At 43.6% G+C, this 57,671-nt stretch carries 50 protein-coding genes, 2 tRNA genes, 1 pseudogene and 1 riboswitch (1 of these 54 running past the window's edge); of the genes and pseudogenes, 37 read left to right on the forward strand and 16 right to left on the reverse strand.

The window, feature by feature from the left end; translation table 11 throughout:
• The 5 genes and pseudogenes from BR06_RS0104310 to BR06_RS0104330 form a co-directional block, all read right to left on the reverse strand.
• Positions 1-662 (reverse strand): annotated as a pseudogene (locus BR06_RS0104310) (hypothetical protein); the annotation flags it as partial.
• A 9-nt stretch (positions 663-671) separates the two neighbouring features.
• Complete coding sequence (locus BR06_RS0104315; RefSeq protein WP_031480498.1) at positions 672-911, reverse strand: helix-turn-helix transcriptional regulator; 240 nt, start codon at positions 909-911, stop codon at positions 672-674.
• Between the two features lie 102 nt (positions 912-1,013).
• Entirely contained in the window at positions 1,014-1,814 is an 801-nt protein-coding gene (locus BR06_RS0104320) for a hypothetical protein (protein ID WP_031480500.1), read from the reverse strand.
• Positions 1,815-1,998: 184 nt separating this feature from the next.
• Positions 1,999-2,946, reverse strand: coding sequence for a DUF4238 domain-containing protein (locus BR06_RS0104325; protein ID WP_031480502.1), 948 nt, complete (start codon positions 2,944-2,946; stop codon positions 1,999-2,001).
• A gap of 210 nt (positions 2,947-3,156) precedes the next feature.
• A tRNA-Ala gene (locus BR06_RS0104330) sits at positions 3,157-3,232 on the reverse strand.
• A gap of 197 nt (positions 3,233-3,429) precedes the next feature.
• On the opposite strand from BR06_RS0104330, the gene BR06_RS0104335 reads away from it, so the two are divergent.
• The 15 genes from BR06_RS0104335 to proB all read left to right on the forward strand — a co-directional run bounded on the left by BR06_RS0104335 (position 3,430) and on the right by proB (position 17,820).
• Positions 3,430-4,422: an ABC transporter permease gene (locus BR06_RS0104335; protein ID WP_031480504.1), complete on the forward strand. Its 993-nt coding sequence runs from the start codon at positions 3,430-3,432 to the stop codon at positions 4,420-4,422.
• A complete protein-coding gene (locus tag BR06_RS0104340) occupies positions 4,422-5,267 on the forward strand; it encodes an ABC transporter permease (RefSeq protein ID WP_031480506.1) in 846 nt (281 codons plus the stop codon). The genes BR06_RS0104335 and BR06_RS0104340 overlap by 1 nt, the downstream gene beginning before the upstream one ends.
• Positions 5,268-5,279: 12 nt before the next feature.
• A complete protein-coding gene (locus BR06_RS0104345; protein WP_031480507.1) occupies positions 5,280-6,839 on the forward strand; it encodes a DNA repair protein RecN in 1,560 nt (519 codons plus the stop codon).
• 131 nt (positions 6,840-6,970) lie between these two features.
• Positions 6,971-7,068, forward strand: a riboswitch (SAM riboswitch).
• Between the two features lie 232 nt (positions 7,069-7,300).
• Positions 7,301-7,573 (forward strand): hypothetical protein, encoded by a 273-nt coding sequence (locus BR06_RS0104355; protein WP_031480509.1) that lies wholly within the window; start codon positions 7,301-7,303, stop codon positions 7,571-7,573.
• 179 nt (positions 7,574-7,752) lie between these two features.
• The gene (locus BR06_RS0104360) at positions 7,753-8,343 is read left to right on the forward strand and encodes a hypothetical protein (RefSeq protein ID WP_031480510.1); all 591 of its coding nucleotides are present in this window, start codon (positions 7,753-7,755) and stop codon (positions 8,341-8,343) included.
• Between the two features lie 15 nt (positions 8,344-8,358).
• The gene (locus BR06_RS0104365; RefSeq protein ID WP_031480511.1) at positions 8,359-8,877 is read left to right on the forward strand and encodes a nitroreductase family protein; all 519 of its coding nucleotides are present in this window, start codon (positions 8,359-8,361) and stop codon (positions 8,875-8,877) included.
• Positions 8,877-9,500 carry an MBL fold metallo-hydrolase gene (locus tag BR06_RS0104370; protein WP_031480513.1) on the forward strand — a complete coding sequence of 208 codons (624 nt, stop codon included), beginning with the start codon at positions 8,877-8,879 and terminating at the stop codon, positions 9,498-9,500. Before BR06_RS0104365 ends, BR06_RS0104370 begins: the two co-directional genes overlap by 1 nt.
• Before the next feature lie 284 nt (positions 9,501-9,784).
• On the forward strand, positions 9,785-10,387 hold the full coding sequence (locus BR06_RS0104375) for a flavodoxin family protein (RefSeq protein WP_031480515.1): 603 nt from the start codon (positions 9,785-9,787) through the stop codon (positions 10,385-10,387).
• A complete protein-coding gene (locus BR06_RS0104380; RefSeq protein ID WP_031480517.1) occupies positions 10,384-10,767 on the forward strand; it encodes a response regulator in 384 nt (127 codons plus the stop codon). Before BR06_RS0104375 ends, BR06_RS0104380 begins: the two co-directional genes overlap by 4 nt.
• Before the next feature lie 3 nt (positions 10,768-10,770).
• Entirely contained in the window at positions 10,771-11,517 is a 747-nt protein-coding gene (locus BR06_RS0104385) for a ComF family protein (RefSeq protein ID WP_031480519.1), read from the forward strand.
• Between the two features lie 81 nt (positions 11,518-11,598).
• On the forward strand, positions 11,599-14,682 hold the full coding sequence (locus BR06_RS0104390) for a DUF5714 domain-containing protein (protein ID WP_031480521.1): 3,084 nt from the start codon (positions 11,599-11,601) through the stop codon (positions 14,680-14,682).
• A 104-nt stretch (positions 14,683-14,786) separates the two neighbouring features.
• Positions 14,787-15,098, forward strand: coding sequence for a 50S ribosomal protein L21 (rplU, locus tag BR06_RS0104395; protein WP_031480523.1), 312 nt, complete (start codon positions 14,787-14,789; stop codon positions 15,096-15,098).
• 32 nt (positions 15,099-15,130) lie between these two features.
• Complete coding sequence (rpmA, locus tag BR06_RS0104400; protein WP_031480525.1) at positions 15,131-15,400, forward strand: 50S ribosomal protein L27; 270 nt, start codon at positions 15,131-15,133, stop codon at positions 15,398-15,400.
• A 244-nt stretch (positions 15,401-15,644) separates the two neighbouring features.
• Positions 15,645-16,703: a GTPase ObgE gene (obgE, locus tag BR06_RS0104405; RefSeq protein ID WP_034602855.1), complete on the forward strand. Its 1,059-nt coding sequence runs from the start codon at positions 15,645-15,647 to the stop codon at positions 16,701-16,703.
• Positions 16,669-17,820: a glutamate 5-kinase gene (proB, locus tag BR06_RS0104410; protein WP_031480529.1), complete on the forward strand. Its 1,152-nt coding sequence runs from the start codon at positions 16,669-16,671 to the stop codon at positions 17,818-17,820. Before obgE ends, proB begins: the two co-directional genes overlap by 35 nt.
• A gap of 124 nt (positions 17,821-17,944) precedes the next feature.
• On the opposite strand, the gene BR06_RS0104415 is transcribed toward proB, so the two are convergent.
• Complete coding sequence (locus BR06_RS0104415; RefSeq protein WP_051676922.1) at positions 17,945-18,691, reverse strand: potassium channel family protein; 747 nt, start codon at positions 18,689-18,691, stop codon at positions 17,945-17,947.
• A gap of 145 nt (positions 18,692-18,836) precedes the next feature.
• Here BR06_RS0104415 and BR06_RS0104420 point away from each other — a divergent pair, with 145 nt between their 5' ends.
• Positions 18,837-20,003, forward strand: coding sequence for an MFS transporter (locus tag BR06_RS0104420; RefSeq protein WP_031480533.1), 1,167 nt, complete (start codon positions 18,837-18,839; stop codon positions 20,001-20,003).
• 283 nt (positions 20,004-20,286) lie between these two features.
• On the opposite strand, the gene BR06_RS0104425 is transcribed toward BR06_RS0104420, so the two are convergent.
• Both BR06_RS0104425 and BR06_RS0104430 read right to left on the reverse strand, forming a co-directional pair.
• Positions 20,287-20,643, reverse strand: coding sequence for a PilZ domain-containing protein (locus BR06_RS0104425; protein WP_031480535.1), 357 nt, complete (start codon positions 20,641-20,643; stop codon positions 20,287-20,289).
• Between the two features lie 145 nt (positions 20,644-20,788).
• The gene (locus BR06_RS0104430; protein WP_031480537.1) at positions 20,789-21,973 is read right to left on the reverse strand and encodes a cation:proton antiporter; all 1,185 of its coding nucleotides are present in this window, start codon (positions 21,971-21,973) and stop codon (positions 20,789-20,791) included.
• Between the two features lie 240 nt (positions 21,974-22,213).
• Between BR06_RS0104430 and argB the strand changes: the two genes are divergently transcribed.
• From argB to BR06_RS0104450, 4 genes are read left to right on the forward strand one after another with little or no spacing between them, the layout of a single operon-like run.
• Entirely contained in the window at positions 22,214-23,092 is an 879-nt protein-coding gene (gene argB / locus BR06_RS0104435) for an acetylglutamate kinase (RefSeq protein ID WP_031480539.1), read from the forward strand.
• An 18-nt stretch (positions 23,093-23,110) separates the two neighbouring features.
• On the forward strand, positions 23,111-23,821 hold the full coding sequence (locus tag BR06_RS0104440; protein WP_031480541.1) for a molybdopterin-guanine dinucleotide biosynthesis protein MobB: 711 nt from the start codon (positions 23,111-23,113) through the stop codon (positions 23,819-23,821).
• A 4-nt stretch (positions 23,822-23,825) separates the two neighbouring features.
• Entirely contained in the window at positions 23,826-25,067 is a 1,242-nt protein-coding gene (locus tag BR06_RS0104445) for a molybdopterin molybdotransferase MoeA (protein ID WP_031480543.1), read from the forward strand.
• 25 nt (positions 25,068-25,092) lie between these two features.
• A complete protein-coding gene (locus BR06_RS0104450) occupies positions 25,093-27,030 on the forward strand; it encodes a molybdopterin biosynthesis protein (protein WP_031480545.1) in 1,938 nt (645 codons plus the stop codon).
• Positions 27,031-27,139: 109 nt separating this feature from the next.
• Here BR06_RS0104450 and BR06_RS0104455 read toward each other — a convergent pair whose 3' ends face one another.
• Entirely contained in the window at positions 27,140-27,616 is a 477-nt protein-coding gene (locus BR06_RS0104455; protein ID WP_031480547.1) for a hypothetical protein, read from the reverse strand.
• A complete protein-coding gene (locus BR06_RS0104460; RefSeq protein WP_031480549.1) occupies positions 27,609-28,601 on the reverse strand; it encodes a 4Fe-4S dicluster domain-containing protein in 993 nt (330 codons plus the stop codon). Before BR06_RS0104460 ends, BR06_RS0104455 begins: the two co-directional genes overlap by 8 nt.
• Positions 28,602-29,270: 669 nt before the next feature.
• Between BR06_RS0104460 and BR06_RS0104465 the strand changes: the two genes are divergently transcribed.
• Complete coding sequence (locus BR06_RS0104465) at positions 29,271-30,557, forward strand: citrate synthase (protein WP_031480551.1); 1,287 nt, start codon at positions 29,271-29,273, stop codon at positions 30,555-30,557.
• A gap of 125 nt (positions 30,558-30,682) precedes the next feature.
• Here BR06_RS0104465 and BR06_RS20480 read toward each other — a convergent pair whose 3' ends face one another.
• Positions 30,683-31,132 (reverse strand): hypothetical protein, encoded by a 450-nt coding sequence (locus BR06_RS20480; protein WP_031480553.1) that lies wholly within the window; start codon positions 31,130-31,132, stop codon positions 30,683-30,685.
• A 136-nt stretch (positions 31,133-31,268) separates the two neighbouring features.
• On the reverse strand, positions 31,269-33,467 hold the full coding sequence (locus BR06_RS19610) for a methyl-accepting chemotaxis protein (protein ID WP_051676923.1): 2,199 nt from the start codon (positions 33,465-33,467) through the stop codon (positions 31,269-31,271).
• A gap of 504 nt (positions 33,468-33,971) precedes the next feature.
• Between BR06_RS19610 and BR06_RS0104480 the strand changes: the two genes are divergently transcribed.
• The 3 genes from BR06_RS0104480 to BR06_RS0104490 all read left to right on the forward strand — a co-directional run bounded on the left by BR06_RS0104480 (position 33,972) and on the right by BR06_RS0104490 (position 38,941).
• Positions 33,972-36,077 (forward strand): CHASE3 domain-containing protein, encoded by a 2,106-nt coding sequence (locus BR06_RS0104480; protein ID WP_051676924.1) that lies wholly within the window; start codon positions 33,972-33,974, stop codon positions 36,075-36,077.
• A gap of 53 nt (positions 36,078-36,130) precedes the next feature.
• Entirely contained in the window at positions 36,131-36,652 is a 522-nt protein-coding gene (locus tag BR06_RS0104485; RefSeq protein WP_031480559.1) for a chemotaxis protein CheW, read from the forward strand.
• Between the two features lie 726 nt (positions 36,653-37,378).
• A complete protein-coding gene (locus BR06_RS0104490) occupies positions 37,379-38,941 on the forward strand; it encodes a DEAD/DEAH box helicase (RefSeq protein WP_031480561.1) in 1,563 nt (520 codons plus the stop codon).
• 101 nt (positions 38,942-39,042) lie between these two features.
• Here BR06_RS0104490 and BR06_RS0104495 read toward each other — a convergent pair whose 3' ends face one another.
• Both BR06_RS0104495 and BR06_RS0104500 read right to left on the reverse strand, forming a co-directional pair.
• Positions 39,043-41,511 (reverse strand): cytochrome ubiquinol oxidase subunit I, encoded by a 2,469-nt coding sequence (locus tag BR06_RS0104495; protein ID WP_031480563.1) that lies wholly within the window; start codon positions 41,509-41,511, stop codon positions 39,043-39,045.
• Between the two features lie 2 nt (positions 41,512-41,513).
• Positions 41,514-42,554 carry a hypothetical protein gene (locus tag BR06_RS0104500; protein ID WP_031480565.1) on the reverse strand — a complete coding sequence of 347 codons (1,041 nt, stop codon included), beginning with the start codon at positions 42,552-42,554 and terminating at the stop codon, positions 41,514-41,516.
• Between the two features lie 155 nt (positions 42,555-42,709).
• Between BR06_RS0104500 and BR06_RS0104505 the strand changes: the two genes are divergently transcribed.
• Positions 42,710-42,796: transfer RNA gene (locus BR06_RS0104505), tRNA-Leu, on the forward strand.
• A 111-nt stretch (positions 42,797-42,907) separates the two neighbouring features.
• On the opposite strand, the gene BR06_RS0104510 is transcribed toward BR06_RS0104505, so the two are convergent.
• Positions 42,908-44,095 carry an anaerobic nitric oxide reductase flavorubredoxin gene (locus BR06_RS0104510; RefSeq protein WP_031480567.1) on the reverse strand — a complete coding sequence of 396 codons (1,188 nt, stop codon included), beginning with the start codon at positions 44,093-44,095 and terminating at the stop codon, positions 42,908-42,910.
• 444 nt (positions 44,096-44,539) lie between these two features.
• Between BR06_RS0104510 and BR06_RS0104515 the strand changes: the two genes are divergently transcribed.
• From BR06_RS0104515 to BR06_RS0104565, 10 genes are all read left to right on the forward strand, one after another.
• Positions 44,540-45,562: an ABC transporter substrate-binding protein gene (locus BR06_RS0104515; RefSeq protein ID WP_031480569.1), complete on the forward strand. Its 1,023-nt coding sequence runs from the start codon at positions 44,540-44,542 to the stop codon at positions 45,560-45,562.
• Positions 45,563-45,572: 10 nt separating this feature from the next.
• Positions 45,573-46,595 carry an ABC transporter substrate-binding protein gene (locus tag BR06_RS0104520; RefSeq protein ID WP_031480571.1) on the forward strand — a complete coding sequence of 341 codons (1,023 nt, stop codon included), beginning with the start codon at positions 45,573-45,575 and terminating at the stop codon, positions 46,593-46,595.
• A 7-nt stretch (positions 46,596-46,602) separates the two neighbouring features.
• On the forward strand, positions 46,603-48,531 hold the full coding sequence (locus BR06_RS19615; RefSeq protein WP_051676925.1) for an ATP-binding protein: 1,929 nt from the start codon (positions 46,603-46,605) through the stop codon (positions 48,529-48,531).
• Between the two features lie 269 nt (positions 48,532-48,800).
• The gene (locus BR06_RS0104535; RefSeq protein WP_031480575.1) at positions 48,801-49,685 is read left to right on the forward strand and encodes a DMT family transporter; all 885 of its coding nucleotides are present in this window, start codon (positions 48,801-48,803) and stop codon (positions 49,683-49,685) included.
• A gap of 165 nt (positions 49,686-49,850) precedes the next feature.
• Positions 49,851-50,924 (forward strand): TRAP transporter substrate-binding protein, encoded by a 1,074-nt coding sequence (locus BR06_RS0104540; protein WP_031480577.1) that lies wholly within the window; start codon positions 49,851-49,853, stop codon positions 50,922-50,924.
• A gap of 91 nt (positions 50,925-51,015) precedes the next feature.
• Positions 51,016-51,519: a TRAP transporter small permease subunit gene (locus BR06_RS0104545; RefSeq protein WP_031480579.1), complete on the forward strand. Its 504-nt coding sequence runs from the start codon at positions 51,016-51,018 to the stop codon at positions 51,517-51,519.
• Positions 51,516-52,847, forward strand: a complete 1,332-nt coding sequence (locus BR06_RS0104550) for a TRAP transporter large permease (protein WP_031480581.1) — start codon at positions 51,516-51,518, stop codon at positions 52,845-52,847. Before BR06_RS0104545 ends, BR06_RS0104550 begins: the two co-directional genes overlap by 4 nt.
• Positions 52,848-52,964: 117 nt before the next feature.
• Positions 52,965-54,677, forward strand: a complete 1,713-nt coding sequence (locus BR06_RS0104555) for a sensor histidine kinase (RefSeq protein WP_031480583.1) — start codon at positions 52,965-52,967, stop codon at positions 54,675-54,677.
• Complete coding sequence (btsR, locus tag BR06_RS0104560) at positions 54,655-55,365, forward strand: two-component system response regulator BtsR (protein ID WP_031480585.1); 711 nt, start codon at positions 54,655-54,657, stop codon at positions 55,363-55,365. The genes BR06_RS0104555 and btsR overlap by 23 nt, the downstream gene beginning before the upstream one ends.
• Before the next feature lie 119 nt (positions 55,366-55,484).
• Positions 55,485-56,165 (forward strand): hypothetical protein, encoded by a 681-nt coding sequence (locus BR06_RS0104565; protein ID WP_031480587.1) that lies wholly within the window; start codon positions 55,485-55,487, stop codon positions 56,163-56,165.
• Between the two features lie 107 nt (positions 56,166-56,272).
• Here the strand turns inward: BR06_RS0104565 and BR06_RS0104570 are convergent, their stop codons facing one another.
• On the reverse strand, positions 56,273-56,845 hold the full coding sequence (locus tag BR06_RS0104570; protein ID WP_031480589.1) for a DUF4136 domain-containing protein: 573 nt from the start codon (positions 56,843-56,845) through the stop codon (positions 56,273-56,275).
• A 209-nt stretch (positions 56,846-57,054) separates the two neighbouring features.
• Here BR06_RS0104570 and BR06_RS0104575 point away from each other — a divergent pair, with 209 nt between their 5' ends.
• Both BR06_RS0104575 and BR06_RS0104580 read left to right on the forward strand, forming a co-directional pair.
• Positions 57,055-57,408: a PilZ domain-containing protein gene (locus tag BR06_RS0104575; RefSeq protein WP_031480591.1), complete on the forward strand. Its 354-nt coding sequence runs from the start codon at positions 57,055-57,057 to the stop codon at positions 57,406-57,408.
• A 44-nt stretch (positions 57,409-57,452) separates the two neighbouring features.
• A protein-coding gene (locus BR06_RS0104580; protein ID WP_235727666.1) for a glycosyltransferase family protein crosses the window boundary here: on the forward strand, positions 57,453-57,671 show its start. The gene runs 777 nt beyond the window's last position; 219 of the gene's 996 nt are visible here — the first part of the coding sequence; the start codon lies at positions 57,453-57,455; its stop codon lies off the right edge, out of view.

Consider the following 57,671-nt stretch of genomic DNA (forward strand, 5'->3'; position numbering starts at 1 on the left):
TGTTGCTGGATGAATGCTTCGGGGAAATGATTACAGCTAAAAGCTGCGACCGCTTTATATTTGCGATGATACAATGCTATGGCATGAAAGATTCCTTCCACAATAAATATTTTATCACCCGCATTGATGGGCATATCTGGCGGTGACCAGACATCCCCTTTATAAATAGAACCGTCAGCTTTTCGTTTTCCTCCAAAATTTGCTTTTTGTCCGTCTTTCGTAGTTTTACCTATGAGCCTTTCCCAATATCTAGTGCGATTTTTATCCAGATAAAATCGCACAGTGCTACAGAATTTATTTGTGTCAGGAAACAGGTAGGCTTTCTGCTCATACCATCCTTTGATGATGGACAGATCAAAGCCTCGATCCTTGGTCAAAAAGGCATCAGCGGTTCTGTTTGGATTTTGGTCTGTTGCAGGATATCTTTTTGAAAAACAGCCAAAAAGATCAGGATAAATGTTTTTGACACTTTCTTCGAATCCGCAATGGTGGAGCCTGTTGCATTTCAACTGCCACGGCTTTTCTTTTGAGATGAACAGCTCTTTCTTACCACATTGAGGACAAATTCCTTTAATCAAATTGGCTGCGCTTTCTTGAAAGGCAAATTGCTCATCATTACACAGTCTATGGACTATTTTAGATGTGTTCGTTTCTTTATTCATTTAAGTCTCTTACCCCTGCAACCAGCTTTCTAGCCATGTGATAAGATCGCCCCGAAGGTATGCGACCCGTCTTCCACTTTTAATACTTTTTGGGCCACGTCCCTGAGAATCAAGGTTCGCAAGATACCCGCTAGAAATGAGGCCACCAAGGTAAAGCTGAACATCCTTGCGGGCAATGATAGGGGGAAGGGTTTGGTGCAGAATTTTGAGATCTGCACCGGAAGAGTCATTGGATCGTTTATTAGGCATGTGTGATAACCTCCGTACACGTGTTAAGATGTATGAAGATTAACAACTGATTATCGGCTATGCACAAAAGTGGAATGGTTTATTTCATAGCGTTATTCGCCACTAATTAACGCTATTCTCTCTAGTGGAATTATTTGGAAGATTCTTTTTGTACCTCGATAAGTATTTTTCAAATGTCTTGTACACTATTCTATTAGCCTCTTCATGATCCAAATATGCTATCCATTGTTTCGGAGTCATAGGTAGGGTGGAGTAAAAGAGCTTATCTTCGTGGAGGACGACTTGAAATTCGTCAAAACAGATCGGCTTTTCGGGAGCAGATTGAGTTTTGATCATATTCCAGAAGTTGCGAGCAGAAATCTTTTCACCTGATTTAAGATGATCACAAAGAAGAGCAAACCACTCTATGTTTTCTTCAACAGCTTTTTTAGAAGCAACTTCCTCAGTACTGAATTCTTCTCGTGGATAAGTCTCAAAAGCCCAATCATAAAAATTACAGACAACTTCAGACAACTCATACAAGGACAATCTCGAAATCCTTTTGTCTTCATTGAGATCGTCCAGCAGATCATTTGAGATTGCTATAATTTTGAATAATTGCTGAATTGACTGATAAAAAGGAAACGTTTTAAGGATTGATGGAGCGGGCAAAACAATATGCCTTAAATCAATATTTGCAAAATTAGTATAAGCAACGATTGGGGAAGCCTTAAGCATCTGCTCGACAATCATCACAGGAAATAGAAAAAGGCTTCCGTGTGCTCTGTCTTCAAGCAAGGAGAGAGACCGTTTGAAACGCTGTTTATCACGTGAGAATGATCTTACGTGATTGAGCATATCTTCTGCATATATGGTTAGGTGAGTTGGTCTTTTGTGCCAATTGCGTTCTAATTCAAAAGTCATGTTAATTACCTTAATTTAGATTTTATCTACACGAATGCTATGGCATTCAGCTGTAGTGCAAAATTTGGAAAAACAAAAAGAAATAAGTGGTAGAAAAGTGGTTGAAGGAATATTTAACCAAACTATCAATTTTGAATCATCATAGGATAAAGTAAAAGGTTATATTGATATTAATTATTACAAACTAAACAAATAGTTTCTCAGCCTTGGCACAAGACTCAACATATGGAAGCTTAAATATCATTCTTGAAAGTTTCTCATTCTGTGAACTGTTATAAACAAACCGCTGAGCATACTTAGCGGTTTCCCTATTAAAATATTTTGTCTGATTTTTATTTAAATAACAAACATTAAGATGTTCCGTTATTCGTTGATTTTCCACATTATTTACAGAAAGAGATTGCGGAGAAATCGCTAACGCTAAATCTTTCCTAAGTGGCATATAAATAGAAGCAAAAGGATCGGCAGGACCAACAACAGAGATTTCTGGAGTCGCAGAAATAAACCGAGCAGGGTTATCTGAAACTACATAGTTAAAATCAGCATGTGGAACATACAAAAACCATCTTTTACAAAGCAATGACTCGATTATCATTGGAGCTATTTCCCCCATTGATGGCAAAGAAAAAAAGTCTTCTATCTTAACATTAAGCCCTCCGCTTCCATTAATCTTTTCTGCAACTTCCGGAGAGGGATGTGGGATTTCGCCACTATCTAGTAAGATCGAAATTGCTCTAACAACAGAATCTCTAGCCATTCCGTGAACATTATCGCGAAACATTGGAACTCGAACAAGTTGAAAACTGATATACTCAGCCAACGACATTAATTCAGAATGGCTTACTTTGATCTTTTCACCATCTTTTTTCGGCCCCAACGTCCTCAAAACTCTTATAAAAGGATCTTCAATAAGGTTAAATGCATTTTCAAGTAGCTCATGATCAATTTCATCTTCACTGACTGGAACCGCATAGTAGTGATGACTACAACATATTAACCTAACAGATTTTATCCTATTAGAAAGCACTTTCTCCTTCTTGTCATATTCCCACAACTCAGAGGGATTTGACTTAGAACAAAAACCCTTCAAGTACGCCTGTTGAACATAATGGTGCTTGTCTTTTGCACACACACCCACCTCCTCTCTTTATCTTCTGAAAACCACAAAAATTATTAAAACTCTCAGCGAGTTAATACTTAAGTTGAAAAACACCGACATTTCAAGTCACTATGTTTACGGTAATTCAAAATATGTAAAAACAAAATGGTGGAAAAGTGGTGTACAAAAATACAACGCACAAAAAAAGGGTTTACAGTTTTACCCGTAAACCCTTGAAATATATGGTGGAGCTGGAGGGAATCGAACCCACGGCCTATTGAATGCCATTCAATCGCTCTCCCAACTGAGCTACAGCCCCACGCTGTGGAGAATTAACTACAGAGTACTCGGTAAACTGTCAATACAATATGACACTTATTTTCGACTTTGTTCTGATATTCCCACCCCAAACGAATTCTATTCGCATTTAGATTCATCTGTTGATTCGTCAGCGGACTTAGACTATCTTAGCAAAGCTCTTACAGGAGCCTAAATCTCTATTTTTCACGAGGTATCATGCTGGATATTGGATTAAAGATCTTGGCAAAAATCGCATGGGTCGGTGTTGTATTCATCGGCATTACTGTTATCAGCTTCTGGGTCATTCATCTTGCTCCCGGCTCACCTACTGATATGCAAACAACCATGAACCCTACTGCCACAATAGAAACACGCCACAAGCTTGAAAAACTTTACGGGCTGGATAAACCTTTGCATGTTCAATACGGCAAATGGGTTTCCCGCATGGTCCGCTTCGATTTCGGTCGCTCCATGTCCGGCGATAGCCGCCCTGTATGGGAGCGCATTAAAGAGCGTTTACCACTGACTTTCGGCATGAACATAGCGTCGCTGTTTCTAACTCTACTCATCGCTATACCTATAGGTATGTACTCGGCATGGAAACAGGACGGCTGGTTCGATAGGGGGATGACGGTCTTTGTGTTCATTGGATTTGCAGTTCCGGGCTTCTGGCTTGCGCTTCTGCTCATGCTCTGGCTGGGCATATACTACCCTGTTTTCCCCATATCTGGTCTTACTTCGCTGGATTATGCCCTACTATCACCCATGGGTAAATTTCTCGATATAGCTCACCATCTCGCGCTCCCCATATTCATTTATACATTCGGAAGTCTGGCGGGAATGTCGCGTTTTATGCGCTCATCCATGCTGGAAGTTCTGCGACAGGATTACATCGTCACTGCAAAAGCTAAAGGACTTCCCATGCACAAGGTGCTGTTTAAACACGCCTTTCGCAATGGCCTTTTGCCCGTCATTACTCTGCTGGGTCTTTCTATTCCCGGCCTTATCGGCGGCAGTGTTATCATTGAATCAATTTTCGCTCTCCCCGGACTAGGGCAGCTTTTTTATAATGCGGTCATGTCTCGCGACTATTCATTAATAATGGGAAGTCTTGTTCTTGGCGCACTGCTGACCTTGGCTGGCAACTTGCTGGCTGATGTTGCATATGGCTTTGCCGATCCCCGCATTCGGGCCGGAGGTAAGGACTGATGCGTAATAAAAAACCACTGACACCCCCTACTCGTTTTCAAAGGTACGGATTGCTGATTATGGGCCTTACTCTTGTAGGAACGATTTCTATAGCGGCAATTTTTGCGCCACTTCTAACTCCTTACGATCCATTTGCTTTGAATGTGGATAATCTTTTACAGGCTCCGAACTCGACTCATCTGTTCGGCACAGATGCTTTAGGGCGTGATGTTTTTTCACGTATTCTCTATGGCGGACGAGTTTCGCTATGGGTCGGATTTGTGGCAGTTGGAATTTCAACAGCAATAGGCCTTGTGTTAGGTCTGACCGCAGGGTACTTCGGAGGTCTCGTTGATGAAATCATCATGCGCGGCGTTGACGTGATGCTCTGCTTCCCTTCATTTTTCCTAATTCTGGCAGTTATTGCGTTCCTTGAACCGGGTCTTATGAACATTATGATCGTGATCGGATTCACTTCATGGATGGGCGTAGCTAGGCTAGTTCGCGCGGAGACGTTATCACTTCGAAAGCGTGATTTTGTGCAAGCTTCGAAGCTTGCCGGAGCGGGACCGATCCGCATCATGGCTACACATATTCTGCCCAATGCGATTACACCTGTGCTTGTTTCGGCAACACTTGGCGTAGCGGGCGCAATACTTGTAGAATCATCGCTCAGCTTTCTAGGGCTCGGAGTTCAACCGCCTGATCCGTCTTGGGGCAATCTGCTTATGGACGGAAAAGAGGTGCTCGAAATTGCTCCATGGCTATCAATTTTCCCAGGAATGGCAATACTGCTTACAGTTCTCGGCTACAATCTACTTGGTGAAGCTTTGCGTGACATTCTTGATCCCCGACTCAAACAGTAAACAGGATACTAAATGCTGGAACTGCTTAGAATACGTGACCTTGCTCTAATCGAAGACGCTGAAATAGAATTCGCACCGGGAATGAACACTCTGACGGGTGAAACCGGTGCGGGTAAATCTTTCATTTTGCGCGCCATAGATTTCTTAACGGGTCAGCGCATGGCTCCCGACATGGTCCGTCCCGGGAAAGAGCAGGCTCTTGTTGAAGCTATATTTGTCCATCCAGACGGGCATGAATCTATCGTACGCAGGGTTCTTTCCGCTGAAACGGGCCGCAGCAGAGTTTATGTAAACGACAAGCTCAGCTCACAGGGAATCATCCGAGATTTAGGCGCAACCATGATCCTGCATACCAGTCAGCACGCTCAGCAAAAACTAATGCAACCCGCCTATCAATGTGCTGTGCTCGATACTTTTCTTAAAGATAAATCCCTGCCGCGAGTAAAAGACTCCATTTTGACTTCATTGCGGGAACTTTTAGCTAAAAAAGAAGATCTCAAGAACAAATCCGCTACGTTACTTGAAAAAAAAGATTTCCTCGAATTTCAACGTGCGGCAATAGATAAAGTAGCTCCTTACCCCGGTGAGGAAGACGAGCTTCTCAAAAAGAAAAACGCGCTCCGCAAGCAGGATGATGCAGGAAAATGCATCGAGAATGCTATGGATATTATGCGCGGAAAAGCCGATTTAGTAGGAGGTCTTGCGGACCTGTCTGCTGAAATGGAACGAGTCTGTGAGCTTTTCCCAGATTATGAAAAAGACAGGGAATCCGTAGTCGAGTTCAAACATTTCCTTGATGAACTGGCCGGAAGGTTGCGCGCTCAGCCAATGGACTTCGAGGTCGAAGATTCTATTGACGATATCGAAAGTAGGCTTTTTGATCTTTCGAAACTTAAGCGCAAACTGGGCCGTACGCTTGATCAAATCGTCGATATGCAGAAAGAAATCGAGGACAATCTGAACTTTCTTGATTCCTGCGCAATTGAAATAGCTCAGCTTGAACGTAAAGAAAAAGAGCTTGTAGAAAAGCTCACCACTGCTCTTGAAGCTCTTTATGAAGCGAGAAAGGTCGCGGATAAGAAGCTTACTTCGCGCATTGAATCCGAGCTAAAACAACTTGGATTCTCAGACCATGTACGAGTAGAATTTGAATTTCAACCACATGAGCTTTATCCGGGCCTAAATGAGATGCGCGGCAGGCTAATGTGGATTCCAAACCCTGGCCAGTCCGCACAGCCGCTCGATAAAATTGCGTCCGGCGGAGAGCTTTCCCGCTTCCTGCTGGCCATTGCAGGCCTTCAAGGTGAAGCAGACAAACCTAGTCTCATATTCGATGAAATTGATTCTGGCATTGGCGGAGCCACACTGAACCGAGTTGGCGAAAAGATGCAGGAACTGGCAGATCGTCAACAATTGATTGTCATCACTCATTGGCCTCAGCTTGCGAAACTCGCGGACAGGCACTTTCTGATTCATAAAGGTGTGGTTAACAAAGAAACTTTCACCACTTGCCGTCAGCTTGATGCGCCAGAAGTTGAAGCTGAACTTTCACGAATGGAAGGCAAGGAATAAGCCTTTTAAGCCTCAATTTTAGCCTATTAAGTAACATGTTCAATGTTTTTCACGCTTTTCTTAAAAAAAGTATTGACGACAAAGCAAAGCAGGAATAATTTGGTTTCTCGTTCTTTGAATTACAAATAAACAACTCATGAAGAGGATGCGAGGGATCTGGCCCGTCGACCATCCGGCAACCTGCTATTTTATAGCAAGGTGCCAAACCTCCCGTTCGGGACCATGAGTGAAGATTCAACACAGATTTTTCAAAAAGCACTTCCAGACATGGAGGTGCTTTTTTTGTTTCTGATACTTTTAGAACAACCTAAGTCACTGCCCGCAGTGATGAATAAAGTGGGAAGATTTATGATAATTGCGCGCCCACTAAAAAAACAGATGCCGCTAAAATGCCCACGCTGACAGGAATAACTACTCCAGGGCATTCAAGGGAGTAGGACGCAAACACGGAGATTTTTAACATGACAAACATTGTCAAAAAAGCATCATGCAACAGGCCTTCCGGAGTCATTAAGTTTTTATGTAAAGACAGTCATAGCGAGGTGCAGCCAAAGGATTATAGTGATCCGCTAGCCCTGCTCGGTGACATAAAAATATTAAAGCTTAATGAACAGCAAGAAGAAGAACTCCGCGAAATACTTAGCAAGGAAGTAGCCGAATGCGGTCCTTGCGAAATATGGAAAAATCGCACATTCCGCAAAAACTTGATTCTATCCTTCGGCAAGGTTGTATAACAACCTGTTTCACTTGCTTTGCCGTATATATTTTTTCGATAAATAAGTTTAAATTAGGCTCTTCTTGTTTGCGTTTATTCGCAGCCAAGAAGAGCTTTCTTATATTTTAGCAATAGCGCATTGCTTTTGCGAGCTGGTATGGTTAAAACCTGTACAACGTTTATTCACAGGGAGATCACATGACTTTAAAAAACATTTCTATATTTTTCATCCTTACTGCTGCTTTATTGATTTGCACAGCACCTTCCGCCATGGCTCAGGAAAAAAGTTTTACAATAATCAACCACACAAAAGGAACCATCCGAGTGTGGGGCAAAAGCAACGAATTTGAATTTGGTAGAGTCAAAGCTCGCACCTTGGCAGCATGTTCATGCAATGCTCTTTATAATAAGGATTGCTTTGATAAAAAAGGTGGTAAAGCTAAAATAAAATTAGCTCTTGAAGACAAAAACGGCATCGACATGTGGTCCGGAGATTCATGTATAAAACTCTACATCGCTCCGGGCACAAACATTGATGTGACCATGGCCCCAGATGGTCGTCACATCAAATGTGAATTCGTTTCAGACTTTGAAGTCAGAGAGCCGCTCCCTTCGTTCGAAGATGCCGACTCCAATAATGATGGTAAAATTGATGAAAAGGAAGCTGAGGCAATTCAACTCAAAGAAAAATTCGGCGACTTTGATAAAGACCTCAACAATGAACTGAATCCTAAAGAATTCGATGATGCGGCCAGCAAATTCAATATTTTCCGTGGCGTACCCTTCTAAAAAGGAAGATCTAAAATGAGTAATGACAATCCGATTCTCGAAGCTTTAGTAAACAGACGATCCATTCGTAAATATACTGACGAAGCTATTTCCCGCGAAGATATCACCAGCATACTCGAAGCTGGAAGATGGGCGCCGAGCGGCCTGAACAATCAGCCTTGGCGTTTTTTGGTAGTGCATAAAAATGACCACCGCGCAGCCCAAGTCGCAAAATGTACAAAATATTCAAAAATAGCGGACGCTGCGCAACTCCAGATATGTGTATTCCTTGAGCGCGAGAACATCTATAATGAGATGAAGGATCATCAAGCCATCGGGGCATGTCTCCAGAACATGATGCTTGCCGCTCATTCACTCGGCCTAGGTTCTGTATGGCTGGGAGAAATTCTCAATCAAGAAGCACAGGTTCTCGAAGTTTTAAATGTCCCGCTTGATAAATACGAACTGCAGGCTGTCATAGCTGTAGGTCACCCCGCCCAGAAAGGCGGATCCAGTCGAAAAGATCTTTCTGAAATAATGTTGGAGGACTACTAATGGATATTAAAGTTTTTGGCCTCGGGCCTCTGGAAACGAACTGCTACGTAATCGTAAACGACAATAAAGCTGTTGTGATTGATCCGGGCGGAGACCCTGCTCAGGTGCTCGAATTTTTGAAAAAAACAGGTGTTAAACTGGATCGCATTCTAAATACACACCTTCATTTTGATCATATACATGGCAACTCCGAACTTGCGACAGCAACTGGAACGACCATCTACGCATCAGATTTAGGACTCCCTGTGCTCGATACTCCCGTAGGCAATGGGAGTATGATTGGCGTACAGGTTCCCGCCTTCGAATCAGAAGACATCGCGACCGGTACAACGGAAATAATCGGCCTAGAATGCACTGTTTTAGCTACGCCCGGACACGCTCCCGGAAGTTTGACCTTCTATTTTCCGGCCCTTGAAACAGCTTTTGTCGGTGACCTTATTTTCCGCCGTTCCATTGGCAGAACAGACTTTCCCGGCGGCGATACCGCTCTGCTGCAAAGGTCCGTGCAGGAACAGATTTTCACTCTGCCGGGGAACACAGCTCTTCTCTCGGGCCATGGGCCGGCAACTTCTGTTAGCGAAGAAAAGATTCACAATCCATTTTTCAGCAATGTACAATTCTAGAGGTGTATAATGGACGATAATCCACGTATTGTTGATGCTCGCAATCAGTGTTGAGGAGTAGGACAGGAGGTAGGTTGGTATCTCCGTTTTGCCAAGACGCGGATTATTATAGCTCTTGTAGATAAAGGAACCGAACCACAGCTAAATCATTTATTAGCTATCCTTCCTGAGTGGTCGGTTGAGTTTCAAGAGGAAGAAAATCATGTGAAAGCGACTTTCACATGTACGCATCCACGCGGAAAAAGAATGGGCTAAACAGCCATTAAGCATAAAAGCAATAAAGTATGACACAACTTCCGGTAATATTTGCGTGCAGCCATCATAGAAAAGGTAACAGCGACTATGCTGCGTCCCTTTTCCTTGATGGAATTCGCAAGGCCGGAGGGGATGCAGAAATTGTTTATCTTGGCGATCTTGATTTCCACCACTGCATAGGTTGTTTGAAATGCCGCACGTCCAAAAACAATATCTGCATATTTGCTAAAAAAGATGAAGCGCAAGGGCTTTACCAAAAGATCATAAATGCGCCCTTCACCTTTTTTACCGCGCCCATATATTTCTACCACCTACCCTCACGGCTAAAGACCTTTATCGACCGTGGGCAATGGGGTTTCGAAGCTATGAATCAGCCCGAATCGCAAATAGCTAAACTTGAAGAAAGGATCTCATATGCATGCTTTGTTGCGGGCAGACCAAGGGGCGAGAAACTCTTTGAGGGCGCAGAGCTTACCTTGAAATTTTTCCTTAAATTTTTCAAAGTAACTCTCGAGTCGACCATTACATTCAGGGGAATTGACTCTCCGCATGATTTAAAAAATGATCCAGAAAAGTGCGATTTGTTGGTTCAAGCCGGAATTCAGGCATGGGAAAGGAGTCTTAATCCGTGAGTAGCAACGACAATTCAAATTTTAAAATATTGGTAGCTGAAGACTCTAAGCCAGTGCGCCTTGTTCTTAAAACATATCTAGCACAACTGGGCATTGAACCTGTTTTCGCAGAGAACGGCAAAGAAGCTCTAGAGAAGCTCGTAAGTACAGATTTCGATTTGGCATTAATGGATGTTCACATGCCGGAAATGAATGGGACCGAAGTAGTAGCCAAGGTCCGGGAACAAGGAATAACTCTGCCCATATTTGCCATGACTACTGGAGACAAGCCTGAGCTGCTCACCAAGTGTTTAGACTGCGGTTACAATAGTTTCTTGATCAAACCCATCGCAAAGACTGAGCTTGCTAAAATAATTTCAAGACTTCACAACTCTCAATAAATCATGATCTCCGGCCTACTCGCAAATTTTTCACCTTCTGCAGCATTTGATCTATTCCGCTCAATTTTCGCTGAAAAAAGATGCCCTGTCTGCCGCGCGCCTCATGCCGCAGCAAGCCTCATCTGTGAGGAGTGCTCAGGAGATATCCTTGAAAAAGCAGACAATTCCTGCATCTTGTGTGGCATAAATATATTCACTACTGAAAACAAGAAACGACTCTGCGCAGATTGTATAGAAGACAGCCCGCTCCATAAGAGGCTATACTATTACGGACCATATGACGGGTTGCTGCGCCGATTAATTCTAGACTGGAAATTCGGGAACAGCTTTGGATACGGGTCAGTTTTATCACAACTCGCAGTCGTTACAGCGCAGGAAATACCAAAAGAATCACACCCTGATATCATTATCCCTGTGCCGCTCCATCCCTCGAGACTGCGCAAGCGTGGGTTCAATCAGTCCATAGTTCTCGGAAAGAGCATTGCCAAAGCATTAGGGACAAAATTTTCTGACCGTGCACTGGTGAGAGTACGAAAAACTACTCCTCAAACGGAGCTCTCAAAAAATGAACGTGCTGAAAATATGGCAAAGGCTTTCATTGCCGACAGCTCAATAATTGCGGACAAAAAGATTCTGCTTATTGACGACGTGTACACAACGGGAGCAACATCCAGAGAGTGCACACGAACTCTTTACAAGGCCGGGGCACAAAGAATTGAAGTCCTAGTTCTGGCAAAGCCCTTGATTTAACTTATAGATATGGGGTAACTTCGCTCCTCTGTCTTTCACAAATTTTATTCATTCAGCAACAATTAATACGGAGACTCAGCTTTGTCCTTTAAACTCAACGAGTGGACCAGAATATCTCACGACAATACTCCTGTTTATATCCGAGCAGACTCTCCTGACTGGTTTGTCCCAACGCCTTCAGGTGACGCCTTGCTACAAAAGATTAAAAGCGACAACAATACATTCCTATCTATTACCGATGAACGCTTTTTGTTGCGGCTTCCTGACGAATCTACAGCGAACTATCCGGGACGAAATGATCTCCTACAGCTGAACAAACTACGTGAGCTATGGTTTCACCTGACCAATAATTGCAACATGAGTTGTAATCACTGCCTGTTCTGTTCCTCACCTGAGGATAAACAGGAACTTCCGACAGAAACAGTTCTAGAGCTGACTGGACAAGCTGAAAAACTTGGCTGTAAACTTTTTGCGCTAACAGGCGGAGAGCCGCTGACCCACCCCGGCGCGGGCAAAATTATCAGCAGAATGCTTGAAGCTGAATCCAACCATGTTGCGATTCTTACCAACGGCCTTAATGCTAAAAAGTTCTTTTCTAAAAACCGCTATGACTTTAACCGCTGTCATCTACAAATCAGTGTTGACGGTATCGAAGATACGCATGATGAAATAAGAGGACCCGGCGCATTTATCGCCCTCAATAAATCCCTTGAATGGCTGTCATCAGAGTCAATTCCATTTACCATATCCATGTGCGTTACTAAATCAAATGTAACAGAAATGAAGGACGTTGTGCAGTTCGCGGCGGACACAGGAGCATCAAACGTTCACTTTATGTGGTATTTTGTGCGTGGGAGAGGCGAGTCTGAGCGTCTTGTAGAGCCTAACGACATCTATTCCCATTTGCTTGACGCAATGGATGTCAGTGAGCGCACAGGAGTCACAATAGATAATATTGAAGCTATCAAAAGCATGATCTTTGCACCCTGCGGAACAATTCATGACGGATCAACGGCAGGATGGGAATCATTCGCGGTAGGTCCAGACAACTGCATATACCCCTCCCCCGCTACCATAGGCATTGCTGAGCTGGCGACACCGATTGAAACGAGCCTAGAAGCGAGCTGGAAAGACAGCGCTGTTCTAAGCAAGCTACGTGAGAGCAGCAGTAAAGATCTATCCACTCCATTTAAGTTGATACTAGGCGGAGGCGACACTGACCACAGCTGGATGCATGACGAGAATTTTACCGGCAGTGATCCATATTCCCCCCTGTATGAAAAAACCGCGCTTAAACTAATCACCGACAAGGCGGCTCAGAGTCAGACTCATGAATCACCTAAACTTCTATTAAAGATGGGTGACAAGCTTGATAAGTGTTCGGGACACGGCAAAGTAGCACTGACACATACGAACTGTCTTCTAGCGGTAGCAGGCAACGATAGCCTTGCAATAGTGAAAGACTTTTATACTGCGGCGGCAGATACAGCTAAAGAAGATATTTTGAATCCAGCATGCTACGCACCAGAACTAATGAATCATATTCCCGAAGAATTCAGATTCAGAGGATATGGCTGTGGATCGCCTGTAATGGACGCTGAAATAGAGAAAGGTGAACATGTAGTTGATCTTGGTAGCGGACGCGGAATTGAATGCTTTATTGCAGCTAAAATGGTTGGTAGTTCCGGCAGAGTTACAGGCATAGACATGCTTGACCCCATGCTTGCCCACTCGCGAAAGGGGCAAGAGCAAGTCGCACGAAGCCTTGGCTACGACAATATGGATTTCCGTAAAGGATATCTAGAGTCTCTGCCACTTGAAGATAACTGCGCTAACCTGCTACTTTCAAACTGCGTGCTCAACTTATCGTCTGATAAGCGCAAAACATTTTCAGAAATGATCAGAATTCTCGCCCCGGGCGGCAGACTAACCATCTCAGATGTCGTCTGCGAAACTGAACCCGGACCTGATATTCGAAATGATGACACTCTACATGGAGAGTGCATAGCCGGAGCACAAACTATTAAAAATCTTGTCGGGCTGTTAGAAGAAGCTGGTTTTGAATCTATTTCCATGATCAAAAGATTCCCCTACAGAATTGTGGGCGATCATGATTTTTACTCACTGACATTTTCTGCGTATAAACCGACCAGCGAGAAAATGACCAAAATAATGTTCAGAGGGCCTTTCGCAACTGCCCAGACAGCACAGGGCGAACTGCTTGTACCGGGAAGCATCACTGAAGTTCCTGCAAAGGAAGCAGCTAGCCTTGGAGAGCAGGTATTTGTACTGAACAATGACGGACTCATATCCAATATGATGGTCGGCAGCTCATGTTGTTGTCCTACGCCTGACGATTTCGACAAGCCCGGCAAGCCGCAACTTGAAAAGTTATCACTCTCTGCGATGGAACTCCCTTCTCCTGCGAAATCAACCCCTAAAAACAAATCAGGGTGTATGGTCTGCGGTACTGAGCTGGATTATTTTTCGGAATATAAAGAATTAACCTGTGAATACTGCGGTGAAACGGGGGAAGCCAACGCTCACTGTAAAAACAACCATTTCGTGTGTGACAATTGCCACAGGGAAGACAGCGTGGGAATTCTACCCCGTTTACTCATAAGCAGCACTGAAACGGACATGATAGCACTTCTAAAAAAAATTAGAAGTCATCCTTCAATTCCTGTCCACGGGCCGGAACACCATGCCATTGTCCCCGGCATAATTACAACAGTGTATCGCAATAGCGGCGGAGCTATCGAGGACAAGGTAATTGAGACTGCGATTGCACGCGGATCTAAAATTTCTGGAGGATTTTGCGGCTTCATGGGTGCTTGCGGGGCTGCAATTGGCGTTGGAGTGGCCATAAGTGCAATTAATGAAGCCACTCCGATAACAGGTCAATCCAGATCGTCCGCACAGCGCGGAACCCTTGCGGCTCTTGAGCTAATCGCAAATATTCAGGCTGCAAGATGTTGCCAGAGAGACTCATGGTTGGCACTAAAATCGGCCGCACAGATATCAGATGAAATTCTTGGCTTGCGTATTCTGGCAGACGAGCATATGGTGTGCTCCCAAATGACCACAAATCTGGAGTGCATGGGCAAAAGCTGCCCTGTAATCCGCAACAATAAAGGGAAGACAATCCGCACTGGCTCGGAATAAGATTTAGGTGGAAGTTCTGTTGAATTAAATTAAAACAGAGCTTGACTTTTATACCGACTTACGGATACCTTCCCCTCTCTTACGTGACGGAGGTAAGTTACAAAATGTATGCAATAATAGAGACTGGCGGCAAGCAGATCCGCGTTGAAGAAGGCCTCGAACTCAACATCCAGAAAATGGACGTTGAAACAGGCACTAAAGTTGATCTTGATAAAATTCTTCTCATCGGCCAGGGCGAAGATATCAAAATCGGCGCACCTTATGTTGATGGCGCAAAAGTAGCCTGTACGATTCTTGAGCACGGACGTGATAAAAAAATCATCGTTTTCAAGAAAAGACGCAGGAAAGACTCACAGACTAAGCAGGGTCATCGTCAGGATTTCACAAGAATCAAAATCGACGCCATCCAGGCTTAGGTTGACGACAATTCCTCTTAAGGAGACTTAAAATGGCACATAAAAAAGCAGGCGGAAGTACCAGGAATGGTCGCGATAGTAATGCTAAACGCCGCGGCGTGAAGCGTTATGGTGGGCAGGAAGTTCTTGCTGGTAGCATTCTGGTTCGTCAGGTTGGAACTAAAATCCACCCCGGCACGAATGTTGGCACAGGTAGAGACTGGACATTGTTTGCACTGGTTGACGGCGTTGTGAAATACGAAAAGTATATCCGCAACAACCGTAGTAAAACCAGAGTTTCCATAGTTCCTCACGAAGCCTAGTAATTTCAGGCCGAAAGTTTTTCGGGCAGGGGTCGCACTAATAATGCGTTCCCTGCCTTTTGTCGTCTATAATCCATAATGGATTTCCCTTATTCCGCTGCGATAAGCCGCTAAAATGCTTCACTGTTTATTTCAGTAAGCATTCGAAAGGTTAACTTGCAGCTTTGTCTATTTAAATCCGAGAATATTACTGGCTGAGATAAGGCTAGCCCCTTCTCCGGTCATTTTAAGGAAGGATTTTTAAATGAAGTTTATTGATGAAGCTAGAATTACAGTGGGATCAGGAAAAGGCGGCAATGGTTGTGTTGCTTTCAGACGAGAAAGTAACATGCCGAAAGGCGGACCCAGCGGCGGAGATGGCGGCAAAGGCGGAGACTTAATTCTTCGCGGAAGCTCGCAGCTCCTTACACTTTACGATTTCAGACTCAAAAGAGTTTATGAAGCTAGAAGTGGTGAGCAGGGAATGGGCCGTGATAAATACGGTAAAGCTGCAGAAGATCTAATTCTTGATCTACCTATGGGAACAATGATTTTCGAAGTAGATAGAGAAGACGAATCTGAAAAACTCATTGCTGACCTTACTAAAGAAGGCAAAAAAGTTGTCGTCTGTAAGGGCGGTGACGGCGGACGTGGAAACATCCACTTCAAATCCTCTGTCAACCAAGCTCCGCGTCAGGCTGAAGACGGCTTCCCCGGCGAAGAAAAACGCATTCGCCTACAGCTCAAGATTATTGCAGACGTAGGCTTGCTTGGGCTTCCGAACGCAGGAAAATCAACTTTCATTTCCAAAATTTCTGCTGCAAAGCCAAAAATTGCAGCATACCCATTCACCACTCTTGTTCCGAATCTAGGTGTTATCGAAGACTATGAAGGGAACAAGATGGTCATTGCTGATATCCCCGGATTGATTGAAGGGGCAAGCACAGGCATGGGTCTCGGCCACAGATATTTGAAACATGTTGAGCGTACAAGGTTTCTTGTACATATTCTAAGCGCATCTGATCTCAGCTTAGATGATCCATTTTCCGGATTTGATCTACTCGATGAAGAGTTGCGCATTTATGACGATGAGCTTGCAGCTAAAACACAGATACGAGTCATCAACAAAATTGATTTGCTTTCCGAAGAAGACCTTGCAGCTTTAAAAGAAAAAGCTAAAGAGGCTAATGATAACATCTATTTCATGTCTGCACTTCACGAAGACGGAGTTGAAGAACTCCTCAGTGACATGTGGACTCGATTCAGTAAAATGAATCAAGAGGAAGCTGATGAGCAAAGCAGGAAAACTGAAGAACAGGCTTAAAACTCTTCGCGAAGCAAAGCGAATTGTTGTAAAAATAGGCAGTGCTGTTCTGACAACATCAGAAGGCATTAACCTCGGGCTGATTTGCAGACTTGCGGACCAGCTTGCGACACTCCACGAACGTGGGGTAGATATTGTTTTAGTCTCATCCGGCGCAGTTGCCGCCGGACGTGAAACTATTCCTGCGGGCCATAAGCTGAATGATCTTCCTGCAAGGCAGGCGGCATCATCTATTGGTCAGAGCCGCCTTATGCATGAGTATGATGAAACATTCCGTAGATTCGGACTCGTTTCATCACAAATTCTGCTTACTCGTGATGACCTCAAACATCGCGACAGATTTCTGAATGTCCGCAACACTCTTTCACGCCTTCTTGAGTGGAGAGTAATCCCAATCATTAATGAAAACGACACCGTCGCAGTTCAGGAACTTGAATTCGGAGATAATGACACTCTGGCAAGTTTAATCCTAAATGTCGTGGAAGCTGATCTTTTCATTAACCTCACATCAGCTGACGGGGTTTTTGATAAAAATCCTGACAAAAATGATGATGCTAAACATCTTTCCCACATCGCTAATATCGGAGCCCTTGACCTTGATACCATGTGCGACGGCAAGACTGCTGTCGGCTCCGGAGGTATGTTCTCTAAAATGAGGGCAGCTCACAGAGCAGCACAACTCGGCGTTCCGACCCTGATACTAGCAGGTAAAGAACGCATGATCATTGAGCGTGTATTTAACGGTGAAGAGTGCGGAACATGGATTGTTCCTGACGAAAAGAGTGTATCCCGCCGCAAATTCTGGCTGGCTTACCACTGCGACCCTGCCGGAGATTTAGTCATTGATAAAGGAGCTGAAAAAGCTCTTATGGCAGGCGGGAAAAGTCTACTTCCAGCTGGTATTTCTTCCGTAGCCGGCACTTTCAAAGCTGGTGAATTAGTCAGAGTCGTTGACGCGGACGAAAAACCGATTGCAGTTGGACTATCATGCTACAGTTCTGAAGATATGGCCAAAATACTCGGACACAAGTCTGATGAGATAGAATCAATTCTAGGCAAATGTCCTTTCCCAGAAGCTATTCACAGGGATAATCTGCTTTTAGACGCAGCTCTTTAGATTCTTCGGGCTTCAAGCCCCTCTAAATAGTCCCTACGATCACCAAAGTAAGTCCTCTCCCGTTTATAAATATTAAAAGATCATTACTCGGTCGTAAGCATTAAAGAATCACAACTGTTCTAATTCATGAACTGTTGTGATTTTCTTTTCCTCTGCCTGCCTCTACCTTTCTAATATTTGCTCTCATTTCTATGGCTCGCTCCCGATCTCTTTGTGACAAGAACATTCCAATGGTTCCAGCTACAAATACAGCAAGATACATTTGCCCGAATAAACCTTGCAACATAACAAGTGCTCGAGCAATAGGGGTAACGGGCAGCATTTCACCATACCCAATAGTCATCATCGTAATATAGCTGAAGTAAGAAAGAGACCTGCGCGCAGCATAAACAGTCCCCCCAAGATCTAATCCAGAAAATGAACCAGAATGGTATATTTCACAAACACTATAACCATTTGCCCAGATCGCACCTATCAGCATGTAGACGCAGATCGCTCCGGAAATTAAGTCACGTGTTACCCGCTTCTGTTTGGACATAAAACTCATGATACCCCATACCGTAAGGCCAAGAATAATCATATCTGCAACTTCACTTGCCGTGAGCCAATGCACAAGATCAGTCCGCATAAACATTATCGAACTAACAAAAGAGACGACATAAAGAACTATAAAACTACAAATCTTAAACCGGCTTTTAGCAATGGCTGTCATAGCAGAAAGTAAAACTAGGTAAGTATAGAAATAAATAGTTTGTTGCCAGAAAACGGACTCACTTGCTAAGGGCTGGATAAGAACCTGTGAAACAAGAAACGCTAACAGGATTGTAAATTTGGAAGGACTGTGCCTGAATATTTTATATAATCTAAACATAATAGCCTCTTAATATCGCACATGAACTTAAATTTCTATTCATTTGTTTATACGGCCAACTTTTTCCGAATCCGCACTATTGCGGTGTCTAGATTTTGCGAGTAGCTTGCCACTTCATCTACATCTTTGGAAAGGACATTAGTTAATGAGAGACCTTTGTAAAAATAAAAATCTCCGCATAGTTTTCACAGTCACCTTAATGGCTGTCATGGGAGTCTCAAGTATAATCCCTTCATTACCGCTAATGATAAAAGAACTAGGGATTTCGCCTTCATCAATAGGATTAGTTTTTACTGTATTCACACTACCTGGAATCATATTTGCGCCATTAGCCGGAATCTTCGCGGATAGAATCGGCAGGAAAAAAATTCTTGTTCCTTCGCTGATACTTTTTGGACTAGCTGGAATAGGGTGTTTTTTTGCGCCCGACTATAAATGGTTACTTGCCTTACGTGTTATCCAAGGAATAGGAGCTGCTGCCATCGGAGTGCTTTGCCTCACCATAATCGGTGATCTTTTCACAGGGGAAGATCGTATCAAAGCTATGGGGCTAAATGCAAGTGTGCTTAGCATCGGAACAGCAATATTACCTGCTTTAGGTGGAGCTTTAGCTCAAATAAATTGGCAAGCCCCATTCTTACTAGCTTCAACAGCACTCCCTTTAGCCTGGGTAGTAGCCTATAAGCTTGATAGCCCAGAACCGACATCCAACGGAGCGTTCATGAAATACCTGAACGCAGCAATAAGCGGTATGAAAAACAGACAGGTGATCGGCCTTTTCGCCATATCAACGCTGACTTTCATAATATTATACGGCCCAATTGTGACATACCTACCGATACTATTAAGCTCACGCTTCGGGTCTTCGCCAATAATGATCGGATTCGTTATCTCAAGTGCATCTTTTGTTACAGCTATAGCGGCCTCACAAATGGGTAGGCTTATACATATAATGTCTCAAACAAAAATGATTGCTCTTTCAGCTTTCGCCTATGCTGCCGCAATGATTTTACTACCGAATTCAAGCGCAGCACTTTGGTGTATAATACCCGTATGCTTTTTCGGACTTGGCCAAGGTCTTAACCTTCCGAATACCATGTCAATGATCACAGCAATTGCCCCAATGGAACAACGAGCTATTTTCATGGCTATAAACGGGATGCTTCTAAGAGTAGGACAAACTATTGCCCCTATATTAATGGGTCTAATTTATGCGGGATTCGGGCTGGATTCAGTCTTTTATGCAGGAGTCGTAATAGCTACGATAACATTCATTATCACGCTCGCCACCCTGAGAGGATTTAAAGCATAAAAAAGTACGGCACGAATAATGCTTATAATTGACTAAAAGTAAATTTCGGTACAATTTTTATCTTTGCAAGTCAGGAACAACGAGCTAATTCTAATAATAAAATATTAAACACTTATAAAACCTATGAAAGTCGAAATCAAAGAATTTCTAGAACACGTTTTGAACCCGCTCCACATCTATTGCAGAATTATGGACTGCGGAATTTCATCCTCAAAAGCAAAAAAAATAGCCAGAGCATATGAGCTGTGCATATTTAAACCTACATCGTTCTGCATTCCGGCTATTAAACATCAAAAGCAGGCGAAATAAGTTCACCATCAATACTGTCTGCATCCGTAGAATTATACTTAACCATCTTGCGCAAATGAGTAAAACTAACCTCATCCATTGCAACAAAATCTACTGCCAGTCCGGTTTTATCAGCTCTTACAACCCTCCCTTCGATAATAACTATAATGTCCTCAGAAAGGGCAATTGATACAGTACAAGCATCATCTGCGGAAAAACCCTCAACACCATCACAAAGAATACCCTTCATGCTCAGGTTGTGAGTTGCCACTTCTACTCCAAAGCCTTTTTTACTTATTTGAACAGTAAACTCAGCATCAATACGAGTTCTTCGCCTTTTGTCTTGTCCCATTAAGTACTCCATTAATCATAATATTAACTGTCATAATACTATTTCAGCAAGTCACATCTTACCATTCCTGCTATAATAAACACTATTTTCAAAACATACAATGTCTCTATTTGTTATAGAGCACAAGAACGTATGCTCACCCTATTCACAATCTACGCGGAACTTCCTTCATTTTCCGCAAAGCAATGCGAGTACATATTGGCCCTGCAATTTCAAAAAATACCGTTGAGGTGACAATAACCGTCACAATTGATCCAAGCTCTGGGAACCTATGTGCAGCAGTTAATGCCATGCCGAGCGCGACTCCGGCCTGCGGCATTAGAGCCATTCCCATCCAATATCCATAAGATTTTCCAGCACCAACCATTGTAGCGCCACCGACAGAACCTATGAAACGACTGATGATTCGAAGTAATATATATAAAACAATAAGCAGCGCGTTTTCTGAAACATCGTGAAGTTCAATGCTTACCCCTGCAAAAATAAAAAAGAGCACAAGCATCGGCCACTCAATAGCCTTAATCGATTCAATAGCGCAGAAAGGACATTTATGATGCTTTGCCATATTTGAAACGACAGATCCCATGGTCATTGCAGCTAAAAGAAATGAAACATCCAGCCACAAAGCAACCCCTCCGCAAATAAAAACCATACTCAATGCCTCAAGCAGAGTCGGTTCTCCGGGCTTAACGCGTCCGGCAAGTAGGCTCATGGGAGCCCCGAGAGCAAGGCCAACAACAATAGCTAAAACAATATCACGCCCGCCCAAAACAAGCGTTTCCAGACTACCACCACTGCTTAAAATCATCTGAGCCCCAGCAATCATTAAGCTGAAAATTATCAGCCCGAGAGCATCGTCCGTGGCAACTATTTTAATAAGACTATCTGTAAATGGCCCCTGCGCTTTTGATTCATGGATAACATCAATAGTGGCAGCAGGAGCTGTTGCAGGCGCAATCCCTCCATATAAAAGAGCTAGGTATAATGGTATTCCCGACATCCAAAGGCCTAACCCAACGATCGTAGATGTTGCGAGAACAACCGCAATTGTTATCACAATGACTAGACGGCCATTTTTTTTGAAATCTGAAATTTTAAGAGAACTACCTAAAATAAATCCGATCATTACAAGAGCCATATCCGAAACAACTTCAATCCATTCACTTGTTTCAGCAGGAAGAACATCGAATCCAGCCGGACCGATGCAAAACCCAAAAACCATAAGTGTTGAGACTCTAGGAATAAAAGTACTGCGTCCTATAAAATCCGCAACAAGTCCGAGCAGAAATAATAACCCTAAGGTAATGAGAGTCAGCGCAGAAGTTGTCATAGATATTCTCGTTTAAAGTGCTTGTATTCCGAGGTTCATCAAGCATATGATTTTATATTAAATTTAAAAAATTAAAAAGAACTCTTTAATTCAGTCCCCATCGTAATTACAGGGTTTCCCTTGTCACCTTTTTCAATTATACAGAGTCTGAAAGTTTTTTAATTTTAATTTACTGATAAATTTCATTTGAAACGAATATATATTATTATAATTGAGTAAATATTAGGAGAGTTTAATTCTATGGAAAGAGAAATTATGAAAGCAAAACTGCTAATTGAATCATTACCATATATTAAAGAATTTTTCGGAGAAACGGTTGTCATCAAATACGGCGGAAATGCCATGATTGATGAACCACTTAAAAGGGCCTTTGCTCTTAACGTTATCTTACTTAAATATATCGGAGTTAATCCGGTGGTTGTTCATGGTGGCGGACCGCAGATACAAAAAATGCTTAGCGCTCTAAACATCGACAGCCAGTTCAAGAGTGGTTACCGCGTTACTGATGAAGCAACTATGGACGTGGTTGAAATGGTTCTGGTGGGACAAGTGAATAAGCAAATTGTTAACCTGCTTAACCTTAATGGCGGAAAAGCTGTTGGACTTTCTGGTAAAGACGGGATGCTTATAAAAGCTGAAAAAAAAGAGCTTGTTATCGAATCTGAAGCGAAAGCCCCTGAAATCATAGATCTGGGTAAGGTTGGAGAGGTTACCGAAGTCAACACAACATTAATACACTCATTACAACGCGATGGCTTTATCCCCGTTATTGCTCCGGTTGGAGTCGATGACGAAGGAGCCACCTACAATATTAACGCTGACTCCGTGGCAAGTGCTGTTGCCGTTGCAATGAATGCAAAAAGGCTTCATCTACTTACAGATGTTGCTGGATTTTTAGATCGGGATAAAAAGTTAATTTCATCAATGACCTGCCGTAAAGCGGCCGAAGCGATTGATTCAGGGCTTGCAACCGGCGGTATGATACCTAAGCTAACCTGCTGCCTTGAAGCGGTGAATGGTGGAGTTGAAAAAGCACATATTATTGACGGAAGAGTTGAGAACTGTGTTCTTCTTGAGCTCTTCACCAAAAATGGTATCGGCACAGAAATTATCAGCTAACACAATCTGGAGATATTAATGAAAGCCATTGCAATAGTTGGAAAAAAGAAGACCGGAAAAACAACACTAGGATTAGCATTAGCAAAACATTTTGCTGACAAAGGAATGAAAGTTGGGATTATAAAACACTCCCACCACGGTTTTGATGAAGCGGAAGGAACGGACACTCAGCAATATAAAGAGATTGCATCCTGTGTAGCCGCTTACTCACCAACTCAATCCTTTGTTTCATGGAATCAAGAAAAACCACTTCACGACTTACTCCCCCTGCTTGATGCTGATGTCATCATCATGGAAGGTGGAAATAAGCTTGGATGGATGCCGCGCATAATTACTGTACGTGAAGATGCTGACGACAAAGAGTTTTTCCCAGAACTTGCACTGGCGCAAATTCCAGCCTGTACAAAGGACAATCCTCCAAGTGCAGCAGAAATTGAAAGGCTCGCCGGACTTGTTATGGATAAAGGATTTCTCCTGCCCGGTTTGAACTGCGGAGCTTGCGGACGTGAATTATGCCGAGATTTCGCAGCAGATATTAATGCAGGAAAAGCAACACGGGATGGCTGTAAAGCAACATCCGGTAAAATGGATGTAACCTGCAACGGTATGCCACTAGCACTTAACCCGTTCGTATCAGATATCCTTTCAGCGGGTATATCTGCCATGCTGGGACAGCTTAAAGGTTACGCGCCCGGCGATTTAAATATCACTATCAAAACGGATAGCTAAATAGATGAATCACGACTTTTTTAACATCATCAGCAGGGAAGAGTTCGAATCTTTCCTGCTTTCCTTTGCTCCTACAGACATTGAGATGTCACCCATTTCTGACGCGTTCGGCCTTGTCCTTGGTGAAGATATTGTTTCACCGGAAGACCTGCCGCCCGCCAGCCGCTCGTGCATGGATGGATTTGCTGTAAATGCTCGAAACGCTTTCGGAGCAACTGAGGGTAATCCGGCATATCTCGAATGCTGCGCGGAGTTACGAGTTGACGAAGCTCCTGATTTTGTCCTTAAAAGTGGAGACTGCGCAGCAATTGCTACAGGCGGAACATTGCCTGAGGGCGCAGACGCAGTTGTTATGGTTGAACACACTCAGGAGCTTGGTTCCGGAACCATTGAGATCCGCAAATCTTCTGCCCCCGGTGAGCACGTCATGCTTAAGGGAGAGGACACGGCCAAAGGTGAAAAAATTTACGAAGCAGGCCATGCCGTTCGCTTTCAAGACGTAGGGTTACTGGCAGCTCTCGGAATTAAGAATGTATCTATCCACAAAAAACCACGCGTCGGAATTATCTCCACAGGTGACGAGCTTGTTGAAATAGATTCTCCGCCCCGTATCGGATCGATTCGGGACGTCAACTCCCACACACTTCGCTGTCTTGTATCTAAAGCGGGGGCAATTCCTGTTAATTACGGCATTGTCCGTGATGAAATAGACAAGCTAGAAGCGACGCTAGCCAAAGCCATAGCAGAAAATGACCTCGTATTACTTTCCGGTGGTAGCTCAGTCGGTATGCGCGATTTGACAGTCCAAGCAATCGAAGCCATGCCCGACTCTGAAATCATTGCTCATGGCGTGGCTATAAGTCCCGGAAAACCCACAATTTTAGGTAAAGCAGGCTCGAAGCCTGTACTTGGACTTCCCGGTCAGGTAACGTCCGTTCAGGTCGTGATGCTGTCTATAGTAATGCCCTTCATCAGGCATCTTATGGGTGAAAAGAATAGCTTTTCCAGACTGGACCGCCCTGTGAAACAAGCCGAGCTTGGACGTAATACACCGTCTAAACCGGGCCGTGAAGATTATGTCAGAGTTAAACTTGAGCACAGAGAAGGTAAGCTTCCACTGGCCCTGCCGATTTATGGCAAATCAGGTCTTCTGAAGACATTAATTCAGGCCGACGGGCTTATGATCATTCCTGCCGACACAGAAGGATCATACGCAGGACAAGAAATTCAAGTTTGGATGATTTAGTATACTTCGTACATGGAGACTCATTATGTCTGATCGCAATATATATTTGAAAACTATCCCAGTTCCAGAAGCCGTAGCTACAGCCATTGCGGCCCTCGACCGAGACACACTGGTTCTGCCCGAATCCATTCCGGTTCACGAGTCACTAGGTAGAGTCACAGCCGAAGCAGTCTATGCAAGATGCTCATCTCCTACATATCATGCGGCCGCCATGGACGGATTTGCTGTTAAAAGTGATACAACTTTTTCAGCGCGCGAAGGTCAGCCAGTAGACTTAATCAAAAATGGTACATGTATCCCTGTCAACACAGGTAATGCTCTACCAGATGGCATGGATGCGGTCATCATGATAGAAAACGTCGTAGATAACGGCGACACCATCAGCATAGAAGGACCTGCTTTTCCATGGCAGCACATCCGCCGCATAGGCGAAGATATAGTTGCCACAGAAATGCTGCTTCCACGCAACCACACTATTTCTGCTTTTGACCTCGGAGCGCTGCTTTCAGCCGGTATTTATGACATTAAAGTGCATGAGAAAATACGCATGACGTTCATCCCTACAGGGGATGAGATTTTGCCATTTGCCGACCGCCCTACCCCTGCTCCCGGAGAAGTAATTGAGTCCAACTCGCAAGTTTTCAGATCCCTTGCAACGGGGCTAGACGTAGAATTTACAGCAACTTCCCCAGTGCGTGATCGCAAAGATTTGCTGGTGAAAGCTGTTCAGACAGCTCTTCAAAACTCACATATAGTTGTGATCGGGGCTGGATCGTCAGCCGGAAGTAAAGACTTCACAAGCAAAGTCATCGGAGAGCTCGGAACCTTACTGGTTCATGGCATAGCGATAATGCCTGGCAAACCGACAGTACTCGGCACGGCAAATAATAAATTACTTGTAGGAGCACCGGGCTACCCAGTTAGCGCCGTAGTCTGCTTCGAAGATGTGCTCACACCGATTATTTCATGGCTTTCAGGAAAACTAAGACCGGAGCGGGAAAAAGTTCAGGTTCGTCTAGCTAGGCGCACCCCGTCCAAACCCGGCATGGAAGAGCTGGTCAGACTTGCTGTAGGTAAAGTAGGAGATGGCTACGCAGGAGTTCCGCTTGCACGTGGGGCGGGTATGATCACTACGCTTACCAAAGCTCAGGGATTTACCAGAGTACCTGCGGAAAGTGAGGGTATTGAGCTTAATGAGTCCGTAGAAGTAGAACTTTTCTCAAGTAAGCAAACTTTAAAGAACACTCTCATGCATGTGGGTAGCCACGATAACACCCTAGATTTGCTGGGAGATATCCTCATGGGCGGTGAAACGCCTATGCGTCTGGTGTCAACCCACGCAGGCTCGATGGGAGGGATATCAGCTCTCAAATCCGATGTCGCTCTTTTTGCAGGAACGCACCTTTTTGATCCGGAAAGCGGAGATTTTAACTTTCCGTTCCTTGAAAAATACTTACCAGATGTTGATGTCACAGTAATTAATCTAGCTATCCGCCATCAAGGATTCATTGTTCCTAAGGGAAACCCTCTCGGAATAACAGGAATTGAGAGCCTCAGCTCAGGAAAGATAAATTTCATCAACAGGCAACGTGGAGCAGGCACAAGAATACTTTTCGACTATCATCTTGATAAAGCAAACATATTGCCCAACCTCGTCATGGGGTATAGTCGCGAAGAATACACGCATATGGCCGTCGCAGCGAATGTTCTCACAGGATCAGCCGACTGCGGACTTGGCATATTTGCAGCAGCCAATGCGCTGGGTCTTGATTTTGTTCCCTTAGCTCATGAAAGATACGACATTGTAATTCCAAATAAATATCTGGAAGACAAGAGAATCGTTGCGCTGATAGGCTTGCTAAAGTCTGATAAGATTAAAGAAGCCATCGGCAAACTGGGCGGATACGAAACTCCGCTGACCGGAAAAACGATGCTCCCGGGCATGGGCCTTAGCCAAAGTTAAATTTGTATCCCACTCATCTAACTAAATTCATATTTTCATAGTAAAAAAAATCCCGCTGAACTAAATGTTCAGCGGGACTTTTTTTTAGAATTTGTAACTACTCATTCTGCTAATAAGACTTGCCTTTTAAAATATTTCCACCTTCTTCAAAGTAAGAAGACTTCCCCCGTATAAGCGCCATAAGTGCGACTATTCCGAGCAACATAGCAAAAACCAAATGAGTCCAATCAATCATCATCACCGTAAAAGGGTCCATGGTGACATACGGCAGGTTTTTGATAACTCGGAAAACCCCCGTAAAAATGATAAGTGCAAAGAGTGCGGCGCGAACCACACCGCAACGGGAAAGTTTCATACTGTTACGTTTAGTCAGAATGTATTCGGTAGCTAGATACATAACCATGAAGATCAAAACCGCAGCAAGTGCATAGTGAATTTTATTAGTAAGATAAAAGTCAGCCAGCCAGCCAAGTCCCGGCAGATCGGAGATATAATATCTCTTAAAGATCGGCATCTGCGCGACTCCGGTTAGAGCCATAAAAAATACTATAATTTTAAAAAAACGTGCAAAATATATATTACTCATTATCGTTCTCCTTTTTGGAAGAAGACAGATAGCGGCCAACCTTGATGATTCCGGCAGCGATTCCGGCAAAAGGGGCAATTGCTATAGCTGTTGCAAGCTTCTCTTCATCTGCCATTGAATCAGCAACGGCCTGCAAACCGGGCTTTCCGGCTCCCTTTTCAACCGCACCATTTAGAATATCAAATGGGACAGGTGAAACATAAACAGTATTAGTTCCGCCGTTTTCATCTTCCCCGTAAATAAACCACCCATTTTTTTTGACAAGCTCATGTGCTTTGGCCAAAATTTCACTGCGCGGCCCTATTGTCTGAACAGATTCAGGACAAACTTCAACGCATGCAGGCAGCTTACCTTCATTTATGCGATTATAACATCGATCACATTTGTACATGACCCCATTTCCTGCAAATTTAGGAAGCAGGCGCAGATATAATCCAACTCCAGTTTGCCGTTGCGGAATATGCCAAGGACAGACAGCACGGCACTTTGCACCGCCCAGACATACATTCTCAAAAATACGCACGATTCCGTTTTTCTGTTTTGCCGCCGCGCCCCACGGACATAGATTCGCACATGGAGGATTCTGACAATGCAGACAACGGCGAGGGATATTAATTTCGTATGACTCTCCATTATATTCTACTTCCGCAGTCTGGATGTATAGCCAGTTGTAGGGAGTCAGCCGATCATCAACGTCTCGCTTATCAGTCCAGTCTTCGGGCTTAGCACGCGATGCAGGGTACATTTCCGGATATGGCTTTATGGGATCAGGATACTTGGTTTCATTAACATCCGAGCAGCCCTGTACACATTCACCGCACCCTGTACACTTAGATATATCAAGCAAGGTCATAAGTTCTTCCGAATCAGACGTTGCCGCGCTGACAACAGAAGGGGCTACAGATGGTAAAAGTGCTGCGGCACTACCAACTCCTAATCCCTTCAAAAAATTACGCCTTGAAATTCCTGTCTTTTTCAACTTCATACTTTTTCCGAGTTGGACTCACAGTTTAAAATCAAAAATTCGAAACACAAATTTATGTATTGCGCCCAAATATTAATTAACAAAATTATGCAGTTCTTCAGCAATACTCAATTATAATGGACGACTTGAACTGACCACCAGCCATTACCAACTGGCTTTCTTTATATCACAAGAATAAGAGTAACACTATCAAGCGTACAAAGCACAAGGTAAGTACGGGAGCAGCGTTATGCAATAGTATTTCGAATTATTATTTATTTTGATCAATTATATCAAAAAGAAATTCAGTTTAAAGCCTACTTAGCAGAAGAGAACTCGTCGCCCGTTTTGACTGGACTTTTTAGTGAAATTTGCATAGTAATTGTTCAACATCAGGGGAGAAAGCACCCGTCTTTGCCCCGAATTTTCAGCCGTATAACTCATACACTGGTGACGTAACATCAAGCCGCAGCTGACTTGATCCCAGTGACAAAGCCACGATATTGCCCGCTCTAAAATCCGGATTTAACTCAGGTTATCAAAGCCTTAGCACCGGTAACTGCAATACCTGTAAGTAGAAATAATTCAGCCTTTTCATATGGAAAAGACCGATATTTTCTGAAAACGGTTAATTGCCACTTAATCAAAAAATGACAGCGCGCACTGGCTTGAAAACCAGAGGAGACTTCTATGAGCAATGATAAAGCTACACTTAATTACAACGGCAAAGAATACGAGCTGCCGGTCATCACAGGATCAGAAGGCGAAGTGGGTATTGATATATCAAGACTGCGTTCTGAAAGCGGACTGATCACATTCGACCCAGGATTCGGAAACACAGGCTCATGCAAAAGTAGAATAACCTTTGTTGATGGCGAAAACGGAATCCTTCGCTACAGAGGATATCCAATCGAAGAGCTTGCCGAACACGGCAATTTCATCGAAACAGCTTGGCTTCTTATTTTCGGAGAGCTTCCACTTAAGGAAGACCTTGCCAGATTCAGAGCTCTTCTTTGTGCGGAAGAACTTATCCATGAAGATCTACTTCACCACTTCAATGGATTCCCTTCTCACAAAAGCCAGCCTATGGCGATTCTATCCGCGGTAATTAATGCCCTTGGCAGCTACCATACAGATCTCTATGACATTAATAGTAAGGCTGAATTCTTCCTTGCTGTGGGTAAAATCATCTCTAAGATAAGAACTATTGCCGCATTTTCATACAGAAAATCCATCGGCAGACCATTCATGTATCCAGATCCTGACCTCAGCTATTGTCATAACTTTCTACACATGATGTTTTCGATCCCGAACAAGCATTATGACCCACCAAGAGCAGCCGTTAAGGCGCTTTCACTTGTGTTCATGCTGCATGCCGATCACGAGCAGAACTGTTCATGTTCCACTGTTCGCATGGTCGGATCAACACAGGCTAATATTTTTGCATCTGTATCTGCCGGGATCTGCGCCCTCTGGGGACGCTTGCACGGTGGAGCAAACTCGGCTGTTATTGATATGCTTGAGCACATTAAGAGCGGAGATTACACCATTGATGAATATCTCGATCGTGTAAAAAAGAAAGAATGCAAACTTATGGGATTTGGTCACCGTATCTATAAGAGCTTTGATCCACGCGCACGCATCCTGAAAAATGCAACGCATGAACTGCTGCAGCAAGGGTTCAACGATGAGCTTTTAGACATTGCAATGGAACTGGAAGAAAAAGCACTGGCAGATGATTACTTCACCGAGCGCAAACTTTACCCGAATGTTGATTTCTACTCCGGAATTATTCTTCGCGCCCTTGGTATCCCAGTTGCTATGTTCCCTGTAATGTTTGCAATTGGACGCATGCCTGGCTGGATTGCTCACTGGTACGAGGATTTCGAAAACCCAAACACCAGAATCAACCGTCCAAGACAGATATACACTGGCGAAACCGAGCGTAACTACATGCCAATCGATTTCAGAAAATAGCCAGTTCCAAAACTAAATAAATCTGAAGATTAAAACACAAAAGTCCAGAATTACGCATTAAAACATGCTGTAATTCTGGACTTTTTATTTGGCAATAGAACGGGAAACGCAACTACAAAACTAAATTAACTAGCAAGAGGCGTATAGTACATTCCGAGCTTATGCACAGTTTCTTCAACATCCTCTTTTAACTTAATCTTAACATCGCCCTTAACCCACTTGTGAACATTCCAGCCATCTTGAGTGGAGACCTTTGATTTTCCAAAGCTATCACTAAAATGGTTATGAAGCTTCTCAAGATCGGCGGAATCAAGAATATTAACTATCCTAGCGTACAACTTACCACCTTTGAAAGCGTAAGTAACTTTGGTCGCTGCAACCTTAGTGATCTCACAAACCTTTTCATCATTAACTGTATAGTATTTAACATCACCGCTTTCATGCGAAAAGGTCAAATTCTTAAATGTTGAGAAGTCTTTTCCCCAAGGAAGTTCGTGACCATTATCGGCATAGGATACGCAGCTTATAGACAGTACAAACAACACACATAACAAACTTAAAAGTCTTTTTTTCAAAGCAATTTCCTCCATGTTTTCAACATGATACCAAATTACATACTATTAGCAATATATAATAAATTATTTACAAAACCAAAAGACCGTAACTACAATCCTTAAACCCAACCCCTTCCATTGTATGCTTCTGGAAGTGCTAAAACCGCTCAAAGGAATCATCTTCGCCTTGGCTAGCCGAGAGAGCTCCACGAGTTATTCCGGCTAAAGCGGGCTTAGAGGTCGCCACCGCCGACCCAAGAGCCTTCCTTTCTCCACAGTTAAAGTACGACATCATTTGCCTAAGGGAGCTACCTTGAGCAGCTAGTTCTTCGGATGTTGATGCCATTTCCTCTGAGGCTGCAGCACTTGAATGCGTTGTAACTTCCACCTGATTCACAGCATTTGATATTTGCTTGATAGCTTCATCCTGCTCTTCGCAAGAAGCATTTATCTCAGCAATAAGTTCTGAAGTTTTCTCAATATCAGGCACCAACTCATCAAGCATAGTCAGAGCCTTGTCGGCTACCTCAACAGTGCTAGTTGAAAGACCACTAATCTCGTTAGCAGCAGCGCCACTTCGTTCGGCTAACTTACGAACTTCCGCAGCTACAACGGCAAAACCCTTACCATGTTCACCAGCCCGAGCGGCCTCAATGGCGGCATTTAAAGCAAGCAGATTAGTCTGACGGGCGATTTCTTCAATGATAGATATTTTTTCAGCGATTTCTTTCATGGCGCTTACAGCTTGAGTCACAGCCTCGCCACTTTCACTTGCTTTCTGAGCAGATTGTGAGGCTATTTGCGAGGTCTCTTGAGAGTTTACGGCATTTTGTGAAATTGATGCAGTAACCTGCTCGATGGCAGTAGACAGTTCTTCAATGCTAGCAGCCTGCTCCGTAGTCCCTTGAGACAGTGTGCCGGAAGTACTTGATAATTCTTCACTACCTGCGGCTACGTTATCTACAGCATCATTTACACCGTACACTACATCACGCAACCGGAATATCATCTCACGCATTGCAGCAAGCATTTGCCCTGTTTCGTCACTACCTTCAGCCACTACGTCTTCTCTTAAATCACCATCAGCCATATTCTTTGCTGTCACAGCCGCAGCTTTCAGCGGAGTTGTGATTGCATTGGTTATTAGCACAGAAAGCAATAAACCAATGACTAATGCTATAATCCCAATACTTACGGCAGTAATCGAATAGTCTGCTGCTGCAACATCAAGGGCTGTTGCTTCTGCAACCTGAGCTTTCACAGATAATTCTTCAATCTTTACAAGCAAAGGTTCGATAGCATGGGTGGCAGCTCTCATCTCTTTTACATAACCCGCTATCAGCTGATCAGATTCGACCAGGCCGACAAAAGCCTTTTTATATGCTTTCAAATCTTTTTCTATGTCAACAGCATGTTCCGGACTAGCACTGGATTGCTTAAAAGCTGTATACAGAGCCGTAATTGAACCAAGAGTTTTTTCGACGTATTTATCTTCACCTCGAAGCAAATAGTCTTTCTCATTCTTTCTAATATCAAGAGCAAGAGCCTCTACTCTTGGTACCAGCACTGAGTTAAGGGCAGTTTCAAGCTTGGCGGCAGCCCCTCTTACTTTCTGATAATATGCATGCTCTTCTTCAAGCGACCGGCCTTGTAAAATTTGATCTGCTGCTGCCCGGTACACAGCCAATGCTGCTAGCTGCGAATCTTTAGCAACTTTCTCACAACCACTTGCTTCCAGATTTGTTTTATACGTATCCATGGCAGTTATAAGTTTTGTGCGGTATTTATCTGACTTGGTGCGCATATAGTCTTTTTCGTAGCGCCGCATTTGCAGAAGATCGACCAGCAGATTATCCACTGCATGCTCAGGAACTTTACCTGCTATAGTATGGGCTGCAGCCCTAAAATCACCCTGTAAACCTGACTTCTGGTCCAACCCTTTTATTTTATTTCCTTCAACTACTTTCATAAATGAAGCCAGATAGTCTCTGGATTTTTGAATAGCTAAAGTTGATATACGAGTAAGTTCATTCAATTTAGCTTGCTTACTTACTTCACCGATATTCTCGAGAAAGCCTATCATCTCAGAAACATGTTTTTCAACTTTAGGCGGATACTTCATATCCATTCGCAATAAGAAATCCTTCTCAGAACGGCGAGCTGAAAGCATAGAAATAGTTGCTCCCCTAGCATCACTAGCGATCAAAACCTCATGATTGAGAATTTCAGTATAACCATCCCCAGTATGACTTAAAGCATAATGATATACACCCAAAGCTATACCGAAAAAAAACATTACTGCGACAATATTGCCAAGAAATTTAGTTTTGATGTTGTAATTCAGCAAAAAATTCATAAAGACCCCTTACAATAAAATTACTAACCGAACGATAAAAGCAATCCAGCAGAAACAACAATCCAACAATTAAGACCTTTTAAAGATTAACTGACTATAGATGACACAGTCAACACTATCATAGTTAAGAATAATAAATACAGTACACAAGCTTTCCAACTTTTAATCTATTAAACGGAAAACTTGGAACACAGAATAGATTACCGCTGTATTTTTTTCAACAAACTAATCAATTCCAGATTTTTAAGCGAACAAATCAAGAAACATACACCAACATCTCAATATTTATTATAATAATACAAGTCGATTAATATTTAGCTTTTTATCACACAATTTCAATTAACTCTTTACACAAATAAAAAATAATGCGTATTATGTAGTACACACTTGCTAGGTGACAAATATTTACTAGGAAAAAGTAATTTAACAAAAAAAACGAACATACCCCTTACCCAAAAGCGTTTAAAATTTTCATACATAACCCTTATTAAAAGGAGATTCAGCGTGAAATTAAAGTTAAAGACCAAAATAATATTAGGGATATGTGGGCCTCTACTACTCCTTTTAATTTTAGGGCTAGTTGCGATAATAAACATTGATAAAATCGTATCCACAAATGAAATGGTTAGTCACACCTATGAAGTCTTGGGCGATGCAAATGGAATCGTCGGGTCGGCTGTTGACATGGAAACAGGCATGCGCGGGTATCTCCTAGCAGGTAAAGAAGGATTCCTGTCACCTTACGAAGGTGGCGAAAAATCCACATACATGAATATTGATAAACTAAAGCAGACCGTGAGCGATAACCCGAAACAGGTAACTCGCCTTGGTGAAGCTGAATCAGTTCTCAAAGCATGGCAAAAAGATGTAACAGAACCGACCATTCAGCTGCGCCGCGACATTGGCGATGCAAAAACCATGAACGACATTTCTCACCTTGTGGGTGAGGCTCGCGGCAAAAAATATTTTGACGCATTTCGCGGCATGATCGCAGAATTCATTGATACAGAAATGACTCTTCTCAAGAAACGCCAAAGAGAAAGCCTGAGTAATTCCGGAGAAGATTGGATTAGCCACACTTATGAAGTAATTATAAAGGCCACCAACCTTCTAGGTACTGCCGTAGATATGGAAACAGGCATGCGCGGCTATCTACTGGCTGGTAAAGATGAGTTTCTAGATCCTTATATTAATGGCTCAAAGCAATTTGATGAATTAGAAGCGAGTCTGGAACAAACAGTCAGTGACAATCCAGCTCAAGTAAACCGCCTTCGCAATATGCGTAAAACCATCAGCGAATGGAGGTCCCAAGTTGTTGAGCCTGCAATACAACTTCGCCGTGATATCGGTGATGCTAAAACAATGGATGATATGGCTCATTTGGTTGGAGAAGCGCGAGGCAAACAATATTTCGACAAGTTCCGTTCACTGATGGTCCAATTCAACGCTGAAGAAACAGGGCTTATGAAGATTCGTCAAGAATCAAATAAAGCGACTGTAAGCAGCACCACAGTATCCATTGTGACCTGCCTACTCATCGCCATAGCTCTTGGTGGAGCTTTAGGAGTATGGGTAATCAGAGATGTACAAACTCAGGTTGGCGGCGAGCCTGCACTCATTGCCGATATCTCTCAGCAAATTGCAGATGGCGATCTAGTTGTCTCATTTAGAGAATTCAAGAAGAAGGAAGGCATAGTATCCGCCCTAGCTGGTATGACCGAAAAATTAACCGCCGTTGTAAGTGAAGTGAAAAGCTCAGCTGAAAACGTTGCATCCGGCAGTCAGGAGCTTTCTGCATCGTCCCAGACAATGTCTGAAGGCGCCAGCGAACAGGCCGCCTCGGTTGAAGAAGTATCCGCATCTGTTATACAAATGTCAGAAAGCATCCAGAATAATGCCGAAAATGCAAGTAAAACTGAAGGAATTGCCTCCAAGGCAGCAATCGACGCCCAATCCAGTGGAGACGCTGTTGCACAAACAGTTTCAGCCATGAAGGAAATTGCCGAAAAAATATCCATCATCGAGGAAATCGCAAGACAAACCAACCTGCTGGCATTAAACGCTGCCATCGAAGCAGCACGAGCAGGTGAACATGGTAAAGGATTTGCCGTTGTAGCAGCTGAAGTCCGCAAACTTGCCGAACGAAGCGGAAGCGCTGCAACAGAAATAAGCGAACTTTCTTCATCAAGCGTGGAAGTAGCTGAAAAAGCTGGAGAGATGCTGAGCAGAATTGTTCCAGACATTCAAGGAACAGCTGAACTTGTTCAGGAAATATCTTCAGCAACCAATGAGCAGAATCAAGGAATACAGCAGATCAATACTGCCCTGACAAGACTGGATAAAATTGTACAGCAAAACGCAGCAGGGGCCGAAGAGATCGCATCAACATCCGAAGAGCTGTCCGCACAGGCTGAGCAACTCAACTCCGTGATGAACTTCTTCAAAACCAACACAAGCGGTCACGGCAACTTCCGCCCACAGCGAACAGTACAAGCTATGAGCAGGCCAAAGCCTCTGCCGCAATCCACAACCAGAAACGCAGCACCTAAAACATCTGGCCTAGAACTAAGCATGGGCGATGATCCAGATTCTGATTTCGAAAAATTCTAAACACCATAGAACAGGCCGTCCTTCCAAAGGGCGGCCTAAATTCAAGAGGGAATATGGCTACAAGAACCAACGATACGAATCAATTCCTGACCTATATTCTGGGCAAAGAGATTTTTGCTCTGGATATCAGCACGGTTAGAGAAGTTTTAGAGTTGACCAACATTACCAGCATTCCTCGCACCCCGAATTTCATGAAGGGAGTTATCAATCTGCGAGGCCGCGCCGTTCCTGTCATGGGCCTGCGCAGTAAACTGGGGATGGGAGAAATTAAACACACAGTAAACACCTGCATCATCATAGTTGAAGTCAACTTAGAAGACGAATTTATTGTGATTGGCGTTCTCGTTGATTCTGTTCGAGAGGTTATCGAAATGACGCCAGAGTCAATCGAGCCACCTCCTAGAATGGGGACTTCCGTACATACCGATTTCATAACAGGCATGGGACGTCAGAATGACGAGTTCATCATGATCCTTAATATTGATGGGATCTTTTCCGCAGAAGAATTGGCAGGTGCGGTTCAGCAATCGGAAGGCCAAGCGGCTGATATCGAGATTGTTGATGAGGCTGTATAGTTAATGACTTGATGGGTTGACTGTTCATATACATTATAAAGAAACCGCTTTTAGCCGGATGGCTGAAAGCGGTTTCTATCAACATGTTTACAAACTATCTTAACTATTTTCTAAAGAAAAGACTTGACCCAACCCCTTACAAATGATTAAAGGGTTCTCGTCCGTCCAGATCCGGTTGTGTTGATTCTGTTTATACAGAATTGAATCATTGCAAGGGCAGTGTACCTGTTTCGTACTCCGTCCTACCTATAAAGACGATAGATCTTAGAACTCCTTTTAAATGACTGGGACCAGTTATGTCAGGCACCCCGCTTGGCTGTTCTAAGAATGTAAGTACGATCTGCCCTTATAAGCTCACTTTTTTAGTGTGCTGTTTGTAGATCGCGATAACCGGACGGTCCCCCTCAAATACCGGACATATTTAATACGGTAAAAAGACCTCCCCTAAATTTCTGGGGTGGACTTTTCATTTTGTTTCCACCCCGCATTTCCGCCGAACCGGAATTGTCGATCACGATAAGTTGATCGCGCTTTATATTTTTTTGCTTATGCAAAAGTTATAGATCCACGACTGTTGGCTTTATACAAAATCCGGCTTAGCTGAATAACGGGAATTAAACACGCATCCTTGCTTACAACATGGATGCAATGCGATGTTTATTGCCCTGTTTTCATTATCAATTACACAAAAAACCACACAAAACCAAATAAGAAGAATATAATACTATGGAAAAATTTAGAAATCTCGGACTCTCTGACGTAATCATCGAAGCACTTGAAAAGAAAGGATTCACTGAGCCTACTCCTATTCAGGAGCAGACCATTCCAATGCTTCTCTCCGGCGAAAAAGATATCGTTGGTCAGGCGCAGACCGGAACAGGTAAGACAGCCGCATTCGGACTGCCTATCCTTGAAAACGTAGTTGAAGGAGCCGGACACGTTCAGGCAATCGTCCTTACACCGACTCGTGAACTTGCTATGCAGGTTGCAGATGAAATCAACTCATTCCGCGGCAAAAGAAGAATTAGCATCGCTACTGTATACGGTGGGCAGGCAATGCTCCCGCAGCTTAAAGCTCTAAAACGCGGCGCTGACATCGTAGTTGGAACACCTGGCCGTGTTCTTGATCATATTAAAAGAAAGACTTTGAAGCTTTCACAGATTAAATTCTTCGTTTTAGATGAAGCTGATGAAATGTGTAACATGGGTTTTCTTGAAGACGTAAGTGAAATCATGGAAGCTGGCGGCGATAACCACCGCACACTTCTTTTCTCCGCAACCATGCCTCAGGCTGTTATGCGTATTGCTCGTAAATTCATGGGTGATTACGATGTTGTTTCTGTTAAGCCTGAAAAAGACGAAGTTGCTCTTACCGAACAGGTTTTCCATGAAATGCCTGAACGCGATCGTCTTGAAGCTCTTTGTCGCGTTATCGATTCACAGAACGATTTCTTCGGACTCGTTTTCTGTAGAACCCGTTCAGACGCTGACCGCGTAGCAGCAGCTCTTAACGAACGCAAATACCCAGCTGAGCCTATTCATGGTGATCTTTCACAGTCTCGCCGTGAAGAAATTCTTCGTAAGTTCAGAGCAAAAAAATGCAAAATCCTTGTTGCTACTGACGTTGCAGCTCGTGGTATTGACGTACCTGACCTCACTCATGTTGTTAACTTTGCACTTCCTCAGGACCCGCAGAGTTATGTTCACCGTATCGGTCGTACTGGCCGTGCAGGGAAAAAAGGGATTGCAGTTACTCTAGTTAACCCTAATGAGTTCGGCAAACTTAGATATATCGCTAAAATGACTGGCGCTAAAATCGACAAGAAAGCTCTGCCTACTATTGATGAAGTTATCGAAGCTAAGAAAAACCAGATGGGTGAAGAGCTTCATGATATCGTCACCAACGGCAAACACTTGTCTTACCTTCCTCTTGCAAGCGAATTGCTCGAAGACAGCGATCCGCTCGAAGTCATCGCAGCTCTTCTCAAGCAGTCACAGGGTAACATTCTCGATAAGAGCGCGTACCGCAGAATTGAAGAAGGCGCAGGCCGCGGCGGACGTGGTAGAGTTAGATTCACAGCTTGCGTAGGTCGCACCCACGGTATGACTCCTCGTAAACTGGTTGATATGATTTGCCGCAAATCAAGAATCAACCCTGTCAGCATTCAGCATGTTAAAATCAACGGACAGATGTCCACCTTTACCGTACCAGGTACTGATTCTGACAACGTTATGCGTACAGTGAATAAAGCTTCTAACAACGGCAAACCACTTCTAAGACGCAACTAGTCTTAAGCTACACATCGAATAATAAAAGCCCGTCCAAGTTAACTTGGACGGGCTTTTTCGTGTTCTTCTTTTCAGCGCGAATTGAGAGTATTCGTAACTTACTATTCTAAGCCCATTCCCGGATGATGTGCAGGATATTCCATATTGTCTTCATGACACACGGTACATGTTCCGCCAGACCCTATAGGTTTAGACTCACCCATATATTGAAGCGCGCGAATATTGTCACGTTCATCAACAGCAGGGAATATTGCGTGTGGAGCGTTATGACATGCGGCGCACATAACGGCATCCATTTCATCTTTGCGGTTACGAAACAACTCAGACTTATCCTCATTCCATACATTGAATGCAGAGTCTGTGTCCGGTCCGGCAAAGTCCACATGACAAGTCAGGCAATCCGGCTCCTGCACCCAAGGCGTACGAGGATTGATCTCTGCCACATCAATATCAACAGGCATGATCAATGACATCAATTTCTTAGCGACAGGCTTATCTTTTTCAGATTTAAGCAACGCCAACGCATGATTTTCCATTGGGCCATGACAGTTCACACATTCCATGCCCACATCTTTATGCAGACCGCGCAAGCTCTCCTGCGGATGACACATGGTGCAAGCCTCATTATCCTTTTCGGCAAGATATACAGCGTGGAACCCGTGAAGTGCAGTCGACAGCTCAAGCTGGGTATCGCCGTCATGACAACTCAAACAATCAATAGCAGCGCCATCCTCAGAATTCACTTGCGCTACAAAATCAGTATGGTTGTCGCGGTCATGAATCTTCAGGAAATCATCAGCAGTTTGCGAGGCTAAACCACCCTGACCTTTCACCGCCCACTCTCCACCATGACAATTATTACATGTAGCTCTTGTGGAAACAGGTAGAACAATGGTCGTGGTCGCGATAATTTCTCCATCGCCGTCCACAGCGCTGACCTCAACTAAAGGTAATGGCTGGTAGCCATCATCAGAATAAGGAAGCGCCTTGATTGCGGAGGACTCAAAGAATCCGTCCTTAACCGTCATATCGTAAGTTTGATTAATCGATTTGAGTTCGCATACGATCTTAACATCATCAGTAACAACTTCCGGTGGATCTCCACGAAGAAGAAGCTGAGCCCGAACAATACTGCCACTTTCAGAAAGCTCTACCCGACCTTCACTTTGCACGATGAGGCGCAAACCTTCGAGCGGCCAAGCCATTAAAGTATACTTCTGATCTTTTATAAATGGTGATGGAACCGCTTCAGCTTCAACAGGAGTAGCAAGCTCAACTTTTTCCTGAGGACTTAGCCCGTCAATGTATTCAGCAAGAGCCATACGTTCGTCGGGCAAACCTAGGAACGGAGACATATATTTTGACAAGCTGCCCATGCCGGAGATGAATGCATCAAGTCCCGCTAAATTGTACTTGGCTGTTCTCGGAACGATATCGTTCATAGGGCCATTGACGGCATGACACGGCGCACACTGCATCTGGTATAGCCAAGATCCAGCTTCAATTTGATTCTCTTCAGTAATCTTCCTTAAATTATCAGGAACCCACTTTGCTTCCTGCAAGAAGCTTTTGCCCTCAAGGGAGGGAACTCTCTCGACCTTAACTGAGTTGGAATAAACAACGCCCCACAAAACGTAAGGCTTTCTTCCGGCTTCACGAATGAACTCGAATGAACCGTAGAAGGTCAAGGCAACCAAAAGCAATATTATAGCCGATGGAAACTTAATTATACGAGGCTGACAGATTGCCATTAGCAGTCCACCCACCAAAATAATCGGAGCAGTAATCTGGTACATTTTCAGGTAATATGTAACGCGATGAGATTTATCTAGCACCATCGCAGCCTGTTCTGGCGGCAGAGCCATCAGATACCAATAGCCACATGGAATAACTAGAATCAGTCCGAGCAAAGTCCAGATACTACAAAGGCGGACCATTTTACAGCGAACCGCATCATCTTTCAGCCACGATGCAGTGACGAAACCGAATAAGCCAGCCAGCATCACACATAAGAATGAGCGGAAAGCGAGTTGCGGCCAGAAGGTCGGGTTAAATATACCATCCCAGAAATTATGAGTTTCCAGCCAGTCTCCGGGGGTAAGCATAAAGCCAACCACGCCGTTGATGGTGAAAAGGGACAGCCATGCAAAAATGAAATAGAACCAACCTATCTTTATATGATCAGACCGCTTCATTCTATCCCAATAATAAAAATAGATCAGCAGTGCGATGATTTCGCCCACGAACCAAACCCATTCAGTAGCCCAAGCAAATAAAAATTCACGAACAAGAATGAGCGCGCCCTGCGGACTGAGAAGTGCCATGCTGAACCAGAGCGCGACCCCGCTGACCCCTCCGAATACCATCGACAAGAGCAGGAAAAATTTAGAATGTTTTTTCACGTAACCAAGTAGTTCATCAGAGCCAGTGCGGTACGCCATCTGTTCACTTAAAACGAGAAAAAGACCGCCGCCTACTGCAAACTGAGCCACAAAAACGTGAATAGTCGCGATAAAAGCAATCCAGAAGCCGCCGCCGAAAGTAGTGAGGTGCCAAATTGGATATTCCATGATTAACTCCTCCCCGCCTTGAACATAAGCTTAAGCATATAAGCTATACCGGCAATTCCTATCACGAGCGATATGAGAAATAAATATAGCGGAGAATATTGTCCGGTTACCGGAATATCCTCAACTTTAAAGTATGGAGCAAGATAAGCTTTTCTAAGCAAATGCCTCATGACTACCATCACATAGACCATTATCACAACAATGACCGATGAGAGCACAACATTGCGTTTCATTCCGGCATGAATGAGTCCGATGGTTCCCACCATCCCAATGCCAAGAAGAATCGTCGCAAACATATCACGCCCCATAAAGATGAGCATGATATCCCTAGGAAGTGCCATGAGAAACCACAGACCTACCCCTATATTAACGAGGGTAGCTCGCACAAACCATTTTGACCCGGTCTCGATATAATCTTGATCAGATTTCATTTTCCCGAGAATAGCGACAAAAAGTCCACCTACAGCAAGAGCGGAAACCATGAAATGAAGATAACGGGGAATCAGTGCTGAATCGTTAAGATTGAGAACCAGCCCATTTGGATTCTGAAAGTATTCTGCCCAATGATCGGGCCTCAGCATCAAGGTCATATTGTTGGAAAGCATGAATCCTACATATAAGAGGATACACAGCACCATAAAAATAAGCCCTTTACGGCCGCCATCTTTCAGACTGTCGTAACGGTAATAATGATAATACAAAGCGTAATATCCAATGAGCAGCGCGAAAATCGCGGCAAGCCAGAAAACAGCCATTAGCACTGAAGATGTATAATTAAATTGAGCATACACCGCTTTGACAAACAAAAGAGGTGGAACACCGGCATTAATAACCAGAGCTAAGATTGTCGGCAGTTTACCTGAAAGATCGCGCGAAATCTTACTTCCGCCACTCAGGCTATGCCACGCGACAATGACGGTCCCACCAAGCGCGATGTTCATGAGCAAAAGATGTATGGCGAAGGTAACTATCAGCAGTGTAATCGGCCAAATAGGCTCGACTGCAATAGTGTGTATCGCCGGAATAAGTGAAGATGGAACCATGTATTCCCCCTGAATATTTTCCCGATTTCTATAGGTATAACAATACATGACTGTACGGACAATTAGAAATTTAATTAAGTTCACATTGACACAACAGCCATTTATAAAAAAACATCTTGCCAAAGAGCCCCTAAATCACTATACAAATTCCCAGTGCCGAAGTGGTGGAATTGGTAGACACGCTAGATTCAGGGTCTAGTGGGGGCAACTCCGTGGAAGTTCGAGTCTTCTCTTCGGCACCACCGACAACAAGGAAAAAGGGCTGTAGCAACGTGCTACAGCCCTTTTCTTTTTTTAATGCTAAAAAATTAATCGTCACCAAAAAGCAGCTTGAATCATTAACTCCAATTTATCTACAAAGATTCAGCCAAAAGTCGTCCATAGGCTTCACATTCTTCTTTGGCGGCACTATCCGGCTTCCATAAGACCTTCAAGCCATCGCCAACCATTTCCAATCCCGATTTCTCTAGAGAATCTGAAACCATTTTCACACTTTCCCCAGACCAACCATAAGAGCCGAATGCCGCTCCCTTCTTATTCTTAAAAGAAAGCCCGTGGATCATTTCCAGCATACCCGCCATGTGGAAGAGGATTCCTTTATTAATGGTAGAGCACCCCGCCACCACCATTTTAGATCGGAATATTTCGGAGATAACTTCGTTTTTGTCCCGCTGTCCCACATTGTAAATTTTGATTACTATATCCTTATTCGCCTGCCTAATGCCAGAAGCAATAGCCTCAGCCATATCCCGAGTGCTGTTCCACATGGTATCGTATATGATGGTGATTTGGTCTTCCTGATAATCGTCCGCCCATTCGAGATATTTTTGGACAATCTGCAACGGATTTTCCCGCCACATAATACCGTGACTGGGGAAGATGAAATCAAGAGGCAGTTCCATTGCGACAATCTCATTGATTTTTTTAGTCACCAGCTTGTTGAACGGCGTTAGGATATTCGCATAGTATTTGATGCATTCGTGCATTAGCTCGTCTTGATCGACAAGGTCGTTGTACATCAAATCGGACGCGAAATGATGGCCAAAAGCGTCATTACTGAACAGCACGTTTTCCTTATCCATGTAAGTAAACATGGAATCCGGCCAATGCAGCATGGGTGCAGAGACAAAGGAAAGAGTTTTCTCTCCTAAAGAGAGCGTGTCACCACTTTTAACTACTTTGTAATTCCAGTCGGCGTGGTAATATCCTTTGAGAATTTTAACAGCCTGAGCCGAGCAATAGATTGGAACATCCGGAATGCGACGCATCAGCTCTGGCAACCCACCGCTATGATCCACCTCGCAATGGTTCATAATAATGTAATCAATCTTTGAAAGATCGATTTCCCGTTCAAGGTTGGCAACAAATTCGGCGCCATATGGCCCGTAAACAGTATCAATCAAGACTGTTTTCTCATCACGAACAAGATAAGAGTTATACGAAGAGCCTTTGAATGTTGAATACTCCTCGCCATGGAATTTCTGCAATGCCCAATCTATTTTACCTACCCACGTAACGCTGTCTGTTAATTTGAAACTCATGACCTCTCCTAGTTATGTTTACTTTTGTGCAATATTCACATGACCTTAGCTAGCTCCTTAACTTCACACATGCCCACTTGTTGCTTCCGCATAACTGAGGGCAGTGGCCTTGCAAACATATATTGAGGAGCTTCAACCTCTTCTCTTTAATACCAACGACAATAAGGGTTGTAGCAATGCGCTACAACCCTTTTCTTATTTTTAACGCTAGACTCTTTGCATTCACAAAAGACCATTTGCCATGAGATGTTCTAATCAAAATCGACAGAACTTCGCGTGATTGTCATAGCAAGACCAGGCCCTTTGAGTCATCATCTTAAATAGAAACTACTTTTCATATAATTGAAAACATGCCTAAGATTAGCATAATCAGACTAATATATTTGCTCTGATAAGTAATGTGCTGTGTTATTTTTGGGAATGTTTTTTCCAAAGGAGGAGTGAATGCGACTTCTAAAAATATTGCTATTGCAATGTATCCTTTTATGTCTGTGTTGCGCCGTTGTTCAAGCACAGCCAAAGAAGGTTATTATACTTGAAACCATGACAGCGCCTTTGGTGCAGGATATGACAGACTCATTCCTGGATCACCTGCAATCGCTTGGGTACCAAAGTAATGAGGATTATCAGATCGTTCGATTAAATGCGGAAGGCAACGCGGAGAACGCCGAGACTCTCCTAAGGAAAGAACTCGAAAAGGGACAGCCTGATCTTGTCGTTTCAGTAGCTACATATGCTACCAAAGCAGCGGTAAAACTCCTTGGAAATACGAACGTTCCCATTGTTTTCATAGCCGTCTCCGACCCGATTGGCTCTGGTATCGTTAAAGATGTAGGCAAACCTACTGGCACCAATATTACAGGTATTGTCTTCTCGGTGTCTGAAAAGACCATTATTAAAATGGTTTTAAAGACTTTTTCTAATTGCCCAAAGAAGAGGCCATTACGTTTTGGAGTTGTATATTCTGGCTACCATTCCGCAGTCGGTGATGCTCGCAGATTAAAGGAAGCTGCGATGGATAACCCCGATATTCAGTTTGTTTTTAAAAAGGTAGCCTTTCGCCCCGGCAAGGAAGGAGAGGACCCCATGCTCCAAGCAGCGGCTCAAGCCATGCGTTCCCTCGAGGGGCAGGTTGATTTCATGTGGCAACCTTCAGATTACATGGGGGCATTACCACAATCTTCCGAAGTATTTGCGAAAGCTTCTCCTGTGCCGATTGGATTCACTCGATACATTCGATCATTGGAGAAAGGGGCTCTACTCCGCATAGTTCCCAGCATTGTTGGGAGTGGAGTTGCTGCTGCTCAAATTGTGGATTCCATTTGGCATGGAGCCAACCCTGACTCAATTCCTGTAAAGGCACCACCGACTATGGACATCGGGTTGAATCTTTCAACTATGAAGAATTTAAATTTGGTAATCCCTATTGAAATCATGGAATTTGCAAAAGACAACTACGTCAAGTGAAGGTGTTTATATGCGAATTATACAAAAATTACTAATCTCGTGTGCGTCTGTGCTCCTGTTATTTGGAATTGCTCATGCTGATCACCAAAGGATAATAGTGCTCGAGACAATGACAGCCCCTATTATACAAGAGGGGACGGATATTTTATTAAACCACCTGAAAACACTAGAGTTCCCGCATAAAGAGGGTTTAGTTATTGTCCGAAAAAATGCGGAAGGGAATTACGATAATGCCATTGCGCTTTTAAAAAAGGAGATTGAAAAAGGGAAACCAGATATTATAGTGACTGTGGCAACGTATGCTACCAAAGCTGCAGTGGAACTACTTGGCGGAACTAACATCCCAATTGTTTTTATGATCGTCTCGGACCCTGTAGGTTCTGGGATTGTCTCACAAATTGGTGAACCTTCTAAAACCAATGTGACCGGAGTTGTCTATTCTGTAACTCAAAAAGCAACTATCGACATGATGCTGAAGGTTCTTTCTAATTATAAAAAGAAAAGGCCACTGCGATTTGGCGTTGTTTACTCATCTTATCCTTCAGCAATGGGCGATGTCAGGCGTCTGAAAAAAGCAGCCGAAGGGAAGCCAAATGTTCAATTCATATATAAGGAAATTCCTTTCCGCTCAGGAAAAGAGGGAGAAATGCCAATGCTTGAAGACGCAATTCAAGCATGTCGCTCTTTGAATGGACAAGTAGATTTCATGTGGGAACCAGGGGGGTATATGGCTGTATTACCTCAGACTGCAAAGATGTTTGTCAAAGCTTCCTCAGTTCCTTTCGCGTTTACCCGTTTCCAAAACATGCTAAAAGAAGGAGCTTTGTTACGTGTTGCGCCAAATTCTCAAATGAGTGCAATTGCCGCGGCAGAGTATGTAAATTTAATACTGAATGGCGCCGATCCTGGTTCTTTGCCTGTGATGGTACCCGGGGACATGGATATCGGGCTGAATCTGACCACTGCGAAAAAGATGAAGCTTGTGATACCATCGGAAATCATGGAACTAGCAAAGGACAACTTCGTTCAATGAGGCCAATATGAGACTCGGACCTAAACTCGTAGTATTCATTTTACCCATAATTCTCATCGCCATAGTTGGGCTGGGGAGATGGACGTACTTGGAAGCCAAGCAGGGCTTACTAGTTTCTAACTACAGGTATATGCGCTTGGCACTTGACGATGTGTTTATCGATCAGGTTAAACGTAGAAGCGATCTCGTTATTAAAGCGGACATGCAAGGTATCGCCTACTTTGTAGAGAAATATAAAAGTGAAGCTCGTCAGGATATTCAGGCCTCAAGTCAACGTTTTCAAGGAGATTTCTTTGTTTTTTCTCCATCAGACGTATCTGACATTAAAGGTCATAATGCAGATTGTCCTCTGACGGATGAACAGGCAAGAGTTGTAATGAAAGACCTGAAAGAATCCGAGGACATGCGGTTTGAAGGGACCTTGAAAGGCTCAACTCTACTCTTATGCGAAGCCCGCTATTTTGCCGAATGGGATTGGGTTGTTGGTTACACCATTCCTGAGAAGACAACTGAACAATATCTGAAACCAATTTACCAAGCAACCATCCTAGCCGTTTTTGTTGTAGGGCTTGCCCTCACACTTCTAATTGGCTTTTTGACTCGGAGGTTCATAACGAACCCCATAGGTATATTGGAGCGCTCGGCTCAAGATATTGCAGCAGGGAATTCTCGTGCAAGTATTCTAATTAATTCAAGAGATGAATTGGGCGCCTTAGCGCGTAGTCTAGAAGATATGGTGGAAGAGATTCAACTCAGAGAAACCGATCTCACACAAAGTAGGGCTATATTGTTGGAAGCAGAGAGACTCGCGGATCTAGGCGCATGGAACTGGGACATTCAAAGTGATTCCTGGACCTGTTCTGACAATTGGTTACGAATTCATGGATTATCAAATCCCAATTTGTCTTTGCATGAAGTTCTTAAAATTGCGCATCCTGATGACCTACAATCAATAAGTAAGGCTGTCTCAAAATCTGTGGAACAAGGACTCCCCTTCTCCTTAGAGTATAGAGTGATTCGTCCTGATACAGATGAAATTGTACATATACACAAAAATGGTGAAGTAGAATTAGATTCTTTCGGCAATGCTGTAAGGTTGTACGGTGCAGCGCAAAACATAACTCGACGCAAGGAAATGGAACAGCGGCTTGCGCTGGCCCAAAAACTTGAGTCAGTAGGGCAACTCGCTTCTGGCATTGCTCATGAGATCAATACTCCTCTCCAATATATAGGTAGTAATCTTAAATTCATGAAGGGAGCATTTTCCGAACTAGAAGAAGCTTTCCATGTTTGTAAGCAAGGGCTACAAGAGTACGATGACACGAAGGCGGCAGAGGCCGTATCTATTGTGAAAGAAGCCCTAGAACTTCTTCAGGAGCTTAAGCCAGCATCGACAGAATCCATAGACGGTGTAAACCAAGTTTCGACAATTGTTCAAGCCATGAAAAGATTCGCACATCCTGATGTTAATAGCATTAGAGCAATCGACCTCAATGAAACAGTGAAGAATACGGTCGCTATCGCGAAGAATGAATGGAAGTATGTGTCTGACGTTGAGTTGGATCTTGCAGAGGACCTTCCTTACATCAGTTGTAATCATGGGGAGATCAATCAAGTCTTGTTGAATTTGCTGGTAAATGCATCACATGCAATTTCCCAGAAAGTCGAAGGTAGTCCGGGAAAAGGAAGAATTACAATTTCTACTCAACATCATAACAATGAACTAGTCTTGTCTGTTAAAGACACTGGCTGCGGTATACCTGAGGGGATCAAGAATCGTATTTATGATCCTTTTTTCACCACCAAAGAGATTGGCAAGGGGACCGGGCAAGGGCTAGCCATCGCATATGCGATAATCGAAAAACACAACGGCTCCATTAATATGGATTCAACCGAAGGAGAAGGAACAACCTTTACAGTTCGGTTGCCATTATAAAGCACCTAAAAAATCGTATTCTTCCATCCTCACAAAGTTGACCTCAAGAGTCGTGGCATTATTCAACATTCCTTCCTTTGCGACAATCTTCTTCGTTGAAATATCAACACCTCTATCCCACAAATTGACAACCTTTTCTTATTTTTAACGCAAGCTGCTTTACCTTCACAAAAGACAGCTTGACCATGATATCTCATCAAAGATAGCCTCACCCCTCGATATTCAGCACCGCCGCGATCACTCAGCACAGTTTCATTATAAGGTTGGACATGCCAAATATTACTAAAAATATCCCCGTAATAGCTTTCATACTGCTCGGCACAATATGGGGCAGCAACTTCATATATATGAAGCTTGCATCCGAGCTTATATCTCCTGCGCAGATTGTGTTCTTCCGCGTTCTATTCGGGTTTCTACCGATTTTAGCATATGCACTTTTCAAGAAATCTCTACGCATAGCCCATCTGAAACACTCTGTTCATTTCATTGTGATGGCCCTACTTGCGACAACACTATATTACTATAGTTTCGCCAAAGGCGCGTCCCTTCTTCTTTCTGGATTAGCCGGAGCGCTCAGCGGATCTATCCCTCTTTTCGCATTCATACTCGCCATCATTTTTATACCCGAAGAAAAACCTTCGCTTATGAAAATTCTCGGCATCGTCATTGGTTTTATAGGAGTCGTAATCATCGCGCGCCCTTCGGGAGACAGCTTGCTATCTTCCAATTTTGAGGGAGTATTATATATGATAGCGGGATCACTCAGCGTCGGAGCTTCTTTTGTTTATGCTAGAAAGTTTATTACGCCGCTAAACATTCCAGCATCAGCACTGACAACTTACCAGCTTGGTTTCGCCATGATACTGCTAGCCGCGACTACCAGCTATGACGGAATAGGAAATATTTGGGGCAACTATAACGCAGCAATTGGACTAGTCGTGGGCCTCGGGCTTCTGGGTACAGGACTAGCCTACATAATATACTATTACATCGTTTCCACGCTTGGCGCAGTCTCGGCATCTTCTGTCACATACATACCGCCACTAGTCGCTTTGCTGATCGGCGCTGTGATCATTGGAGAGCCGATTGAGCTGATTGATTATTTAGCGACAGCATTGATTTTTGTCGGTGTTTATATGCTTAAACGGAGATAACCGCTTTTCCGGAGTTAAGCCAAAACCAGTCACCACCTCCATGCTACCACTTAGCAAATAATACGACCTAATAAACTTTCCATGGTATCGCTTAAAGCGAGCTTCATATAGAAGAGAACAAACACAAAGGGGGCACTCCCCCCTTTCATACCATGGAGGTTTGGAATGAAGTCTAAGATTAAGGTTCTCGTATTTTTCACAATGTTGTGCCTGATGGCCAGCCCTGCATTCGCAGCTAAGAAAGTTAAATGGAAACTGGCCATGACATGGTCATCCACTTTGACACCTTTCGCATCTGCACCAATCCAGATGGCTAAAATGGTCGAAGAAATGAGTGGCGGTAACTTTGTTATCCGCGTTGAAGGCTCCGAAAAGCACAAAGCTGCTCTAGGTATCCTCGACATGGTTAAAGGCGGCCAGTACGATATCGGCCACAGTGCTGCTTACTACTGGAAAGGCAAAGACATCAGCACCGTATTTTTCTGCACAGTTCCTTTCGGAATGAACGCTGACGAGCAGTACGCATGGTTGTACTACGGCGGCGGTATGGAACTTATGGCAAAAGCTTTCTCTAAATACAAAGTCCTCAGCTTCCCCGGTGGTAACTCCGGCGTGCAGATGGGCGGATGGTTCAAGAAAGAAATCAACTCAATTGAAGACCTCAAAGGTCTCAAAATGCGCATTCCCGGCCTTGCTGGTGAAGTTTTCGCTAAACTCGGCGTTAACGTAACTAACATCCCTTCCGGCGAACTCTACACATCACTTGATCGTGGTACTATCGACGCTCTTGAGTGGGTTGGACCTGCAATGGACATCAAGATGGGCTTCCACAAAATCGCACCTTACTACTACACAGGTTGGCATGAGCCAGCAACTGAGCTTCAGTTCATCGTTAACCAGCGTGAATACGAAAAGCTTCCAGCTGAATACAAAGCTATCCTCAAAGTTGCGATGAAAGCATCTTCCATGGATATGTACATTGAAAACTACGCTGGTAGCATCGACGCTTGGGACAAAATGCAGACTGAATTCCCTAACATCAAGGTTAAAGAATTCCCAATGCCAGTTCTCAAAGCTATGAAAAAAGCTGCTAACGAAATCTATGACGCATACGCTGCTAAAGATGCATTCTTCAAAGAAGTACTCGAATCACAGCGCGCTTACATGAAGAAAGCTCGTGCATGGACCGCAATCTCTGAATACAACTACATCAAGACTTCTATGGAACTTGAAAAGTAGAGTAATGATCCTCTAAGGCGAATATATTGCCGCTCCGTCCCCCTACAGGACGGGGCGGTTATTTACGCCATCTGAAAATACCGAGAGTACAATGCAAAAATTAGAAAATTTTATTCGTCGCTCTGTCGACTATGTGGGACTGGCGCTTGCGGGCGTGCTGATTCTCATGGTTCTCAACGTCTCCTTTGACGTTATGATGCGATACACTTTCCACGCCAGTTCCGTTGGCATGCAGGAAATGGAATGGCATCTTTTCGCGATTATCATTCTTTTCGGGATGGGAGTTGGGCTTCAACATGATGCTCATGTCCGCGTCGACTTCATCTACGACCGTCTTGGCCCTAAAAAAAGAGCCATGATTAACATTTGGGGGACGGTATTCATGCTTGTTCCCTTAGCACTGCTGATCCTTTTCGGTTCTTTTGAATACGTTCAGGACGCATTCGTATCAAACGAGATTTCCGAAGATCCAGGTGGCCTACCTTTCCGCTGGATAATCAAAAGCATGATACCTCTCTCTTTCGTATTCCTTTTGTATAGTGCACTCGGATTCGTTCTTACAAATATCAGAAAATACAAGGAGGCGAAACTATGACAGGTTTAGTCATGTTCGCTGCCGCCCTTGCAGCATTAATCATAGGCTATCCTGTGGCCTTCACGTTCGGTTCTGTGGCCCTTGTTTTCGGAGCCATCGCAGCTTTTGTTGAGATGATGCCTGATCCTTCTTTCATGATGGTAGCTGAAGAATTCGGCAGCATGTTCTCTATGATGCCATTCCGTATCTACTCCATCATGACCAACACGATTCTAATGGCGATTCCGCTGTTTATCCTGATGGGACTTATCCTTCAGAGATCACAGCTTGCAGAGCGCCTACTCGAATCTATGGGGATCCTTTTCGGTAAACTGCGCGGCGGACTAGCAATCAGTACTGTACTTGTCGGGACCCTGCTTGCAGCTTCCACTGGTGTTGTTGGAGCTTCCGTTGTTGCTATGGGTGTAATTTCTCTGCCGGTCATGCTCAAACATGGCTACTCCAAAAAACTGGCCACAGGTACTATCTGTGCGGCCGGAACACTTGGCCAGATTATTCCGCCATCCATTGTACTTATCATTCTGGGAGATGTATTCCAGCAGCCAGTAGGCGACCTGTTCCAGGCGGCACTTATGCCGGGCCTAGTTTTAGTTGGTTGCTACATCCTTTACATCATAGTCATTTCCATAATTGACAAAGATGCTGCTCCAGAAATTATTATTCCTGAAGAATTAAAAAAAGGGGCTGTACTGCGGGCGATCATAGCCATCGTACCTCCTCTGGCTTTGATCATTATGGTACTTGGTTCCATCTTTATGGGTGTTGCGACACCAACGGAATCTGCATCTGTCGGCGCACTAGGTGCAATGGTACTTGCTGCTATGTTTAAAAGACTCAGTTGGGATGTTGTTATAGATTCATCGCTTGAGACAGTTAAAATCACAGCTATGGTTTTCGCTATCCTTATTGGTGCCACCGCCTTCTCCATGGTTTTCGTCTACACCGGCGCTGACTATATGGTTGAAGAATTCATGATGGGCTTACCGGGCGAAAAATGGGGATTCCTCATCTTGTCCATGTCTGCTATTATGGTGCTCGGGTTCTTCATCGACTTCATCGAAATATCATACATCGTTGTACCAATTCTGCTTCCTATTGCAGAAGCAATTGGCATCAACCCGTTGTGGTATGCTATTCTCATCGCGATGAACCTCCAGACGTCTTTCCTTTCACCTCCTTTCGGATTCTCGCTCTTTTATTTAAAAGGAGTCTGTCCGCCCGAGGTTCGAACGACCGACATTTATCGAGGGGTAGTGCCATTTATTATCATCCAGTTACTGGTGTTGGCATCTATCGTTATCTTCCCCGCAATATATGGACTCCAATAGTTAATTGACTCTAACCTGAAGATGGAACTTGAAATCAAGTTCCATCTTCAGGCTTTTTAAAACCGCATACTTCCAGACTCGACTAAAGCTAACACGGGAAATGGGCACGGACAGAATATGGATACCCTTCTTTTTACCCAGCACAATATTTTCATGCTGCTACAGCAAATGTCCGTATTCCTTGTCATCGCGTATCTGTTCACAAAATCACCAGTATTTCGTACTTTCAATATTGGAGATCTGCGCCCTAAACAGATGATTATCCTATATGTCGTTTTCTCTACATTTTCTATAATGGGAACCTATTTCGGTTTCCCTATTAACGACGCTATAGCGAACACACGGGCAATCGGAGCCGTTCTTGCTGGAATCATCGGAGGTCCCGTGCTTGGCACAGCCGTGGGGCTTACTTCCGGTCTGCACCGCATGACACTCGGCGGATTCACAGCCGTATCCTGCGGAATTTCCACAACGCTTGAAGGATTGATCGGAGGACTGTTTCACCTTTATCTAATTCGAAACAACCAGCAGTCAAAACTTCTCAGCCCCAAAATAGCTTTCTTCGCCACATTTATAGCCGAAATAGTTCAAATGCTGACAATTTTGGCGACAGCAAAACCTTACACTGAAGCATTGGCCCTTGTTCAAGTTATCTACCTGCCAATGATCGTTGCTAATAGTTGCGGTTCCGCCATATTTGTCAGCATCATACGCGACCAGAAAAGCATGTTCGATAAACTCGGTGTAATTTTCTCAAATAAAGCGCTCAGAATCGCAGACAAAACGCTTTCTATACTAAGCAAAGGATTCAACGAAGATACAGCTGATAAGCTTGCAAAAGTTATCCACCATGAAACAGGCGTCGGAGCTGTCGCCATTACAGACCGCGATAAGGTGCTTGCTTTTCGAGGCTTAGGAAATGACCACCACACTGTCGGGATTAATTTAACTTCACCTGAAACTATTCGGGCTATCAGCGAAGACCGCATCATATTTGTGGACGGGTCAAAAAAGCAGTGGAAATGTGCGCTGTCTGATAATTGTCCGCTGGGATCCATATTATCGGTTCCGCTCCGCTTTGATAACGAGGTCATCGGCACCATAAATCTATTCGAGCCTAAAGATAAAATTTTCCTGACCATGAATAAAACGCTTGGAGAAGGCATCACCAATCTGCTCTCCAACCAGCTACTCTACGCTAGGTATAACGAACAAAAAAGTTTACTCATTGAGGCGGAGCTCAAGCTCATTCAGGCTCAGATTAACCCGCATTTTCTATTCAATGCGCTCAATACGATCATTGCTATTTTACGCAGAGACTCAGATCGAGCTCGCGAATTACTGTTACATATTTCCAACTTTTTCCGTACAAATCTAAAGAGAAAAGGCGACCTTGCCACTCTCGAAGATGAACTGAATCACGTTAATTCATATCTTGTTATTGAAAAAGCTCGCTTCGAAGACAGGCTAAACATAATTATGGATATCGATCCCAAACTATTGAATGTTAAAATGCCGGTTTTCACACTCCAGCCCTTGATTGAAAATTCCATCAAGCACGGTATTTCTGACATGATCACGCCCGGTACAGTTAAAATTTCTGCTAAAAGCATGGACGGCATGACCATCATCGCAATTGAAGACAATGCTGGGAATTGCGGAGAGTGGGACACAACTGGACTCGGCATGAATATTGTGGAAAAACGTATTAAGAACCTTTGCGGTGACCAATACGGGCTAGAAGTTGACTGTGTGCCCGACGAGAGAACCACGGTTACCGTCAAACTTCCTGAGCGAGGATGCCGGAGTGATAAGAGTACTGATCATTGATGACGAGAGACATGCACGAGAAGAAATGGAAGCGCTGCTAAGCGAAACAGGCGAAGTTGAAATTGTCGACTCCTGCGAAAACGCTTTTGACGCCTTAAAAGCCATAAACCAGCATCGTCCGGATGTTGTTTTTTTAGATATCCAGATGCCAATGGTAAACGGATTTGAGCTACTCAGTATGGTCAATCAGGACATAATGCCTCACGTCGTATTCGTAACAGCATACGATGAATATTCCCTCAAAGCTTTCGAAGAAAAAACTCTCGACTATATTTTGAAGCCAGTATCAATCGAACGCATCAACAAAACCGTTGCTAAGTTAAAAGAACTTCTCGTCACCGCACAGCCTGTTGCTTTTGAAGCTGAACCTATCAAACGTATCCCCTGCCTCATCGGAAAACGCATTAAGCTGATTGGACTGGATAAGGTAGAATTCGTTTCGGCTGGAGCAAGGGGGCACTACTTAGTTACAAGCGAAGATGAATATTACACAGACATTACCCTCAAGGTCCTCGAAGAACGAACCGGCCTCATTCGCTGCCACAAGCAATATCTAGTTAATATGGATTTCATTAATGAAATCGCGCTACTTGAAAACGGGCTGGGAGTTATCACAACTTCTTCGGGAGGCTCTGTTCCAGTCAGCCGCATGTATCTCAAAAAACTCAAGAGTATGTTACTACTTTAACTAGTCAGATTATATCCCCCAGCATGCCTTTTTTTTATCACTTCCTGTCTATTTCTAATGGTAAAAATATGATCTTTTAAGTATATCTTGTATCTACTATAAAAAAATGGAGTGCTTTTATGAAAAACTACCTTGCCTGTTTCAAAAAATTATTAATATCTTTCGTGGCCTTATCCTGCCTTCTATTTCAGATTTCCAATGCAAACGCTTTTGGTTTAGAAGATTTGTCCTCATCTGCTGACTCTATTAAAACAGCATCAGACACAGCTCAAGCTTCAGCGGACGGTGCAAGCCTCTTAAACCGAGCGAAAAGCGTTTACAACGGCTTCGCAGGTTCCACAGAGCAGCTGATCAGCGCCCAAAGCACAACTATGTCGCTTATTAATCCTACTCAGCATGTTGTTGGCGCGGATTCATTTGACTCCGCCACTGGACTTACCAAGTTAATGGAAATGACCTCATTATCTAAAAGTATGGGTTCTGAAATGGACGGTATGGATCTTACGGGTAGACTCACTAAGATTTTCACAGATCCAACAAGCTTAGAAAAGGCCCAGTCAGTTTACAACAATGCATCAGGCGCTTATTCTTCTGGAAATACTTCAGTCATGGAAGCAAAAACTCTCTACGCGGAAATCAAAGATTTTATCGCTTCGCCTTCCGCAAAGAACCTAAATGTTGGATTACTAGAAAACCTTGGTGATTACTCAGACAAGATACTGCCATTCATAATGGAGCACGGCCCTGAGCAAGTCCAGACTGCAGGCAAATTAGCTGAAGTTCTTAAAGGATTTCTCTAGACCGCAGACTTAGACTGTTTCATTTAATCGAAGTTGTCCGCCTCCCATAAAAAAAGCCCCTGAAAGCATTGCTTTCGGGGGCTTTAAACGTACTAAATAATATCTGTTTATTCACATGTTCCAAGGCGAATCTTTTCGCGAAAGTCACCGCTGGCTTCTGGAAATTTAAGCAGAGCGCCTTTAACAAGACATTTACCAACAATTCCCAATCCATCCTGGTCATTACTAGTTGCGCTTCCGCGCCAAAGGTAAGTTCTTAGTTCCTCATTTTCTGGAGTGACCATGTACACCCTTACAGTGTTGTCATTTCTGGATTCATCGCCAGTTTTAACAACACCAATATTGGCATAAGTATTGTGAAGCAAATCGTAGTTATTAGCATCGCGGGTATAAGTAACACCCCTCTCGATAACTGACTTTGATCCGAAATTTAAAATCACTAGAAAATCAGGATTCTCAGAATCGTAAGCAAAACCTTTAGCTTCCAGTTCAACTCTGGCCGCTTCTAGCAAAACAGTCTCAAGAGTGCTCTTCGAATCATCTGCTTTCTTATATGCAAAAGTGTGAACCGTCTTAAAATCTAGCCCGGGAGTAGGCTTATTCTGTATGTTCATGTCAACATAGACACAACCTGAAAGACTCATAACAAATAACATCACTACCAATAATAACTTCTGCACCCCGGACTCCTGAAAAATAAAAATTATACGAAACCAGACTCTATCTAGTGACTTAGCAAGCTTAAAGCAGTAATCAACTCATCACACCTTCTTAGCTGCTTTATCTGCTTTAGCCAAGGAATGAAAGAGATATACAGAGCCAAAACAAAAAAATAATACACTTCTATGGAAAAATAATTCTAAATAAAAGCACTTCAATTGGAGGAATAATGAACAAATTACACGAAAGACGCGATTCAAGCAGAATAGATCTCACCAATATGAATGACTTATTCAGACAATGTGACATCTCGGCTTCTTCATGCTCGACAGATTTAGATATTACTATACTGGATATTTCAGCTAAAGGCATGAAACTTAGGCTAAATTGCGATGATGATAATGAAAAACTTAATCTCAGCGATGAGATATTCATCCGCGGTTGCATTTTTAATGATCGCATTGGTTTTCTAAGCAGCCAAAAGGGAGTCACTATCTGGAAGGACAATAATCACATTGGACTTAAATTTACCCCTTCACTTGATATCGATGAATGCCACATACGCGAAATGCTGAAAGCTTAACTCATTACTTTATTATGCCTTCATAAGTTGCTACGTTCCCAACTGTGAACATAAAAAAAAATAAAACAATTGCGTGGATAGGCAACACCTTCTTCAGGACAGGTATGGATCAACTGGGCTATGAAACAACCCACATTCCTATCCGCGGTCAGCAGGTATTCACATGGGACGACATTTTAGAGAAGACTGGATCAGTTCCTGACATAGTCCTTTACGCAGATAGATCCATAGCGCCGCCTTTAGCCGGTGTGGAATCTTTCCCC

This window comes from Maridesulfovibrio frigidus DSM 17176 (assembly GCF_000711735.1).
Taxonomy (GTDB): Bacteria; Desulfobacterota; Desulfovibrionia; order Desulfovibrionales; family Desulfovibrionaceae; genus Maridesulfovibrio; species Maridesulfovibrio frigidus.

Bases quoted from the DNA above. Each gene is read 5' to 3' on its own strand.
- rpmA (WP_031480525.1), top strand. From the start codon at position 15,131: ATGGCACATAAAAAAGCAGGCGGAAGTACCAGGAATGGTCGCGATAGT.
- BR06_RS0104485 (WP_031480559.1), top strand. From the start codon at position 36,131: ATGGCTACAAGAACCAACGATACGAATCAATTCCTGACCTATATTCTG.
- BR06_RS0104465 (WP_031480551.1), top strand. From the start codon at position 29,271: ATGAGCAATGATAAAGCTACACTTAATTACAACGGCAAAGAATACGAG.
- BR06_RS0104510 (WP_031480567.1), bottom strand. From the start codon at position 44,095: ATGAGTTTCAAATTAACAGACAGCGTTACGTGGGTAGGTAAAATAGAT.
- BR06_RS0104575 (WP_031480591.1), top strand. From the start codon at position 57,055: ATGAACAAATTACACGAAAGACGCGATTCAAGCAGAATAGATCTCACC.
- BR06_RS0104345 (WP_031480507.1), top strand. From the start codon at position 5,280: ATGCTGGAACTGCTTAGAATACGTGACCTTGCTCTAATCGAAGACGCT.
- BR06_RS0104490 (WP_031480561.1), top strand. From the start codon at position 37,379: ATGGAAAAATTTAGAAATCTCGGACTCTCTGACGTAATCATCGAAGCA.
- BR06_RS0104365 (WP_031480511.1), top strand. From the start codon at position 8,359: ATGAGTAATGACAATCCGATTCTCGAAGCTTTAGTAAACAGACGATCC.
- BR06_RS0104335 (WP_031480504.1), top strand. From the start codon at position 3,430: ATGCTGGATATTGGATTAAAGATCTTGGCAAAAATCGCATGGGTCGGT.
- BR06_RS0104515 (WP_031480569.1), top strand. From the start codon at position 44,540: ATGCGACTTCTAAAAATATTGCTATTGCAATGTATCCTTTTATGTCTG.
- argB (WP_031480539.1), top strand. From the start codon at position 22,214: ATGGAAAGAGAAATTATGAAAGCAAAACTGCTAATTGAATCATTACCA.
- BR06_RS0104550 (WP_031480581.1), top strand. From the start codon at position 51,516: ATGACAGGTTTAGTCATGTTCGCTGCCGCCCTTGCAGCATTAATCATA.
- BR06_RS0104500 (WP_031480565.1), bottom strand. From the start codon at position 42,554: ATGGTTCCATCTTCACTTATTCCGGCGATACACACTATTGCAGTCGAG.
- obgE (WP_034602855.1), top strand. From the start codon at position 15,645: ATGAAGTTTATTGATGAAGCTAGAATTACAGTGGGATCAGGAAAAGGC.
- BR06_RS0104535 (WP_031480575.1), top strand. From the start codon at position 48,801: ATGCCAAATATTACTAAAAATATCCCCGTAATAGCTTTCATACTGCTC.
- BR06_RS0104445 (WP_031480543.1), top strand. From the start codon at position 23,826: ATGAATCACGACTTTTTTAACATCATCAGCAGGGAAGAGTTCGAATCT.
- BR06_RS0104520 (WP_031480571.1), top strand. From the start codon at position 45,573: ATGCGAATTATACAAAAATTACTAATCTCGTGTGCGTCTGTGCTCCTG.
- BR06_RS0104450 (WP_031480545.1), top strand. From the start codon at position 25,093: ATGTCTGATCGCAATATATATTTGAAAACTATCCCAGTTCCAGAAGCC.
- BR06_RS0104315 (WP_031480498.1), bottom strand. From the start codon at position 911: ATGCCTAATAAACGATCCAATGACTCTTCCGGTGCAGATCTCAAAATT.
- BR06_RS0104375 (WP_031480515.1), top strand. From the start codon at position 9,785: ATGACACAACTTCCGGTAATATTTGCGTGCAGCCATCATAGAAAAGGT.
- BR06_RS0104320 (WP_031480500.1), bottom strand. From the start codon at position 1,814: ATGACTTTTGAATTAGAACGCAATTGGCACAAAAGACCAACTCACCTA.
- BR06_RS19615 (WP_051676925.1), top strand. From the start codon at position 46,603: ATGAGACTCGGACCTAAACTCGTAGTATTCATTTTACCCATAATTCTC.
- BR06_RS0104455 (WP_031480547.1), bottom strand. From the start codon at position 27,616: ATGAGTAATATATATTTTGCACGTTTTTTTAAAATTATAGTATTTTTT.
- BR06_RS0104370 (WP_031480513.1), top strand. From the start codon at position 8,877: ATGGATATTAAAGTTTTTGGCCTCGGGCCTCTGGAAACGAACTGCTAC.
- BR06_RS0104415 (WP_051676922.1), bottom strand. From the start codon at position 18,691: ATGTTTAGATTATATAAAATATTCAGGCACAGTCCTTCCAAATTTACA.
- BR06_RS0104355 (WP_031480509.1), top strand. From the start codon at position 7,301: ATGACAAACATTGTCAAAAAAGCATCATGCAACAGGCCTTCCGGAGTC.
- BR06_RS0104425 (WP_031480535.1), bottom strand. From the start codon at position 20,643: ATGGGACAAGACAAAAGGCGAAGAACTCGTATTGATGCTGAGTTTACT.
- BR06_RS0104555 (WP_031480583.1), top strand. From the start codon at position 52,965: ATGGATACCCTTCTTTTTACCCAGCACAATATTTTCATGCTGCTACAG.
- BR06_RS0104360 (WP_031480510.1), top strand. From the start codon at position 7,753: ATGACTTTAAAAAACATTTCTATATTTTTCATCCTTACTGCTGCTTTA.
- BR06_RS0104385 (WP_031480519.1), top strand. From the start codon at position 10,771: ATGATCTCCGGCCTACTCGCAAATTTTTCACCTTCTGCAGCATTTGAT.
- BR06_RS0104545 (WP_031480579.1), top strand. From the start codon at position 51,016: ATGCAAAAATTAGAAAATTTTATTCGTCGCTCTGTCGACTATGTGGGA.
- BR06_RS0104460 (WP_031480549.1), bottom strand. From the start codon at position 28,601: ATGAAGTTGAAAAAGACAGGAATTTCAAGGCGTAATTTTTTGAAGGGA.
- BR06_RS0104565 (WP_031480587.1), top strand. From the start codon at position 55,485: ATGAAAAACTACCTTGCCTGTTTCAAAAAATTATTAATATCTTTCGTG.
- BR06_RS0104540 (WP_031480577.1), top strand. From the start codon at position 49,851: ATGAAGTCTAAGATTAAGGTTCTCGTATTTTTCACAATGTTGTGCCTG.
- BR06_RS0104430 (WP_031480537.1), bottom strand. From the start codon at position 21,973: ATGACAACTTCTGCGCTGACTCTCATTACCTTAGGGTTATTATTTCTG.
- BR06_RS19610 (WP_051676923.1), bottom strand. From the start codon at position 33,467: ATGAATTTTTTGCTGAATTACAACATCAAAACTAAATTTCTTGGCAAT.
- BR06_RS0104420 (WP_031480533.1), top strand. From the start codon at position 18,837: ATGAGAGACCTTTGTAAAAATAAAAATCTCCGCATAGTTTTCACAGTC.
- BR06_RS0104495 (WP_031480563.1), bottom strand. From the start codon at position 41,511: ATGGAATATCCAATTTGGCACCTCACTACTTTCGGCGGCGGCTTCTGG.
- BR06_RS0104340 (WP_031480506.1), top strand. From the start codon at position 4,422: ATGCGTAATAAAAAACCACTGACACCCCCTACTCGTTTTCAAAGGTAC.
- BR06_RS0104440 (WP_031480541.1), top strand. From the start codon at position 23,111: ATGAAAGCCATTGCAATAGTTGGAAAAAAGAAGACCGGAAAAACAACA.
- proB (WP_031480529.1), top strand. From the start codon at position 16,669: ATGAGCAAAGCAGGAAAACTGAAGAACAGGCTTAAAACTCTTCGCGAA.
- rplU (WP_031480523.1), top strand. From the start codon at position 14,787: ATGTATGCAATAATAGAGACTGGCGGCAAGCAGATCCGCGTTGAAGAA.